This is a genomic window from Parabacteroides distasonis ATCC 8503 (assembly GCF_000012845.1).
GTDB lineage: Bacteria > Bacteroidota > Bacteroidia > Bacteroidales > Tannerellaceae > Parabacteroides > Parabacteroides distasonis.
This window is the reverse complement of record NC_009615.1, coordinates 320,515-378,185: the sequence shown is the minus strand read 5'-3', so window position 1 is coordinate 378,185 and position 57,671 is coordinate 320,515. Positions and strand designations below refer to the sequence as shown.

Below are 57,671 nucleotides of genomic sequence, written 5' to 3'. Positions count from 1 at the left end.
CATTGATTTCCTTGTCTGGCTCCAAAGGATAACCGGCGAACTCGATACGAACGTATTTCAATTTACCGGAACTTTCCGCATTAAACTCATCGGAGGTCGTATTTCCATATAATGTACCAGGTCCTCCTTCGATAGTTGGTTGATTGGTACGATTCACACGAGCGTTACCACAAATAATCAGACCGCCCCAGTCACCTGCCAAACGTTTACCCGGCTCTTTATCGGACGTAAAGACGATCGGTTTGTCAACAGTACCTTCGGCGATGATCTTAGCGCCCGGCTCGATAATCAAGGAAGCGGCTTTCTCGCCCGGACTAACGGACACACCTTTGATAACAGAACCAGCCTCAATAGTCAATGTAGCGCCTGATTTCACGTATACGAAGCCTTTCATGAAGTTCTTGTCGGCAGCGTTGATCGTTAGATCAGCCGTGATATTTCCTTCCAATATCACCTCTTTGGAAGACGGAGCATCATTAGAGACAGTCACGGTACAAGTAGCCGTTTTACCGCCATCCTTCGTAGTTACAGTAATTGTAGCGGAACCTTCGGCCACGGCTGTTACCTTACCGGCATCAACAGTCGCTACCTTTTCATCGGAAGTACTCCATGTAACCGTTTTATCCGTAGCGTCACTTGGAGTAATAGTCGCGGACAAGGTAGTGGATTCGCCCACCTTGATAGTAGCGGTAGTAGGACTGACTGCCACAGCCGATACGGCTACGGAGCCATCAGGTTTATCATCGTCATCACTACACGATACAGTCCCAAACATAACGGCCATCGTTAACACAGAGGCCAAACCTTTTAAGAGAAATCTGTTCATAATAAAAACATTTTGTTTGTAATATATATATATTCAATTAAACATCAAAACCTAAGGGAAACACCGATATTGATATCCACTCCCGGGCGATAGCTGCGGATCAGTTGCTCACGCTCGCTCTTGCCGCCTTTGTCGTCTGTCAGTTTCACGAACTGCTTGTACTCGACCTTGGAGTTCAATATATCCTGGATTCCCGCCTTGATCTCGACAATCTTGCCAATCTTCTTCGAGAAAGTAAGATCCAACGAGTTGCGGGGCATCTCATATATATCAGGGATATCCTCGTCCTGGTTCTGCATCGGGACACCGACCGACTCAATACGCTTCCCGATCCGGTTATAGAGCAGGGAGGCGGAAATCCCCTTGTCATCGTACTGGTAGAAAAAACCGGCATTAACCAAGTAGGGGGATTGCCCTGCCAAAGGGCGATCCCGCTCCGGTGCCCCTTCCTCGAAACGGACACGGCTATAGATATATGCGGCGTTGCACACAAAGCTCAAGCCTCGCAGCCCTATAAAGTCGAGGTTCTTTTTAACGTCCAACTCTACGCCGAAGGTCTCGGCGTTCTTCGCGTTATGATAGGTATATTGCAGGCCGGAACCAGCCTCGTTGTACGTCTCCTCGATAGGATCCTTGAAGTGCTTGTAGAAACCGCCGATCGTGATCATCTCGCCCGCGGCGGGATAGAACTCATAACGAAGATCGATATTGTCAGCGTAAGCGTTCTTCAACTCCGTATTACCCACGATGTTTGCGTCTCGCTCGAAGTTGAAGTACACGTAAGGCACTACCTCTCGGAACTCCGGACGGTTGACCGAGCGACCGTAAGCGGCGCGGACCAAATGTTTTTGTGAGAGGTTGTAGGCAACATTAACTGAAGGGAAGAAATCCGTCGTCTTATTATCCAAGTGTACCGGAGTAGTACCGTCCGAGCTATATCCGTCCATCTTCAATTGGTAGTATTCCATGCGAACACCGATATTAGCGTTCAGCACCTCCCCATAGTTCAATTTAGCGGAGACATAGGCGGCTCCCAACATGTTCTCGGAAGTATAAGAGTCACTGTTCGTAGTTGTCTCACGCATCCATATCTTATCCGCCGAGATATTTTCGTCGGCGAACAACTCCGTATAATCCCAGTCCGCATACCGGTCGTAGCCGCTACCCAACAGGTTGTAGCCAAAGCGACGGGCAGCGAAGGTACGGCTCTTATATTCACCGTAGACACCTCCATTGAGAACAGGAGCGAACCTATCGGATACGGTGAATTTATGTTCGTAGTTGGCGGCTAGCGAGGCGCTGTGATCCTTCAATTCTTGGTAATAACGCATCGGGTCAGAGACATAGTAGTTCGGCTGTTCCGTACGGTTCTCGTCAAGGATGGAGTTCACGATCTTACGATCCGGCTCACGGTAGGAGGCGAAGGCATAGCCCACCGTCCAATCCACCTTGTTGACATTTTCTCGCAAGGTATGCACACCGCTGATCTGCCCAGAGTAAGTGGTACGCCCGGTATAGAGGGATTCCCATTTACGGATATCCTTGTCGGAATAATAGTTCATTCCTTCCCTTTGTGTCAGAGCGGAAACGCCACGCTGGCTGAAAAAGTTGCGAAGCTCATATTTACTGCCATCCCGTTGGAATGACCAGTTAAAGAGGGCCCCTAGCTTGGAGGTATTTTTATAGCGGATATCGTTGTACTCAAAGCGGGGACGAGATACGTCGTTCTTCACGTCGTAGGCGATGTAGTTGTTATTCACCGTCTCCGAGTAATCGAACTCGGTACTCCAGTTCAAGTTCGTGATATTTCCGATCTTCCAGCCGCCCACATCATAAGAGCGGTGCGAGGTAAGGGAAATCTTCTGGTCGGGGATGGCGGTGAACTTGTTGATCCCCCAACGTTGGTTGATTTGGCGGGTAAAGGCTGCCGCCTCATCCGTGGAGTGTTCTCCTAAATGGGCGGGGAAAGAGGAAGGCAGGTTTCTCACGTCCGCTCCGAATCCAAGGTAGTCCTTCGCCGTGCCGTCCGTCAGCTGGAAGTTACGGAAGGTGGCGTTCGTGTTAAAGCCCATTTGGTAGGATACGTTGAAGGTGTTCCCGTCCGGGATATTCTTGGTCATCACCCGCACGAAACCGCCGGAGAAATCCGCCGGAAGCTCGGCCGAGGGACTCTTGTAGATCATCATGTTATCGATCAAGGAAGAAGGAAGCACATCGAACGAGAAGGCACGGCTGTCCGTCTCGCTGGAAGGGGTCGTGGCATTGTTCAGCCATACATTATTATAACGTTGCGCCAGACCCCGGACCACGATGAAACGGTCGTCCACGATGGTGATTCCCGGGATACGGCGTAGTACCTCGGCGGCATCGCTATCCTGTGTTTTACTGATTTGCTGGGCGGAGATACCATTCACGACCGGAAGGCTCTTGCGTACGGTATTTAATACGGCCATCTCGGTTCCCAATTTCCGTTGGGCCACTACGACCACATTCTGTAATTGGAGGTTAGCATCGGAAAGCTCGATATTCAACACCGCCTCTTGGCATGCGACTACCGGAACATCCTTTACCGTTTGCGTTTGGTACGACACGTAAGAGGCGGCTACCGTATAAGTACCTGGTTTCACGTTCTCGATACGGAAATTACCGTCTATATCCGTGATAGCGCCAACCGTAGTCCCCTCGATCACAACCGAGGCGCCGATCAACGGTTCTTTTATCTTTGCGTCCGTAACCGTCCCGCAAATAACCCCTGTTTGTGCCCATAGAGAGAATGACAGGAAAACTCCCACCCAGAAAAGCCCTAACCTTTTCAATCTTTTGCCCCTTAAACTCTTTCCCATTATCTTACTACTTATTATTTCATCTTTGATTTCGACGCAAAAGTACGGGGGCGGTATTTCAAAGATGTTTAGATCCAATAACAATGAAGACAACAAATGTTACATTTTTAAGACCGCAACTTTTCCTTATCGTTTGACATAGCTAACGTATTTTTACTACATTTGCACTCCTGAATGCATAAAGACATTTAATAACATGAAGAACATTAAAATTTTCCCGAAAGACTGGTTGCAGTTGCATCCCTATAAACAAAGCACTCCCGTGGATTCCTATTATACCGGAATAGCGAACCGTATCTACGATATCATGGAGAAGACCGAGTTGGTAAACTCCTTCGAGGGCGAGGAAACAAAGCAGATCTGTATCCGCATGGCCGCCTACTTCGAAGACGTGATCTCCGGCATGGGGCTTTGGCGTGCCTTCATCCTTACCCATAAGGAGCTATACGGCAAATACCTCCCCTTCTACACTCCGGACGATCATTATTACGACGATGAGGTGAACCTTGAGGACGTGCGTTTCCTCCTTTGGCATTATACCCAGCAGTATCACGGCTATCGTAAAGGCACTTTTGTCAGTCCGGACAACCCTGCCAACGAATCCACCGGCATGCTTATCTACGACCTGTTCTGCAAAGAGTGGACCACGGCGCCGGAGAATACCCGCATGGCCAAGCTTTTCGCCCTTGATACCCGCTACGAGCGGCAAGAGGATTACGATCGTCTATTGCAATGGTTCCATTACGAATCCTATATCCTGCCTGAGTCGGCCCGGGAACTGAGCGACTTCGCCCACGACCGCTGGAAGGAGCAGCCCGACCTCAACCAAGAGCAGCTTAACAACCTGCTCGTCAACAGCCACGGCATGATGGCCTACACCAGCAAGACCTCCTTGCTAGGTCTGACCTCCCCGCAATGGCTGGCAAAGATATTGCCCGCCGAGCATCCCGACCATGCGGTATTTCAGAACACCGCCGACGAGTCTGTAGCCACCCTGCCCGACGATATGCTGGAGGAAAACCGCCAACAATACGAGACTTTCCGCAAAGCCGCAGGTGACAAACTGCTTCTCTATTTCGACAAGACCGAAGATGCACAAACATTTATCACGGAGACTTCCGGCCTTATCCCCGCCGAGAACTTCCATCTTCCCGAAGACTGGCAAGGCAAGAAACTGGCGATCTACGCCACGCCCGAGGAAGGCGCCCAAGTCATCACCCGAGACGTGGAGCTGATCAAGGATGAGAACAATCCCTTCTACGACGCCAACCGTGCCGCCAAGCAAGCGCTCTCTTTCTTCATCGTGAAACATTGCAGCGTTTACTTCCTGCCTGAGCTGGTAAAGCGAGGCATGCTGGCCGACGCGCAAACGAAAAGCCTTATCAGCCCAGAACGTGGCAAGGCGATCATACAAGAGAATTGGAAGTTCCTAGCCCGCTATTTCATCCGGGAATATCCCAATAGATAAAACAGATAGAAAGCACTGTCGCAAAACGTGACGGTGCTTCTTTTTTAGCTCATCTTTCATTTAGTAAGTCCACAAACCAAATACCTTTCAAATAAAAAGAATAAACCTAGTAAATTATTACAAATAGAAACATCAGACAAGATATTCTTATCTTTTTCCCGCTCTTTCGCCCCGGCAAGCAATCACATTATGTCATTAATACCTATATTTGTAAAACAAATTGACGCAATAATTATTTATACACAAACATAAGGTCAGCAAATGAAAACAAACAAGAATCATTTTAACAGCAGACAAGGATTATACGACCCGTCTTATGAACATGACGCTTGTGGAGTAGGAATGTTAGTAAATATCCACGGCGAGAAATCGCACGACATCATCGAATCAGCTCTTAAAGTATTAGAGAACATGAGGCATCGAGGCGCTGAAGGAGCCGATAACAAAACGGGTGACGGAGCGGGAATCTTATTACAGATCCCGCATGAGTTCATCCTCCTGCAAGGAATTCCGGTTCCAGAGAAAGGCAAATATGGCACCGGACTAATCTTCCTTCCAAAAGATGAGGAACAGCAAGCAAGCATCCTCAGTATCCTCATCGAAGAGATCGAGAAAGAGGGATTAACCTTGATGCACTTACGCAAAGTTCCCGTTCATACGGAAATCTTGGGAAAGGACGCACAAGCGACCGAACCGGATATCAAACAGATATTCATCATCGGCTGCAACGATCAGCAAGAGCTGGAACTAAAGCTATACCTCATACGTAAGCGGGTCGAGAAAAGGGTATCGGCCACCGACCTGCCGGCCAAGGATGATTTCTATATAGCGTCTCTTTCCACCAAAAACATCGTTTACAAAGGCATGCTGGAATCCATGCAGCTACGCCATTACTTTCCTGACCTGACGCAACCTTATTTCACTAGCGGACTGGCCTTGGTACACTCACGTTTCAGCACCAACACCTTCCCCACTTGGAGTCTGGCGCAACCTTTCCGCCTACTGGCACATAACGGGGAAATCAACACGATACGGGGCAACCGGGGATGGATGGAGGCCCGGGAGAGCGTACTCTCCTCCCCCAGAATCCCGGATATCAACGATATACGCCCGATCATCCAGCCGGGCATGAGTGACAGTGCCTCACTGGATAACGTATTGGAATTCTTCGTGGCCTCCGGGATGAGCCTGCCGCATGCCATGGCGATGCTGGTACCGGAGAGTTTCAACGAGAAGAACCCGATCTCCGAAGACCTAAAGGCTTTCTACGAATATCACTCCATCTTGATGGAACCGTGGGACGGGCCTGCCGCCCTGCTCTTTAGCGACGGACGCTACGCCGGAGGCATGCTAGACCGTAACGGTCTCCGCCCCGCCCGTTACCTGATCACGAAACATGACATGATGGTCGTGGCCTCCGAAGTCGGCGTCATGGATTTCGAGCCTAACGAGATCAAGGAAAAAGGCCGTCTGCAACCCGGAAAGATCTTACTCATCGATACTGAGAAAGGCGAGATTTATTACGATAGCGAGCTGAAGGAACAACTGGCGAACGCCCAGCCCTACCGTACTTGGCTGGAGAAAAACCGGGTGGAATTGGACGAGTTGAAATCCGGCCGTAAGATCCCTCATAAGGTAGAGGGATACGACAAGCTACTGCGTACGTTCGGATACAGCCGTGAGGATATCGAACGTATCATCGTACCGATGTGCACGGGAGGGGCGGAACCGGTCGGCTCCATGGGCAACGATACGCCACTGGCCGTATTATCCGCCCGTCCGCAAATCCTCTATAATTATTTCCGCCAACAATTCGCCCAAGTAACCAACCCGCCGATCGACCCGATCCGCGAGGAACTCGTCATGAGCCTGACCGAGTATATCGGGGCCGTGGGAAGCAATATCTTAGTTCCAACCGAGAGCCACTGTAAAATGGTTCGGCTGAACCATCCGATCTTGACCAATACACAACTGGATCTCCTGTGTAACATCCGGTATAAGGGCTTTAAAAGTGTTAAGCTCCCCACTTTGTTTGACGCAGAGAAAGGATGCGCAGGACTGAAAGCTGCCTTGGACGAATTATGTAAGCAAGCGGAGCAATCCGTCACCGATGGCGTTAACTACATCATTTTAAGCGACAGAAACGTAGATGAGAAAAAAGCGGTGATTCCCTCCCTGTTAGCGGTAAGCGCCGTGCATCACCATCTGATCTCCGTGCAGAAAAGGGTGCAAACAGCGCTGGTAGTGGAAACCGGCGAGATGCGTGAGGTAATGCACGCCGCCCTCTTACTAGGCTACGGAGCCAGTGCCATCAACCCCTATATGGCTTTCGCTATCTTGGATGATCTAGCAGACAGGCAAGAGATACAATTGAATTACGAGACTGCCGAGAAGAATTACGTAAAAGCCATTTGCAAGGGTTTATTCAAGGTTATGAGCAAGATGGGGATCAGCACGATCCGCAGTTACCGGGGAGCAAAGCTTTTCGAGGCGATCGGCCTAAGCCGGGATCTGGCAGATACTTACTTCGGGGGAACCACCAGCAACATCGGTGGTATCCGCTTGGAAGAGATAGCGGCAGACGCGATCGCCATGCACAATGACGCATTCTCCCACCCCACGGATTCTTTATTGGAACATAAAGGCATTTATTCCTTCCGCAAGGATGGCGAGAAACACGCTTGGAACCCGGATACCATTTCCATGCTTCAACTGGCTACCCGCTTGGGGAGCTACAAGAAATTCAAGGAATATTCCCATGTGGTTGATGAGAAGGAAAGCCCGATCTTCTTGCGTGACTTCCTGACATTCAAGCGACGCACCCCGATCCCCTTGGAGCAGGTAGAGCCGGAAGAAGCGATCATGCGTCGCTTTGTCACGGGAGCGATGAGCTTCGGTTCTATCAGCCGGGAAGCGCACGAGACGATAGCTATAGCCATGAACAAGATACACGGACGCAGTAACACGGGCGAGGGTGGTGAGGACTCGGCTCGTTTCATCCCCCGTGAGGACGGGTTATCGCTCCGCTCCGCCATCAAGCAAGTAGCCTCCGGACGCTTTGGCGTGACCACGGAATATCTGGTAAACGCCGACGAGATCCAGATCAAGGTCGCCCAAGGAGCGAAACCGGGCGAAGGAGGACAGCTTCCCAGCTATAAGGTGAACGATATCATAGCGAGAACCCGTCACTCGATCCCGGGTATCTCTCTGATCTCTCCCCCACCTCACCACGATATTTACTCGATCGAGGACTTGGCGCAATTGATCTTCGATCTGAAGAACGTGAACCCTCAAGCCGAGATCAGTGTGAAACTCGTATCCGAGAGTGGCGTGGGAACCATCGCCGCCGGCGTAGCCAAGGCAAAAGCGGACCGGATCGTGATCTCCGGGGCAGAAGGAGGAACGGGGGCTTCCCCGATAAGCTCTATCCGTTACGCCGGAATCCCACCTGAGCTAGGACTATCCGAGACTCAACAGACGCTCGTGATGAACGGCCTCCGGGGACAAGTCCGCTTGCAAACAGACGGACAATTGAAAACCGGACGGGACATCCTATTGATGGCGATGCTGGGTGCCGAGGAGTTTGGATTCGCCACCTCCGCCTTGATCGTCTTAGGCTGTGTGATGATGCGTAAATGCCATATGAACACGTGTCCGGTAGGTGTCGCTACCCAAGATGAGGAATTACGTAAACGCTTTCATGGCCGACACGAATATTTGGTGAATTTCTTCACCTTCCTCGCCCGTGAAGTTCGAGAATATCTGGCAGAGCTAGGCTATACGAAACTAGACGATATCATTGGCCGTACGGACTTACTCATGCGTAAACCTTCTGATCATATCGAGAAACATGACCTATTGGATCTCAGCCGCTTGATCCATCTACCGGAACAAGCCGCCACGCAGGCCATCCATCAAGTCACCCGTCAACTCCACGCGATCGACAACGTGAAAGATGTGGATATCATCCGTCACGCAAAGGCCGCCATCGAATCCGGACAGGAAGTATCGTTGGATTATGCGATAGCCAACACCGATCGTTCCGTAGGAGCCATGCTTTCCGGAGAGATCGCCAAGCGGTATGGGAACATCGGGTTACCGGAGAACACCCTGCATATCAAGTTCAAGGGGGCGGCGGGCCAGAGCTTCGGAGCCTTTCTGGCCCACGGCGTACATTTCCGGTTGGAAGGCGAGGCGAACGACTATCTCGGAAAAGGATTGAGTGGCGGACACATCAGCTTAATGCCTCCGGTACGCTCCACCTTTATAGCGGAAGACAATACGATAGCCGGTAATACCTTATTATATGGAGCTACCAGCGGTGAGGTTTATATCAACGGCCGGGTCGGAGAGCGTTTCTGTGTGCGAAACTCCGGGGCGATCGCTGTCGTGGAAGGTGTAGGCGACCATTGTTGCGAGTACATGACCGGAGGCCGGGTTGTCGTCTTAGGCAATACAGGCCGGAACTTCGCCGCCGGAATGAGTGGCGGTGTCGCTTACGTATGGAACAAGAATGGTGATTTCGATTATTATTGCAACATGGAAATGGTAGAGCTTTCCTTGATCGAGGATAGCACCTCACGGAAGGAACTTCATGAATTGATCCGCAAGCATTATCATCATACCGGCAGCCATCTGGCCGGATTGATGCTCGATAACTGGAACAAGTACGTGGATGAGTTCATCCAGATCGTCCCGATCGAATACAAGAAAGTACTCCAAGAGGAACAGATGCGCAAACTCCAACGCAAGATTGCGGAGATGCAGAAAGACTACTAAATATTTACACAAAAACAAGAGAACTATGGGAAACCCAAGAGCATTTCTAACGATACATAGACAAGAGGCGGGCTATCGTCCCGTCCACGAACGTATAGATGATTTCAGCGAGGTAGAACAGACCTTGAACAGCGGCGACCGCCGTACGCAGGCCTCCCGCTGCATGGATTGTGGCGTACCCTTCTGCCACTGGGCCTGCCCGCTGGGTAACAAGCAACCCGAATGGCAAGATTTGTTATACAAAGGCCGTTACAAAGAGGCATATCACGTATTGGAGCAGACCGACGACTTCCCGGAGTTCACGGGACGTGTCTGCCCCGCCCTCTGCGAGAAAAGCTGCGTACTGAAACTTAGCTGCGACGAACCTGTCACGATCCGTGAGAACGAGGCGGCTATCGTGGAAGCCGCTTTCCGGGAAGGATACGTACAGCCTATCCAACCAGTACGCAACGGGAAAAAAGTAGCCGTGATCGGTAGCGGTCCCGCCGGATTGACCGTGGCGAACCAATTGAACCGGAAAGGATATGAAGTCACCGTATTCGAGAAAGATGAGTTACCGGGCGGCTTGCTACGTTTCGGCATCCCCAATTTCAAGCTAGGCAAGCACATTATCGATCGCCGTATCCGCATCATGGAGCAAGAAGGGATTCTTTTCCGTGTAAACACGATGGTCGGCAAAGAGATATTAGCGAAAGATGTAGTGAAAGATTTCGACGCTGTTTGCGTAGCGATCGGCGCCGAGGTTCCCCGGGATCTATCTATCGAGGGACGTCATTTAAGAGGCGTACATTTCGCCTTGGAGTTATTAAGCCAGCAGAACCGGATCTTAGAAGGCATCCCCATCCCGCCCAAAAGCCAGATCAATTGCAAAGGCAAGAAAGTCTTAGTGATTGGCGGAGGCGATACGGGTAGCGATTGCGTAGGGACAGCGAACCGTCATGGGGCGGCCTGTGTCACCCAGATCGAGATCATGCCCCAGCCACCCGTCGGACAGAATCCGGCGACACCTTGGCCCATGTATCCCCAAGTACTGAAAACCAGCAGCAGCCATGAGGAAGGTTGTATCCGCCGGTGGAACCTAGCCTCTAACCGTTTTATCGGAGAGAAAAACAACCTGATAGGGGTTGAGGTAGAAGAAGTCGAATGGGTTCCCTCCCCAGACGGAGGCCGTCCGCAAATGAGACAGACCGGCAAGAAAGAGATCATCGAGGCCGATCTGGTTTTCCTCGCCATGGGCTTCCTGCATCCGGTACAAGAAGGATTGATCAAAGAACTGCGATTGGCTACCGACAACCGCAATAACATCGCCGTAGACAACGCCGGATATACCGCCAACAGCAACCTATTCGCCTGCGGAGACGCTGTCAGCGGAGCGAGCTTAGTCGTAAAAGCGATGGCCTCCGGCCGTAATGTCGCCCGATCCATCGACCGTTTCTTACAAACCAACTAATTTTCAACTTTCAATTTTTAATGATCATGTGTGGTATAACAGCGATATTCAATATACACGACGGAGCGCAAGCCCTGCGTAAACAAGCGTTATTAATGAGTAAACGAATCCGTCACCGGGGGCCGGACTGGAGTGGTATCTACCAAGGCAAAACCGCTATCTTAGCCCATGAACGCCTTTCCATCGTAGACCCAGCCTCCGGAGGGCAGCCTTTGGTCAGCCCCGACGGGAAACTCATCCTCTGCGTCAACGGAGAGATCTACAACCATCAGGAATTACGAGAACGGTTAAAAGGCGATTACGAGTTCCAAACCGGCTCCGATTGCGAGGTGATCCTCGCCTTATACAAGAAGAAAGGGATTGATTTCATCGAGGATCTCAATGGTATTTTCGCCTTCGCTCTCTATGACGAGGAGAAAGGGGTTTACTTGATCGCCCGTGACCCGATCGGCGTGATCCCGCTCTACATCGGATACGATGACGAGGGACACTTGATGGTATCTTCTGAGTTAAAAGGACTTGAAGGCTTCGCCACTCATTACGAGCCGTTCCTCCCCGGTCATTATTTCTATAGCGAAGACCGTAAACTCACGAGATGGTACACCCGTGACTGGATGGATTACGCCAACGTGAAAGATAATCCTACCGACGTACAACAACTTCACGATGCGCTGGAAGCCGCCGTCAAACGCCAACTGATGAGCGATGTCCCTTACGGCGTCCTTCTATCCGGAGGTTTGGATTCCTCCATCACCTCTGCTATCGCCAAGAAATACGCGGCGAAACGCATCGAGACCAATGGGAAAGCGGACGCATGGTGGCCTCAACTCCACTCGTTCGCCATCGGATTGAAAGATGCCCCGGACTTGATCGCCGCCCGTAAAGTAGCGGATGCGATCGGTACGGTTCATCATGAGATCCATTATACGATACAAGAAGGATTGGACGCTTTACGAGATGTCATTTATCATATCGAGACCTATGATGTCACTACCGTCCGAGCCTCTACCCCCATGTATTTATTGGCCCGTGTGATCCGGAGCATGGGTATCAAGATGGTACTAAGCGGCGAGGGTGCGGACGAGGTATTCGGGGGATATTTATATTTCCATAAGGCCCCGAATGCACAGGCTTTCCATGAAGAGACCCTGCGTAAATTAAGCAAATTGTATTTATATGATTGCTTGCGTGCGAACAAAAGCCTTTGCGCATGGGGCGTAGAAGGACGAGTGCCGTTCTTGGATAAAGAGTTTCTTGATGTGGCCATGCGTCTGAATCCGGTGGCAAAGATGTGCCCGGGTACGATCATCGAGAAGAAGATACTTCGAGAAGCATTTTCCGACAGCTTGCCCAAGGAGATCGCTTGGCGGCAAAAAGAGCAATTCTCGGATGGGGTAGGCTATGGCTGGATCGATACATTAAAGAAAATAACCTCCGAGTCGGTCACTGATGAAGAGATGGCGAATGCCGCCAAACGATTCCCGATCAATCCGCCCCAAAACAAGGAAGAGTATTATTACCGCTCCATCTTTGAAGAGCATTTCCCCAGCGAAAGCGCAGCGAGAAGCGTACCTTCCATTCCTAGCGTAGCGTGTTCTACCGCAGAGGCTTTAGCTTGGGACTCGGCTTTCAAAAACATGAACGAGCCAAGCGGCAGGGCCATAAAAGGCGTACATGAATCCGCTTATTGACGAATATTTCTTTTCTTTAGTAGCAAAATGCACCAACTTTTATGAATAATAAACGCTGGTGCATTTAATTTTTATAATAACTTTGCCAGCTAGAGTCATAAAACACTTTAAAACAAATTTATATGAAGAAAATCTTTACATGCATTAGTTTGGCAGCCGCTATATTCATGGCTACCACCCCAGTGATGGCACAACAACAAAAACAATTAACAGATAAAGAAAAGGCTGCTGTTGTTAAAGTTATTGTTCCTGCCGTTTTTGATCAAGTAAAGCAAATTAGTGGAGTTGATTTCATGTCTCTCACAAATCCTAATATCGAAAGCATAATTAATTCCCCTTTATTTTTGCCTCAAGTATCAAGCCTACGTGCAGATCAATTAAATCCAATCTCGGTTACTCCTGATAGTTTAAAATTGGATCTTAGTTCTATGGATTTTTCTGCGATAGCACCGGGAATGGGTGATTTCATCGCAGGGATCGTTAATGACGTAAAACTGACATTCAGTGATTATAAAGAATATAACGTTTCACTTAACGGACAATCCGTAAAAATTGATTTACCAGAGAAAATTGATGTATCCGCTGCTGCTTTAGTTGACGCAGAAACGGGTAAACCCACAAATTTATTATCGGTATTAATCAAGACCGGGAACAAAGGAACCATTCTTCCTTTCAACAGCTTATCCGTAGAATTGAAATTAGGTTGGTTAGGTACCGTGGGTAGCATGATCCCTAATTTCCCGCTTAAAGATGGAAAATTGATAAGCCTAACAGAAACAGCAAATAGCTCTGGTACGATTGATTATACGATTACTTTAGAAGATAATTTACGTAGTCTAGCAGCAACGTTAGCTCAAGTCCCGAACTTCCAAATATCTCTTGATATGACAAAGTTGATGACAGAAAGTACTATCAAGGCTAGCTTATTCGGTAAACCTCTACAAGCACCTAACGCAAAATTGCCAATGGGTGACGCCGTCGTATATGCAAACTTGAAATCAACAACAGGCATGCCTGCAGATTCTATTGTCTTGACTTCATATGATGCCGCATCTAGCAAAATCAAAGGATACAAGAAGTTGACTCCGACAATTGGCGTATCTGGAGCAAATCTAGTTTTAACGACAACAGATTCAGTACGTGCTGACGTAAATACAGCTTGGACTCCAATGTCTAAACAGATCGTTACAATGCCAGCAACAATGAGCACAGCAATCAATTCTATTATGTCCTCTCTTGTTAATGGTGTCATTAGTAATCTTAAAGCAAGCGCAGAAACCAATTACACTATTACAATTGATTCTATTTACGAAGCTAAAAAAGATGAGGTTATTCGTGTAATGGAAATCGACGCAACGACAAAAGTTGAAGCTACGAGCTTAAAAGATACAAAGATGATCGTAGATATCAACTTCTTGAAAGGAAGCAATAAAGAGAATGTCATGAATATCAAGGCTACGGCTCCTACAAATGATACTAAAATTACGGTAGACTTTAGTCCTGCTGTTGATCCTAAAGGCGATGGCATTAAAGAAAATGTCAACATGGCGACATTATATATTACATCTGACGCTATGGGCATCATCACCGATAACGAGACTATCAGTGAAGAGGTTCAAGAAGTTACGGTATCTACAACCGCTAGCGGTCTTTATGTAAAGAATGGTAAGGGTAATTATGTAATCGTTAATATGGTAGGTAGAGTTGTTTCTACGGGTATCATCACTAGCGATGAGCAATACATCAGTACTCCGAATATGCCGAACGGTATTTATATGATCTCAATCGATCAGTCTAAGCTCTTGAGATCTGCTCATAAGACAACTGTTAAGTTCGTAAAATAAATTATCTAGATAATTAGTTAATCTGATAAAAGGAGCTATCCGGAAACAAAACCGAGTAGCTCCTTTCTTTTTGTCAATTTGTAAACCAAACTCCCGGAGAGTTGATTTTTCTGGCCTGATGTACTTCTCGTCCCTAAATATGAGAAAAAATATTAGCAAATGATTGTTTAGTAATATATTAGCCAAATACGACCTTTTGTTCTAGAAAAATAATTCATGCTAGTTCACATTTATACGGGTCAAACCATATTTTTTATACGGATAAAAGAGGCATTTCATACGGTTGTATCGCCCGACGCGACTATATGTATCGCCTTACGCGACCTTTCGTGTGACAAAACATGACCTTTTACGTAGAAATCAGTGGTTAAATACGTATTTTCATCCATTATCTATCCCTAGTTGAGGCTTCTTGAAAAAGAGGCTCGTCAGACAAACAGACTTATTTTAAGCAAATAGATAGATATATAGTTTTTTTACTTACAGTTACAGCAACCCATATTCACAAAGCATATATTACGATATAAAACCAAAACACGCACTTCTAATTATCATTTATAATTAAAAGCATATATTATAACTTCAATCTATTACAAACCTCATATTTATAAAACATTCGAGCCTCTCACCTGTTATATACTTATCAAAACGTTATATATTTGCATCACAATAAAACAAAAAGAAATAACATAAAGAATAATATCATCAAAATGACAAAATCAATCAGATTCACAAAGATGCACGGTGCCGGAAATGATTACATCTATGTAAACACGATGGCCTATCCGATAGACAATCCCGAGGAATTATCTATCGCATGGAGCAAGCCGCACACAGGCATAGGATCTGACGGTTTGGTCTTGATAGGTTCTTCAGACATCGCGGATTTCAGTATGCATATCTATAATGCGGACGGCTCCGAGGCGATGATGTGCGGAAACGCATCCAGATGCATTGGCAAATATGTCTATGAGGCCGGCCTAACGCAAAAGAACAAGGTTACCTTAGAGACCTTATCAGGTATCAAAGAGCTACAATTGAAAATAGAGCGTGAAGAGGTCACCGAGGTCACGGTAGATATGGGAATGCCTGCCGTAGGCGAGATGGCCTTGGAGGTTGAGGCTGGAGGAGAAATTTACACCGGCACCGTCATCTCTATGGGAAATCCTCACTTGGTTATCTTCGTGGACGAGATGGACCAGGTCGGTCTGGCAAGCGTAGGCCCGTTACTGGAATGCCTCCCGCTTTTTCCGGACCGGACAAACGTGGAGTTCGTGCAGGTGCTAAAGCCGGACGAGGTACGGATGAGGGTGTGGGAACGAGGTTCCGGCATCACACAAGCCTGCGGAACCGGAGCTTGCGCCACCGCCGTGGCCGGGGTCGTACGTGGGAAGACAAAGCGAAAGACGAAGGTCATCATGGATGGGGGCCCTTTAACCATCGAGTGGGACGAGCGGAGCGGTAAGGTCTTTATGACCGGCGGAGCGGTCAACGTGTTCGAGGGATTCATCAAAGTCTGACATGGGGAACAAGACAAAACAACAAAAACAACAACATAAAAACAAAAGAACTGAGTATGGCACTAATTAATGAACATTTCCTGAAACTACAGAACAATTACCTTTTCTCCGACATCGCGAAAAAGGTAAACAGCTTCAAGGTTACCCATCCCAAGGATAAGATCATTCGAATGGGTATTGGTGATGTTACGCAACCACTTGCCCCCGCCGTTATTGAGGCGATGCATAAAGCCGTGGAAGAAATGGCGAGCAAGGATACATTCCACGGATATGGCCCCGAGCAGGGATATCCTTTCCTAATCGACGCTATCATCAAGAACGATTATGCCAGCCGGGGAGTCTTTATCGAACCGAGCGAGGTATTCATCAGCGACGGGGCGAAAAGCGATTGTGGAAATATAGGTGACATGCTCCGCCACGACAATAGTATCGGGGTGACAGACCCCGTATATCCGGTCTACATCGACTCGAACGTAATGAGCGGACGCACCGGGGTATTGGAAAACGGGAAATGGAGCGATGTCGTATACATCCCTTGCACGGCGGAAAACAACTTCGTACCGGATCTGCCCAGTCGCAGGGTGGACATCCTTTACCTCTGCTATCCCAATAACCCGACCGGAACGACCTTGACTAAGGACGAATTGAAGAAATGGGTAAACTATGCCCTTGCCAACGACGTGCTTATCATGTACGACTCCGCTTACGAAGCTTATATACAGGACCCGAATATCCCCCACTCTATCTACGAGATCAAAGGAGCGAAGAAGGTAGCTATCGAATTCCGGAGCTTCTCTAAAACCGCCGGGTTCACGGGGATACGTTGCGGATACACGGTCGTACCGAAGGAGCTGAACGCCTTCACGCTGGACGGGCAACGGGTACAGTTGAACAAATTATGGAACCGTCGCCAATGCACGAAATTCAACGGAACCAGTTACATAACCCAACGGGGTGCGGAAGCGGTTTATTCCACCGCCGGGAAACAGCAAGTGACAGCTACTATCAATTATTATATGACCAACGCGAAGATCATGAAAGAGGGCCTGCAAAACTGCGGTCTCACGGTGTACGGAGGCGATAACGCCCCATACCTCTGGCTAAAGACCCCGGACGGCCTCTCCTCATGGAAATTCTTTGACAAACTGCTTTATGAAGTCAAGATAGTCGGAACCCCCGGAGTGGGATTCGGACCGAGCGGGGAAGGTTATCTACGCCTCACCGCTTTCGGCGATAGGGATGACACCCTAGAGGCCATGGCTAGGCTGAGGAAGTGGCTAAGATAAGTCATTTACTATAAACAACAATAATCATCAGGTATTATGTCAAAGTTAAGATTTAGAGTCGTAGAATCGGCGTTCGAGAAAAAAGCGACCGAGCTAACCACTCCCGCCGAGAGACCTTCCAAGTATTACGGCGAGCTGGTATTCAACCGTGAGAAGATGTTCAAATATCTTCCAGAGAGAGCGTACGAGAGACTGGTGGACTCCATCGACAACGGTACCCCGTTAGACCGTGAGACAGCGAACGCCGTGGCCTCCGGCATGAAGAAATGGGCGATGGAAAAAGGCGCTACCCACTACACCCACTGGTTCCATCCCTTGACGGAAGGTACCGCCGAGAAGCACGATGCTTTCATCGAGCACGATGGCAAAGGCGGCGTACTTGAGGAATTCGAGGGCAAACTACTGATCCAGCAAGAGCCGGATGCCTCCAGTTTCCCGAACGGCGGTATCCGCAATACGTTCGAGGCCCGTGGCTACTCGGCTTGGGATCCTTCCTCCCCTGCTTTTATCGTAGGAGACACCCTGTGCATCCCGACGATCTTCATCGCTTACACAGGCGAGTCCCTCGACTACAAAGCTCCCTTGCTGAAAGCCTTGGAAGCCGTGAACAAGGCGGCGGTCGATGTCTGCCACTACTTCAACCCGGACGTGAAGAAAGTATACGCCTACCTAGGTTGGGAACAGGAATACTTCCTAGTAGACGAGGGCCTATACGCCGCACGTCCCGATCTGTTGATGACCGGCCGTACTCTGATGGGGCACGAGAGCTCGAAGAACCAACAGTTGGAGGATCATTACTTCGGAGCCATCCCCACCCGTGTCATGGAATTCATGAAAGACCTCGAGGTTGAGGCATTGAAACTTGGCATTCCCGTAAAGACCCGTCATAACGAGGTCGCCCCGAACCAATTCGAGCTGGCTCCCATCTTCGAGGAATGCAACCTCGCCAATGACCATAACTTACTGATCATGGCCCTAATGCGCAAGATCTCCCGCAAACATGGGTTCCGTGTCCTGTTGCACGAGAAACCGTTCAAAGGCGTGAACGGTTCCGGCAAGCACAATAACTGGTCGCTGGGAACCGATACCGGAATCCTTTTGATGGGACCGGGTAAGACGCCGGAAGACAACCTGCGCTTCGTCACCTTTGTGGTCAACGTACTGAAAGCCGTGTACACCCACAACGCCTTGCTGAAGGCCAGCATCTCCAGTGCGACCAACGCCCATCGTCTGGGAGCGAACGAGGCTCCCCCAGCGATCATATCCAGCTTCTTAGGAACACAGTTGTCCAAGGTATTGGAACATCTGGAGAACAGCGATACGGAGGATTTCAACCTAGCGGGAAAGCAAGGCATGAAACTCGATATCGCCCGTATCCCCGAGCTATTGATCGATAACACGGATCGTAACCGTACCTCCCCTTTCGCCTTCACCGGTAATCGTTTCGAGTTCCGTGCCGTAGGTTCCTCTGCGAACTGCGCCGCCGCCATGCTGGTATTGAACGCCGCTGTAGCGGATCAGTTGAGGCAGTTCAAGGCCGAGGTAGACGCTAAGATAGCCACCGGAAAGGATAAGTTCGCCGCTATCATCGAGGTAATCCGCAAGGATATCAAGGAATGCAAGGCGATCCATTTCGACGGCAATGGCTACAGCGAGGCATGGAAGGCCGAGGCCGCACGCCGGGGCTTGGATTGCGAGACCAGCGTGCCTTTGATCTTCGACGCTTATTTGAAAGATAGCAGCGTCCGCATGTTCGAGTCCACGGGAGTCATGACCCGCAAGGAGCTGGAGGCTCGCAACGAGGTCAAATGGGAGATGTACACGAAGAAGATCCAGATCGAGGCCCGTGTATTAGGCGACCTGACAATGAACCATATCATCCCGATGGCCACCAAATACCAGTCTTCCTTGATCGACAACGTATATAAGATGCGTGAATTATTCCCCGCCGATAAAGCCGCCCATCTATCCTCCAAGAACATGGAGATCATCGAGGATATAGCGAACCGCACGATCTTCATCAAGGAAAAAGTGGACGAGATGGTCAACGCCCGCAAGATAGCCAACAAGATCGAGAGCGAGCGGGAGAAGGCGATCGCTTACCACGACCGGATCGTCCCGATGATGGAAGCCATCCGTTACCATATCGACAAGTTGGAACTGGTTGTCGACGACCAGATATGGACCTTGCCGAAATACCGTGAGCTTTTATTCATCAGATAGTCTTATTCAGACAGTAGTTTTTTGTTGATTGTTTTGTGTTAATAAGGAGAGGATGCTGCGAAGTATACCTCTCCTTCTTTTTTATCCCATACAAAATACATACCTTTGGGGCATAAATATATAGGAGGGAAATTGATATGACGACAATAGAGTTACAGCAATGGAGAGAAAGCTTCGTGGAGAGATACCTTAACAAGATCGATGACATGGAGATATCGGAGGAACTGGAACGGGCTGCCAAAAAGATCTTTTCCAAGAGAAGGACACCCCGCCCTTGCGTAATCCACTCGCAAGAGGAGATGATAGCAGAGGTACGGAAATCGGTAGAAGACGCCCGAGAAGGTAGAGTCACATCAAGTGAGGATCTAGATAAAGAGATAGAGACATGGTTCTGAAACAGAAAAATCCATATTGGACAGCCAAGGCCAAAGAAGATTTGAAAGAAATTACGAAGTATTATAAGAAGGAGGTTTCTATCAACATGGCCCACAAGAAAGTCAAGGATCTGAAACATTACGCAGATTTGTTAGCGGATAATCCTCTTCTCGGTTTTTATGAGCAAGCCTTATCCTCGGAGCCGCAAGGCTTTCGGTCTCTTGTTCATGAGCATTACAAAATCATCTATTTTATAGAAGATGATATCATCTATATCTCCGCAATATTCGACTGTCGTCAAAACCCCGATAAATTAAGAACATCTATCAGATAAACAATAACAAATATGAATTACGGATTCGTCAAAGTAGCGGCAGCCGTACCACATGTTAAAGTGGCTGACTGCTTTTATAATATTCAACAGATCGAGGGATTGATGCGCCAAGCGTCCCAAAAAGAGGTCCAGATCATCGCTTTCCCCGAATTATCGGTTACGTCTTACACTTGCATGGACTTGTTCTCGCAAGAGACCTTACTCAGAAACGCCGAGAAAGCCTTGCTGGATTTAGTGAACAACACCGCCGATCTGGATTTACTAACGATCGTAGGTTGCCCGCTTGTCAGCGGAAGCCAACTGATAAACGCCGCCGTCGCTTTCCAACGGGGCGAGATACTAGGGGTAGTGCCCAAGAGCTACCTGCCCAGCTACAAGGAGTTCCAAGAAGAGCGTTGGTTCACGGCCTCTTCACACCTACAGCAATCCATGATCACGATCGGTAACCGGGAAGTGCCGTTGGATTGCTACCTGATCTTCGAGTATGATGAGGTACGCGTGGGTATCGAGATCTGCGAGGATCTTTGGGTTCCCATCCCTCCCAGCTCCGAGCTAGCCATGCAGGGGGCGAACTTGATATTCAATCTATCCGCCAGCAACGAGTTGATCGGTAAGCATGCTTACTTACGATCCTTGATCTGCCAGCAATCCGCACGTTGTATCGCCGGATACGTCTACGCATCCGCCGGTTTCGGGGAATCCAGTACCGACCTCGTATTCGCGGGAAACGGTATCATAGCGGAGAACGGCACGTTGTTAAGGGAATCCGAGCGTTTCTCCATGGAGGAGCAACTCGTTATCAGCGAGATCGATATCCAGAACTTACAGAACGACCGACGGATCAACACCAGTTTCATGCAGGGTTATCTCAACCATAACATGGATAACGGCACCGTAGTCTCATTCAGCCTTCCCAGCCGGGCGCTGGACTTGACCCGGGTAATCGACCCGCATCCCTTTACCCCTTCCGGCGATGCCTTGAAAGAACGTTGCGAGGAAATATTCCATATACAGGTAGCGGGACTCGCCAAGCGTGTCCTCCATGCCCACGCCCAAACCGCCGTCGTAGGCATCTCTGGGGGACTGGATTCCACCTTGGCCCTACTGGTCACCGTCATGACCTTCGATGCCTTGAAGATCCCACGGGATAAGATCATCGGCATCACCATGCCCGGCTTCGGGACGACGGATCGTACCTATACCAATGCCTGCGACTTGATACGCTCCCTGGGCGTGACCCTCCGGGAGATCTCCATCAAGGAGGCTTGCGTCCAACATTTCAAGGATATTGATCACGACATCCATGTACATGACGTGACCTACGAGAACAGCCAAGCCCGCGAGCGTACCCAACTTCTTATGGACGTGGCGAACCAAGCGAACGGCCTCGTGATCGGTACGGGGGATCTCTCGGAGCTTGCCTTGGGCTGGGCTACTTACAATGGCGACCATATGTCTATGTACGGCGTCAACGGTAGCATTCCCAAGACATTGGTCAAATATCTGGTGGAATGGGTTGCCAACAACAAGGTAGACGAGGCTTCCCGCACCACGTTATTAGATATAGTAGACACTCCGATCAGCCCGGAATTGATTCCCGCCGACGAGCATGGAAATATCAAGCAGAAGACGGAGGATTTGGTAGGCCCCTACGAGCTGCACGATTTCTTCCTCTATCACTTCCTGCGCTTCGGTGCCTCCCCCGCGAAGATCTACTTCTTGGCGAAGCGGGCATTCGGGGAAACCTACGACGATGCCACCCTCAAGAAATGGCTCCATACCTTTTTCCGCCGCTTCTTCCAGCAACAGTTCAAGCGCAGTTGCCTGCCCGACGGCCCGAAAGTAGGCTCCATCAGCCTCTCCCCGCGTGGAGACTGGCGAATGCCGAGCGACGCGATGGCTACGCTTTGGCTGGATGAGATCGCAGGGCTTTAACATTCGTTCACGGGTATGGTCATAGACGAGGCTCTCTCATGGGTGTCGAAGCCTCGGCTATGACCCGTGAGAGAGCCTCAGTTATGATCGGTGAGAAAGCCTCGGCTATGATCCTGCCTAATCGAACTGCGTGATCACCCTCCGGATCCGGGTGAAGCTATCGCCGTCCTTCTCCAGTTTATAGATGTGCTTATAGGACAGGGCATCCTGCTCGGTCGGTGAGCCATTGATCAAGAGAATATCCCGGTCGTTGGCGAATTTCAAGATCCCCGCCACGTTATTCGGGTGTAGCTTCCCGATCTCATCCATCATGCAATGGAGCCTGAAATCGGAGAATACCGTGGAGGCATTCCGCTTGAACACGTTCAGCAACATGATATTCACCATGGATTTGACCAAGATATCCGTACCCTCGGAGCCTACGTTCGTAAGACGTTCTACGAAGCCCGTATCATTCCGGTTCTCGATCACCCGGAATTTAAGGTCGAAGAAATCCGCCAAGCGGATCAAGTTGCCGGAATAAGCGTCCATCGACTTGATCAACTCACGTAGCAACATCGTCGCCTTCTCCCGGGTAGCCGTATCGTCGGCCGAGGAAGCGAACAGGTTCTGCCCCAAATCCCAGCTATATTCCTCGTTGAATCGCTTGATCTCCTTCAACAGATTGACGATCTTGTTCTGGCTCGGATCGATACGCATCTCGATACACTGGATAATCCCCACGAAGTTCTTCTCCTTGAAATCGGCGTTGATCTGATCCACCACGCCACGGATATTACCTTCCTGAGAGACCATGCTTTTCGTATCCGCCGTAATCTGCCGGAAGATATCGGAGTTGCGGGTATTGATACGCGATTGGTATTCCGAGACCTTATCCTCGTCGATAAACTCCTTCAAGTCGCAAGCGAAATCCATATACTCTTTATCATCCGAGAAGCTCGTCTTGAAGGCGAACACATTATCCTCGGAGAAATTGCCGGTGTAGGCGGTTATCTCCTTGCGCAGCTCGGAAAGCTTCTGGGATTGCTCGCTGACGCGGATCGTGATCTCCCGTACCAAGGAACGGCAATCGCCATCCGTATCGGTACGGTTCATGGAAGAGAAGATGGATTCCCTAGAGGTAAACCAGTCCAACAGGGTAGAGCGGTGATATTCCTCCCGGTTCTCCAACGCTTTCCGGTTGGACTCCTTCAGCTCCTTCAACTCGGCATCTACCTTGAAGATACTCCGGTTCACGTCCGCCAGACGCTTTTTCAATTCCTCCCGTTCCCCGTGGATGATCTGCTGCAAGCGCAGGCTCTCCGCCGTCCAGTCGGGTACCTTATCCAGCATCTCTCGTTTATCTTTCAGATACTCGATAATCAATGCCTTGGTCTCGTTGATATATTTAATCTCCCCACCGATATACGCCAAGCGGGAATGGATCTCCTCCAAACGTTTCGGATCGCCACCGCTAGCGGTCAGGCTATCCAATTGCTCCCTGTCATATCCGGATTTGCGCTCTTCCAGCTCCGCTTTCTTGCGTGCGATCTCCTCCGAGATAGCTTCCCTTGCGACGGAGAGTTCCTTATCCAAAGCAGCCAGCTCGTCTTTCTCTTGCTCATCCAAGGAAGCGAGTTCCCGGTCCATCTTGCCTTGAAGCGTGGCGATCTCCTGCTGGATCGAGGAAAGGACGGCCTCGGCAGCGTTCAACTCCTCCTCCAAACGCCGGATCTCCTCCTGCCTCAGACGGGTCGCCTGATCCCGCAAGGCCGACAGACGAGACTCGTCCTCTTTCTTGCGGACCGCCAGTTGCTCCAACTCATATTCCGCGTGATAGATATCCTCCTTGATGGGCTTCACGGAGGATTGATATTGCTTGCGGAGATTCTCCTTGGCCGCCTCCAAGTCCTGCCGCGCCGTAGCGATGAAGCGCTGGATTCCGGCACGTTTTTCCTCGGCCTCCTTCTTCTCCGTCAAGTAATCCTCCTTGGTCTTGACATTCCGGTGAATCCCGGAGGTGAAGCGGATTCCATAAAAGGTATCTCCCTCGCCTACCTCCGCCGTAAACTCTTTCCCGTAAAGCAGGCGCTCGTCACACACTTGCCCGATCGTCTGCTCCCAGCCGGGTTTATGCTCGGACAGCCAGTTGAAGAAGCTATCTTTCTGGTTATCCAAGAATTCCGTCAGTTCCGCTAGCTTAGCGCTCAGGGCCTCGATCTTCACCTCGTTGGATTCCGCTAGCTTTTGATAATCCTCATCCAAATGCTTCTCGGCGGTCTCGAACTCTTTCATCTGGTAGTTCAACTCGTACTTCAGCTCACGGATCTTCAGCTCCAAGTCCTTCCGGTTCGCGTCGTAATTACCGAGACGCCCCTTGACCGCCTCCAATTCCTCTGAGGTTCCCGACTGCCCCCGGGCAGTCTTGATACGCATCTTCAAGGCGGCGACCTCCGTCGTACGTTTCTCCCGATCCACCAACAAACGCTCTTTCTCCTCCGAGGCGGAATGGCGCGATTCCTCCCGTAGCCGTCGATAATACTCCCGGCGAGCCTCCCGACGAGCATTGATCTCAGTCTCTGCCGCCAGTAATTGTTTCTGTTTCTCGTTCTCGAAGCCGGCCAACTCGTTCTTCAGATTAGCGATCAAATTGGCGTGCAAGACCGAGGCTTCCTTATTCTTGGAAGAAAGCAAATCTTTCTCCACGACTAAGGATTCCTGTTCCTGCTGTAAGATCTCCAATTTGTTACAACGATCCATCGCCGTCTGGATATCTTTTCCGGCATAGAAAACCCGTTTCGCTTCCGCCTCCGACAAGGCGTTTTTCAGCACGGCCAACTCGCCTTCCATCGTGGCTGTCCGGTTCTTCGATTCAGCGTCCAGCTTATCCCTTTGCTTATAGAAATCCGATTTGACCGCCTCCTGCTCGTGTATCTTCCGGGACAACTCCGGCAAGATACGCTCCGTTTCCAGATAAGCCCCGCGCAATTGGCGGCACAGATCGTTGATCCGTAAATCCCGCTTACGGATATCGTCCGACAAGGTAGAGATCCCAGCGGCCTTCCGCGCCATGCCCGGCTCACGGAAAACACCGATATCATTCAGTTGCGCCTCAAAACCGGATAGATGGCTCCGGTAACGGCTCAAGTCGATCACGCTATCCGCCTCGTTCAAGGAGGTGATGATCGTCTGCTTGATATAATCCGCCTCCAAGCGTGAATTCAGCAAGACGTTCTGGATCGTACGGATGATATTCTGATACGAGCCGCTCTCCATCAAGGAATAACAGGAGTAATCCCGTTTATTATCCGAGTTTCCGTAGAGGATATTCCGGTATTCCTCATACGTGGAGATCGCCCCGCTATACTTGATACCGTTCTTATCGAGCACCGAGCGGATACGATCCGACGGATAAGGCGCTCCCTCCTCGTCGATAAAAAGATCCGGCCGGTACGGAGAAGCGATAAAACGGTAGCAGATACGGTTCATCGTCTTATAGCTAAGTACCGTAAACCAACCATCCTCCCTCGCTACCTCGTAGATGATCGAGGAATCGGCATAAGGGAAATAATAATCCTGATACGATTTCTTCTCGACCGGGATTCCAAGCCGTTGCGTATCGGCGTTGTAAAAGAAAAGGATCGCACGGAGGATCGTACTCTTCCCCACTCCCTGCGTTCCGATTAAATGTATATTTCCATCCAGCTGTACTTCCGAGTAACGGATAGCGGCGCTGTTTATAAATACTATTTTATTGAGATATCTCATCTTCGTTCTTTATGTTAATACTATGGATCATCTTTGTGAGGTAATCCCACGAGGAGAGCACTTTCCACGTCCCGTTCATATCGCTTACGCACTCGATAAAGCCCTCTTTCGTCATCCTATCCAAGATGGTATCGAGGATATCCTTGCGTTTCTCCTTGCCTCCGGTATGTTTTTTCAACCCGTCCAGCTTCATCTCTAGATCCATGTCGATACGGGAACGTACCAATATCTCCGCCGGCGAGAAGGTGAAACCGGGCCCGAAGGCCGTATCATACGTACAGAAGAAGTCCATGATATCGATCCAAGCGAAGAAACGCTGAAGCTTTTGTTCCAAGGTAGCCCGGGGCTCCTTGCGGGAGAAGTAGAAGTAATTATTCCCCTGCTCCAACACGAAATTGATATGCGAGAAATAATCACGTAAACGCTCAAAATTATCTTCTACGACCGAGAAGAGTGTCCTCAACTCCTTTACACTTGTATTCGAGCACAGAAAATTACCTTTCGACAGGTAATCATAGATCTGTGCGGTCTGTACCGGTAAATTATCTATCATCCTTATTATTATTGTTGTTCTATTTTATCCAGTTGTAGAGACGGGGCGTGCCCCGTCTCATCACAGGGGGCACGCCCCGTCTCTACAACTAGGTTCTTTGAATAATGGCATATTCTATATGCTCCATATGCCCAAAACGGTCTGTTATCTCCAACTCATTCTCATAGAGGGAGAGTAAACGGCAAAATAACGTAACCTTCGCCTCGAAATCCATCTTCCGGTTATAATCATACGCCATCACGAAAGAGAACAAATCCCCTCCGGTCCGGCTAAAAACATCCATCATCTTCCGGGTATTGATAGCAGCCTCCCCCACCTCTTGATTCTCCATCTGCTCGGCGGAGATCACCCCCAGCTCCTGCCGGTGGATCACCTTGTCCGGCCGTATGCCGTCGGCCACCTTCAAGATGACATCCAGTGCCTCGTCCGTTTGCAAATAAGGAATGGAAACCTTGAATAAGGTAGGCTGCACGCCCTCCAATACCACGGAACGCTCCGCGTCTACCACCTCCCGCACGTTCGTGTTCTCCTGTAACTCAAACTGCTCCCGCAGATATTTGATACGACGCAGCTTACGGGTAAAACCCACCTGCGTACGGATCTGGTTCAAGTAATCAATGATATCCTGTTGAGAATGAATCAAGCTATGGCCGGCGCTCAATAACTCCGTCTTCAACTCACGGGCGATCGTCAACAGCTCCTCGTCCGGGGCTTGGGCGAAAAAGGGAGTCCGTTCCCGATCCAGCAGCTTCTCCACTTCCACGATCAGGCGGTTGATCTCGATTCGTTTAGCGTCCAGATTCTCCAGTTTGGCGATCTTCACCTTATAGCTCGGCTCGTTCTTGAACGTATTATCGATCACCCGTTGCAAGGACACCACGTTACGTACCAAGATCTTCCCGATCTTCCGCAAATGCGCCTTGACCGATCGCAGATAGCCCAACTTACGCAAATCGTTATCCTCCTTGCTATAATAATCGATCAATTGATACACCAACTGGATATTCTCATCGATCACCGAGGTAGAAATCTCCTCATTCGCCTCCAGAAGCAGCTCATAGAAAGAGAGATAATGCTCATCCATCTCGATATAAGGGCCGTTCCTGCGGATCACCTCACGCTCGATCAAGATATTCAATTTATTCTCATCGATAATATCCAACGCATAATCATAGCGAAACGGTAATGATTTTCTTTTCTCAAATAAGACCTCCAATAGGTCCTTTCCCAGATTTAGCGTATTCGTTATATGGGGTATTGAATTATATATGTACATCCTAAACAATTAAGGACACAAAGGTAATAAAAATACAAGTAACCCTTTTTTCTCCGTGATGAAAAAGGATTTCCATCGTAGTGAAAAAGCTTTTTCATCACGGTGGAAAAAGTTTTTCACCCCGATGGAAAAAGAGGAAAATCACGAAGAGTTATCAATCCGCCGGATAGACAATTCCCAACTGCCGGCGTACTTCATCGATAATCTCCAATGTAATCAAAGAATTATCAAGGCTATTGATTTCTGACTCCCGCTTGCCAGACAAGACGAGGTTGATAAATTCCGCTACCTCATAATAGTACTCATCCTTATCGGCGACCACGCTTAGGTCTTCCGGAACCGGTTCCGGGCCTTTTCCCATCGCCGGAGCTAAACGAGGAGAATACGTCACTTTACGGATGATATTGATCCGGTCCAAGGTCAAGTTCCCCTCCTCCCCTTGTATCTCGGTAGGCAAGGCGGAGTTGGCGATCTTAGAATAAAGCACCGTGGCGTTCATCCCCTCATACAAGAAATTCACAGCCCCTTGCCCGTCCGCTCCTGAGGACAGGACTATGCCCGAGGCATCTATCTTCTTAGGGCGACCAAACAAGACAACCATCGGATAGACCGTATAAATACCGATATCCATCATGGCCCCATTAGACAACTCCGGCTTGAAAGCGTTCAACACGATTCCTTCCTTGAACTTATCATAACGGGAGGAATACTGGCAATAGCAGGCGAAATAACGACGAACCGTACCTACACGCCCAAGATTCTCTCGCACGGCAAGAAAGTTCGGCGTAAGCGTAGGCTTCATCGCCTCCATCAACGTGACATTATAGGTACGGGAAGCCTCGATCATCGCACGTACTTCTTTCGCGTTGGAAGCGAAGGGTTTCTCGCAAAGAACATGCTTACCATAGCTCATGCAAAGAATACTCTGGGAGGCATGAAGGAAGTTCGGGGAGGCAATATACACGGCGTCGATCAACGGGCTTTTCGCCATCTCCTCCAAGGAGGTAAACGTATACGGTATATTATGTTTCGAGGCGAAAGCATCCGCCGTCTCCTGAGTTCTCGAATATACAGCTACCAGTTCAAAACGCTCATCCTGCCGGGCTCCGGCAATTACCCAATCACTTATGAAATTGGTTCCGACTACACCAAAACGTACTTTATCCATATTCTATCGTATTATGTTCTTCGCTTACAAATGTACGATTTCTGTTTAACATAAATACTCCGTGGAAATGTTATTGTATCTATAAAAAGGATAAGTCACAGGAACTTTTTCGCAACGACGCTGTTTAATCTATACAATTTAAAACCGTTTTAAAACTAAATCAAGTATGAAAAGAATTGTATCTTTTATCGTCGTTCTCGCTGTCGCTATGTGCGGAATGACACAAGTAATGGCTCAAAAATCGATAACAAAGGAAGCCAAAAAAGTAGAGAGAGAAATCAAGAAACAAGAGCGTCTGGCACAAGATGCCGTAGAAGGCCAAGAAGAGTTTAACGCCGCTGTACAAGCTATCAACAACCAATCATTCGTATTGGAGGCTAACAACATACAACCGATGAACGGACAGGTATTCTACGTAAATTCAAATACGAACTTCGTATCTTTGAATGACGGACAGGCTATGGTCCAGATCGCGTCCAACTCTCCGTATCCCGGTCCTAACGGATTAGGTGGTATCACCGTACAAGGTAGCGCCTCCAATATCCAGACCAAGCAGGATGACAAGGGCAATGTTTATCTGAACATGAACGTACAGGGTGTGTTTATCTCCGCTACCGTTAGCTTGATGCTTACCAACGGAACAAACAACGCAACCGTTACCGTAGACCCGAACTTCTCCGGTAGAAACTTGAGAATGACCGGTACCCTACTTCCGTACTCACAATCGAACATTTTCCAGGGAACAACATATTAATCATGTCCAACTTTTCTATAATAAGGAAGGCGGTGCTCCGTGAGGAACATCGCCTTCGAACTATTTATAGATAGCCTTATCTCTTATTTACGGAAAGGAGCCTTTACCACTTGAGCCTTCAAGTTCTTATTACGCACCTTGATAAAGATATCCGTACCAGCTTTCGCAAACTCAGGTTTCACGTATCCCATACCGATCCCCTTCTTCAATACCGGAGACATCGTACCGGAAGTAACCACGCCAATTACATTCCCTTCCGCATCGGCGATCTCATAGCCATGACGGGGAATTCCCTTTTCCTGCAACTCGAAAGCACACAACTTACGGGTTACGCCCTCTTTCTTCTGACGCTCCAATTCCGCACGATTCGTAAAGTTCTTACCCTCGGCGAACTTCGTGATCCAGCCTAAACCAGCCTCGATCGGAGAAGTCGTATCATCCAAATCATTTCCATACAGACAGAAGCCCATCTCAAGACGAAGTGTATCACGTGCTCCCAAACCGATCGGCTTGATCCCTTCCGGCTTTCCAGCCTCGAAGATAGCGTTCCAAATCGTCATCCCATCACTCGGATAGAAATACAACTCGAAGCCACCCGCACCGGTATACCCCGTGTTGGAGATAATCACGTTCTTGCAACCGGCGAACTCACCCGTCACAAATGAATAGTAAGGAATAGAAGATAAATCAACCGGAGTAAGACGTTGAAGAACCTCCTGTGCTTTCGGTCCTTGGATAGCCAATTGAGCCGTACGGTCGGAAGAATTCTCCAATTCGGCACCTACCGTATTATGGCTTACGCACCATTCCCAATCCTTGTCGATATTACCGGCGTTTACGACCAGCAAATATTTCTCCGGCTCGTAATGATATACCAAAAGGTCATCCACGATACCTCCCTTGTCGTTCGGGAAGCAAGTATATTGAGCCTTACCAAGCGGCAAGACAGAAGCGTCGTTAGAAGTTACGCTTTGAATGAAAGCCAAGGCGTTCGGGCCTTTTACCCAAAACTCGCCCATGTGGGAAACATCAAACACACCTACACCATTCACTACAGTCATGTGTTCGTCGATAATTCCGGAATATTCGATAGGCATATTGAAACCTGCGAATTCGTGCATCTTCGCGCCCAAGGCGATATGCACGTCGGTAAACGGAGTTGTTTTCATGTAATTATTGCATTTAAGATTTACGAGCCGATAGCTCTATGATTTTTATAACTGTTTCCATACTCTTTTCCAACGAACGAACGGGCAAGAACTCATAACGTCCGTGAAAATTCAGGCCTCCCGCGAAAATATTCGGGCAAGGCAATCCCATAAACGACAGGCGGGCACCATCCGTACCTCCCCGGATCGGTTTCACGATCGGTTCTACCCCAACGGAGGTCATCGCCTCAAACGCCAAATCAACGATATGCTTCTGGGGCTCCACGACCTCGCGCATATTGTAATATTGATCCCGAAGCTCTAAATGCGCACATCCCGGATGCGCTTCATTCATCTTATCAACCAACGTACGAAGCAATTCTTTCTTCTCCTCGAACAACTTCCGGTCATGGTCACGGATGATGTAAGATAGAGTAGCTTCCTCGACCGAACCGGTCATACCGGTCAAATGGAAGAATCCCTCATAACCAGTCGTATGCTCCGGACGTTGCTCGGCCGGCAACCAAGAAGCAAACTCGATCGCACGCAAGGAAGCGTTTTGCATCTTATCCTTGGCGTATCCCGGATGTACGTTCAAGCCCTTGAAGATAATCTTAGCGCCGGCGGCATTGAAATTCTCATATTCCAACTCACCGATTTGTCCACCATCAATCGTATATCCCCAATCACAACCGAACTTCTCCACGTCGAAATGATCGGCACCTTGTCCGATTTCCTCATCCGGGGTAAAAGCGATACGGATCTTACCGTGCTTGATCTCCGGATGATCCTTCAAATATTGCATAGAGGCGACGATAGCGGCTACACCTCCCTTATCATCGGCACCTAATAAAGTCTTACCATTCGTTACGATAATATCCTGTCCCTTATAATCTGAAAGCTCTGGGAACATCGATTGAGATAGTACAACATTTTCTTCCGCATCCAAGACAATATCACCACCCAGATAAGTCACGATACGAGGCTGGACATTCTTACCCGACATATCCGGACTCGTATCCAAATGAGCGATAAAACCGATAGTCGGGATTTTCTCGTCCGTATTAGCCGGCAGAGTAGCCATTACATAACTATTCTCATCCAAGGAGATCTCCTCCATACCAATCGCTTCCAATTCCTTCACCAAAGCCTCGGCAAAGACACGTTGTCCCGGCGTACTAGGAGTCGTACCCGTCTCCTCGTTCGACTGGGTATCGAACGTAACGTACTTTAAAAATCTATCTAAAACTGTCATAACTCACTCTTTTAAAACAGCCATAAAAGTAGACAAAGCAAGTTACATGACAAAAAAATAGCGAGACAAATTGTCCCGCTATTCCTGTTTCTCTCAAAAAATGTCATCAAAAGCAGCTTGAACCGTCGAAGCAGTGCGTACAAACCTTACACTTAGGCAAGCCGATCGCCTCCACCAAGGTTTCCAGCGTATTAAACTTCAAGGAACTCAACCCGAAACGCTCGGCGATAATTCCGACCATCTTCTTATATTCCGGAGAGTCTGTCGTAGCATATTTATCCAGATTCTTATTCTCATCCCCTTCCAGTTCCTTGATAATCTGACGAGTTATCAACTCCAAAGGACTCTTGGAAGAAGTAAAACCGATAAACGGGCAACTATAAATCAATGGAGGGCAAGCGATACGCATATGTACCTCTTTCGCCCCATAATCATATAAGATCTTCACGTTATCACGAAGCTGTGTACCACGCACGATCGAGTCGTCGCAGAAAAGGATGCGTCTGCCTTCCAGCATCGCACGGTTCGGTATCAATTTCATCTTAGCCACCAAAGCACGCATCTCTTGGTTAGCCGGGGTAAAACTACGAGGCCACGTCGGTGTATACTTAGCGATAGCCCGATGATAAGGCACCCCCTTACCTTCCGCATATCCCAAGGCCATACCCACGCCGGAGTCCGGTATACCACAGGCGCAATCCACCTCCGAGTCATCCTTCTGCCCCATCTTATATCCACTCATAAACCGGACATCCTCCACGTTCTTACCCTCATAGCAAGAAACCGGAAATCCATAATACACCCAAAGGAAAGAGCAGACCTGCATCCCTTCATTCGGTTTACGCATCTGCTCCATACCATCGGCACGCAAACGGACGATCTCGCCCGGGCCTATAAATTTCTCGATCTCATAATCCAAGTTCGGAAGACTGCTAGACTCACTGGTCGCCGCATAAGCTCCGTCTTTCTTCCCGATTACGATCGGCGTACGCCCCCACTTATCACGGGCGGCGATAATACCATCCTCCGTCAGGAGCAACATAGAGCAAGAGCCCTTTATCTTATTGTAAACATTCTCAATACCCTCCACGAAGTCCTTGCCTTGTGTAATCAGCAAAGCGACTAACTCCGTCTGATTCGTTTTTCCGGAACTCAATTCCGAGAAATGCATGTTCGCTTCCAATAACTCCTTTTCCAGCTCGTCCAGATTATTAATCTTCGCCACCGTCACGATCGCGAATTTACCTAAGTGAGAGTTGATAACGATAGGCTGCGCATCCGTATCGCTGATAATACCGATCCCGGCTTTTCCTTTGAATTTAGGAAGCCCCGGTTCAAACTTGGTGCGGAAATAAGAATTCTCCAGATTGTGGATCGAACGCGTAAACCCTTCTTCCTTATCGTACGTAGCCATACCGCCTCTGCGGGTTCCTAGATGAGAATTGTAGTCTGTACCATAGAATAAATCCGTAATACAGGCTCCTTTAGAAATAGTTCCGAAAAAACCACCCATTGTTTTTTATGTTTGTATTTATGTTTGAGACCGCAAAGTTACAAGTTTATTTATATATGTTCCAAAATTTACTTCATAACGTTTATTATCATCGGCAATAAAAAAAGGATACCCCTTTTCAGGATATCCTTTTCCTTATTCTTTGGTCGCAGAAACTTAAGCCTCAGCAACAACTTCTTTTACAGAAACAAATGATCTGTTTTCTTTTCCTCTACGGAAAGTAACAACGCCATCTACCAACGCATACAACGTATGATCCTTACCGATACCTACGTTCTCGCCCGGATGATGAACCGTACCTCTTTGACGAACGATGATGTTACCAGCTTTAGCAACCTCACCACCAAAAAGCTTAACACCTAATCTTTTACTTTGTGATTCACGGCCGTTCTTAGAACTACCCACACCTTTTTTATGTGCCATTTCTTTTCTTCTCCTTTAAACGTTAAGCAATAACTTCTTTAATACTCACCTCAGTGAACTGCTGACGGTGACCGTTCAATTTACGGTAACCTTTTCTTCTCTTCTTGTGGAATACCAGCACCTTGTCACCTTTTACCAGCGGAGATAATACCTCGCATACTACCTTTGCGCCCTCTACAGTAGGAACACCCACTGTTACCTCACCGTTGTTATCTACTAACAACACCTTGTCAAACTCCACAACAGCACCGCTTTCCGCGTTCTGAATGTGATGAACGAACAATTTCTTGCCTTGCTCAGCCTTGAACTGTTGTCCGTTAATTTCTACGATTACGTACATCTGTCTTAAAATCTTTTAAACAGGTTAGGTCCCGGGGGTGGGCTCCGTCTCCGGCTCCACTTATTTACCCTCTGCGGAAAATCGAGTGCAAAGATAGAGTTTTTTATTTAATTCCACAAACATCTTCTTGAACTTTTAAAAAGCCACGCATAAGACGATGAGAATACAGAGCTTTTTACTACCTTTGCAACTAATAATATATTACTATTATCCAAATAAAGATGCAGGAAACAAATAATATGTTATCAGTTCTTGACAACTATACGCTAGACAACCCGGATGAGATCGCTAAAGAAATAGCCAACGACTTCCGCAAGCGACGTATAGAGAAGAATCTGACACGCGAACAAGTGTCGGAGAAGGCAGGTGTAGCAGTCAGTAATATCGTGCGATTCGAACAGAAAGGTCTTATCTCACTCAAGAACCTTATCGGCATAGCAATGGCATTAGGTTACACTTCGGAGATAAAGAAGCTTTTTTCCGAACCAAAATACTCCACCATGGAGGAGCTACTACAAATCCGCAAGAATACCAACAAGAAAAAAGTACATAAGTAATGAGAATCAAAAAAATAGAAAGACTTATCGTAAAGTATCACGAACAGATAGTCGGGACGCTTTCGCTCACTCCCGACAACAAACAGTGTGCCTTTGAATACGATAAAGCATGGCTTTCCAACGGTTTCAGTATATCCCCATTGGAACTTCCGCTGAAACCGGGATTATTCATCGCAAAGCCCTCACCTTTTTATGGGAATTTCGGTGTTTTCGAAGACAGTCTGCCCGATGGCTATGGTCGCTACCTCTTGCATAAGGCCTTGCTCAAAGAAGGCATCAACGATACCCAATTGTCAGCGCTCGACCGTCTAAGTCTAGTGGGAAATGGGGGTATGGGAGCACTCACATACGAACCGGAAACCAGCATAGGTACTTCGCATGAGCCCCTTGATTTCGATCTGCTGCAAGAAAAGGCCTTAGAAGTGTTGCATGAGAAGAACGTGTAGATACTAATTGAAAAGTGCACCAATATTCCAATTGAAAAGTGCGCCGCCATAGGATAAGTATAATGACCTTTGTATCATCCAAATACAAAGGTAAAATGAAGACTATGGTAGAAAGACAATCAATAATACACATGTATAGAGTATGCGGTTATAGCAAACGGCGTATCTCTCGTGAACTTCATGTCAGCCGTCATACCGTTGACAATATTCTTTCAGAATACGAATCAGCCATCCGTACTGATAATCCGGAAGAGGCTTTGAGTGATTTGCTTACCGTCCAGCCCAAGTATGACAGTTCCAAACGCCGCCCTCGCCGCCTTACACAAGAGATTAAGGACGAGATCGGGTTTTGCCTGAAGAAGAATGCCGTTAAGGTAGCTACGGGGCTTCGCAAGCAGCGCATGCTGAAGAAGGATATCCACCAGTTTCTGTTATCCAAAGGATATACCATCAGTTATGCCACAGTGTGCAGTTATATAAAAAATATAGAGTCATACAAAGAGAAGAAAAAGAGCGAAGCCTTTATCCGGTTGTTCTATGAGCCGGGATGCATTGTTGAGTTTGACTGGGGTGAAGTCCTTCTTTTTATTGACGGTGTCAAGACCAAGTTTTATCTGGCCGTATTCACTTTCGGGCATAGCAATGGCAGATACGCCTACCTTTTCAGGCATCAGAATACGCTTGCCTTCATGGAATCCCACCGCAACTTCTTCAGGGATATACATGGTGTCCCCGCCATGATGGTCTATGACAATATGCGTGTAGCCGTCAAGAGCTTTGTCGGTGGTGACAAGAAGCCTACGGAAGCCCTGATGAAGATGTCCGGTTTCTATTGTTTTGAGTACCGTTTCTGTAATGTACGGGCCGGATGGGAGAAAGGGCATGTGGAACGCAGCGTGGAATATGTCAGGAGGAAAGCTTTCTGCCTGACTGACCATTTCAATGACATACGTTCCGCCCAGGAGCATTTGAACCGAATGTGTACGCAGGTCAACAACGAGCAGGGCAGTCTTTCAACAGCGGAGAAATCATCGCGTCTGGAGGCTGATTTGTCATCGCTGAAGCCTTTTCCCGGCAACCTTGGCTGTTTTGAGGTCAATGAGTACATCGTGGACAAGTGGTCGACTGTCAGCATGAAAAATGTTCATTATTCCGTACCTGATTCCCTTGTAGGAGAAAAAGTACATGTCAAGGTCTACAGTGAAAAAATCGTCATCCTGTACGGGAAGGAGAAAGTGGCCTCGCACCAACGCAGTTATTGTGGTGGCGACTGGTGCATCAAGCTGGAGCACTACTTGCGTACACTTTCCCGTAAACCGGGTGCATTACCTCATTCTGTGGTCTGGCAAAGAGCACCGGAAGAACTGAAAAGACTGTATGACAGCTATTTCAAGAATGACAACAGGGCATTCGTCCTGCTGCTGGACTATGCATGGGAAAATGGTTTTTCCGGGACAGACATCATCAGGGCATGCAGGGAACTGACCGGACGTGGTGTCAGAAAGATATCTCCGGAACAGGTAAAGGCCATGTTGCATGGCAACGCACAGGAAGAGATGGAAGAATCCATGGAGTCGCCTGTTCTTCCGGCACAACAAGAGAATATAGAAAGAGAAGCCGTGGATATGCTTGAAGGCATTACGGCACTCATGACAGGATACAATGAAGCGCATGATATAATACCAACCATTTAAGTTTATAATATATGAAATCAGAAAAAGAAACCATTTATGACTATGCGACAGAACTGAAGCTGCTGGCCTTCAAAGAGGAACTGGAATACACCCTTTCATTGGCAGCCGGAGAAAACTGGAGCCATTTGCATTTCTTGACCGAATTGCTTGGAAAGGAAAGTGTCAGAAGAAGGGAATGTAGAAGAAAATCAAGGATAAAATCTGCGGGATTCCCACAAATGAAGTATCTGCATGAACTTGTCATGGAAGACATGCCCAAAGAGGCACAGATAATATTGCCTGAATTGGAAACACTGGACTTCATCAGGGAGGGAAGAAACATAGTCCTGTATGGAAATCCGGGGACGGGAAAGACTCATATTGCTACGGCTTTAGGAATAAAGGCCTGCCAGCAGGATTTTACCGTATTGTTTACTTCAGTCCCTGTCTTGCTTACCCAGATAAGGGAAGCCAAATCCGCAAAGACACTGCGGGCGTTGCAATTACGGTTTGAAAAATACGATCTGGTTATCTGTGATGAATTCGGATATGTCAGTTGTGACAAGGAAGGAGGAGAACTGCTTTTTAACCACTTGTCCTTAAGGGCCGGGAAAAAAGCTACAATCATTACTACTAATTTGGCTTTTAACAGATGGAATGAAATCATAAAGGACAAGGTGCTTGTAGCGGCAATGGTCGACAGGCTTACACATAAAGCCTATCTGGTAAATATGACCGGACTCTCTTATAGGCTCAAAGAAACACAAAAAATGAGACAAGATAAATGAAGATTTTAAACTTATATGTAATTTTGTAACAAGTATGGATGGAGCTCTTTTCAATTAAAATACGGTGCACTTTTCAATTAGTATCTACACTTTTAGCCTTAAATACAGACCTATAATAATATTTAAAAGTCTATAGACAGGAGATAAAACCCCTGCATACTTTGTAGGAGTAGATATCACAGAAATCTTGTTTCTAGATTCTTCTTTCAATTTTTTAGCCAGATAATACATTCCTGCATGATTCTCCTTCGTATTACCAAAAACAGCAACAATTATATATACTCTCATTGTACCCTCATATATTATATTAATTATTATTAAAAATTTCAACTGCAACGGCTCTATGAGTGATTAATCTATGCTCATAGTCCACGGCACCCAACAACACATTTTCGTATTTCCACATAGCATTACTAGAAACACTTACTAATTTAAAAAAACAGAAGAAAAGTATTAATGAAAGTATAATCACCCTATTTGCATTTCGAAAATACACATGCAGCAAAAGTGGTAATATAACCCACAATATAAATCCCAATGAATATTCCATCCTATCTGCAACAATTCGCATATCTGTCATCCCTAAACTTGCCACTATATAAGCAAAAAAAATATTTACAATAATAACATTCCTGTCATCAGAAATTATTTTATCATATTTACAAGCAACCAATAAAAACAAAAACGCTCGCATAAAATACCCAAAAGTAAATCCTCTTGACATCGAAAACACGTCACTAGCTGCATACGCATCAACTTTATCAGAAATAGTCCCCCCTAGACTAGAGACAAGAGGAAAAATCAATGAAGAAACAACTGGCAACCCGAGCAAATAAATAAAATTCACAACAACAAATATTACCCACCAAAATTTCAATCCAAAGTTTTTAAATCCAATAAAGTAAAATACAACATACAACAAATAAGATCTATGAAAACTTAATCCTACAAATGTAAGCAACAATAAGTTCATACATTTCTTCCGATATATAGAATCTATTGATAAAATAAATACAAGTAACGCCTTAACATTTCGTAATAAATCCAGCTCTAACGCAGAATGAATAGCAATAAAAACAAAGAATGAAAACGCATAATTAAAAGAATAGCGAGAGAAAAATTTATCAAAAACCCAAACATCTATACAAGTTGAAATAAAAACAAAAAAGTACCAATTATTAAAAATCGTCTTAACGACTGATTGATACAATATATATCCCGGCTCTACCGCATCAAATTCTACACCAGTAGTTGTTATTATAAAAAAGCTATCAATGGAAATATCACGCAGTGTATCGATTAGCTCAAAAGAAGGATAATAACCTTGCCAATCCCATCCTACGAAACCTCTCAACCCATAAAATAACACAAAAAACACTATACATATAAGCCTAACGCTTTTATTTGTTCCTTGTCGGTACTCATAATATGAAAGGAACAAGAAAATAAAAGACATCAACAAATATGGAATACTATATTCTACACTATAAACAGGACTCATATATTAAGCACATCGAATAAACCCTCCAACAAACAAAAATTTAAATAACACAAAACATGCCACAGATATTTATGGATATATAAAAAGCATCAGCACTTTCTACTCGCCAAGCAAAAATATTTCATTTTCAAGCTATAATAAGCAATCTTATTAAAACTTAAAAGCAAACAAAAAACGACAAATCGAATAAAAATATTTAAACAATAAATAACAGAAGTGATTTTCCGAACTAACGAACTAGAACATAATTTATAATATTTACAACGGCTTTCCTCTAAACATTTGATTCTATTTTCTGATATTTTTTGATACCCAAAACTTTTTCCCTCTAAATGCTGAATGCGACTATCGGGAATAGATATCACATTATACCCTGCACGCTTTATCCTAAAAGTAAGTTCAGTTTCTTCATAATACATAAAAAACTCATTTGAGAAAAATCCCACTTCATCTAGGACTTTACGCTTAACCATCATATCAGCTCCTATTATATACCCAACTTCTAAAACCTTACCTGTATGATTAAAATATGTATTACGTCCCCAACAAATCTTCTCTAAAAAATTATTAAATAAGCTATTCAATTCCCAAGCGACGGACGGAAGCATCATTCTATAAGATTGAGCTGGATTCATACACCCATCATACAAGTTTCCTCCACAAGCACCCACATTCAAATTTAAATCTAAAAAATCAGACAAAATTTTAACCGCATTATTTAACAGCACAGTATCCGAATTGAGAAAAAGAACATTTCGCCCCTTAGATAAATTGATTCCTATATTATTCGCCCTTCCAAAGCCTAAATTTTCAGGCAAATATTTATATATTATACGATCATCATAAAAAAAACACTCATAGCTTCCATCCTTTGACGCATTATCGACCACTATAACCTCGAATGATATATCTTTCGTTTTTTCGAACAAGCTATCAATACATTTTTTGGTAATATCCAATGTATTATAATTAACAATTATAACTGACACATCCATACAATCAAATCTATTTTTCAAATATAAAAAGCCATCATCAATACACAATAAGTAAGGATAAGAATAAACAGAGGCTTATTTGTCCGTAATTTTTTATCAAGACATTCACATACTACAACCCTACAACACATAAAAGGTAAAAAGAAGAGATAAAATATAAAGAATATCTTTTTCTATATTAAACCACGGAAATAAGCCCTATTCGCATATATCAGACAAAACAAGCTTAACAAAAACGCACATCCCACTCCTACGAACTCATTCTCAATCCACCGTCCACATCCCCAACAAACTACCACACTTGGTAAAGAATACAATACACTTTTTCCAATAGTTTTAACAGAAATCAATGTTAATTTATGCGATAGTACATACCACAGATATGCTCCCGTAACCACAGCCTCAGAACATAATAGTACAACCGCAGAGCCTACACTTTCTATATAAGGAACCACCAGCAAATTAATCAACAAGCTGACAACCGCTCCTATGATCGATGCTACCAATAACACCTTATCCTTCTTCATCGGCATCAATACCTGTATTGCCAATACCTGAGCCACACCTACGGCGAACGCCGCTGGCATGATAATCCGCATGGGTAATATCGCTCCCTCATAGCCGGGACCAGATAGGATATAAACAATCTGAGGGGCCATTATCATACTACAGAGGATCAAGGGGATGCAGCAAGTCGACATCACAGAGAACGAACGATTCACCAATTCTTGGAAACGATCCTTCTCTCCATTCGCCAGCAAGGAACTCATCCGAGGCAACATGACATTCGTGAATGCGGTAAAGAAACCCAAGACCACGGAGTACAGCTTAAACGCTGTTGTATAATAACCTACCTCCGTGTTATTAGACACCAGTCCCAAATACATCACATTAAAGGTGAGATACATCGAGGTCATCAACGTATAAATACCCAATGTCACGTTCTGTTTAAGACACTTGAATAATTGAATATTATTCCATCTAACCCGTACGAATTCTCGAATATATAATTGATTGATAAGAGCGTTCAATACAACCACTCCTACCGTGAGTATAAAATAAAGTCGATAGTCCGACGTATCTCTTACGAATAGGAAAACACTGATTATATAAAGAACTTTTATAAGGATACTTCTCAACGTAATATACCGGAAATTCTCTACTCCCGTAAAAAACCATTCCACTAGAAATACGGTAAAAAGTATCTTTGCCGTTCCTATATAAAACAACTCGTCATATTGACACAGCTTAGGTATTGTCACTACACAAAGTAGATATATACCCAACGATACCAAGGTGAATAACAGATTCAAGGCTAACACGCTTGAATACACTTGATCCCTACGTTTCTTATCCTCTTTTACCGCCGCTATCTCTCGAACGCCTAGGAGCCCAACCCCCATTGTAGCGAACAATAAGAAATAATTCACCGTATTATCCACAAAATTAACCAAACCGATACGTTCAACACCTAGCACCCGAGCCACGTATGGAAACGTAATGAAATTGATCAAATAAGTGGAAAGAGTCAGTACGCTTTTATAAGCGAAGTTTTTCTTTATAGAAGGTTGTAACATGAGTAATAAGCACTCAATTTAGGGCACACACCCTCAAAAGGGCACCGTACAGTGTCCTAAACCGAGTTCTGTAAAAAATTAATTCTGATTTTAATATGAGCCAGTGTCCCATGTAATTGCATCGGATATCAAATTCCGCACATAAATATACGCAAACAATTCCTCCAATTCATTTTTTAAATGAGAGAGAACCCAGGTGTCTGTTGATCACGAGCCACGAAGCCAAAGATACGGACATTTACGATTTCCACACACCTATCCCGATAATAATTCTTTACTTATCGCAGTTGTTCGCTCTCTTTCCGTTCCCGATTACGCTTAATCAGCCCATTCAAGCCTACATGCAATATACTCCAGCAAAAGAGGTTTAAGAAAAACAAATAGGTTATGTCAACACGCCATGCCAACGAGCTATTAAGCAGGATAAAGAAAGCGGAAATCGCAATGATACAAACCATCACCATCCGTACCCGCATCCCCGTGCGCAACAACTTATGATGAAAGTGATTCTTATCCGGCAAAAACGGATTCTTGTGCTCACGCAGGCGATGCAAGACCACACGGATCACGTCCAGCAGCGGAACCAGTACCGTAGAGAAAGCGATCACCATGTACGGGTTGGACAATGTCGGAGAGACCTCGTTCGTCACGCTCATGTGGATGATCAGGAAGCTGATCACGTAGCCCAGCGTAAGGCTGCCGGCATCCCCCATGAAAAGCTTATGTCCACGGTTGGCGTTACCGAACACGTTGTAGCACCAAAAGGGCATAAGGATACCCAGCGTACAGATCGCCAACAAGGCGTAAACATACTGCCCACGAAGAAAGAATATCACGCTCAAGACCGACAAGGCGATACAACACAGGCCCGAGGCCAGGCCGTCGATACCATCAATCAAGTTAATGGCATTTGTTATATATACCACGATAAACACCGTGAACGGCACCCCTACCCAAACCGGCACCGAGTAAATACCGAACAAGCCACCAAACGAGTCGAACCAGTTGCCTGACAGTACCAACAGAAACGCCGCAGCAATCTGCACGGCGAACTTATAGCGGTAGCCTACACCGACCAGATCGTCGCAAACACCCACCAGATAAAGCAGCGTCATGCCCACGAACAGGAACAGGTACTCATAAAGCATATTGAATGACAAGCCGGACACGTTCACATCCCAAAAGTACAGACGAAAACCGATCACCAGGAACATCGACATCAGGATCACTGGAAAAAAGGACAGCCCACCCAGACGAGGAACCGGCATCGTATGTACCTTACGGGCGTCCGGGACATCATAGAGCCGTTTCTTATGGGAAATCACCAAGATCCTCGGGATGATCACCATGCCGAGCGATACGGCAAACAGGAAACCGAATAATAGAAACAAAGATGTTTGCATGATCCTAACGTATAAGATTATTTCTTTCTTTCATCCATCTTCCCCCGCATGTGAGAGATATACCGCTCCACGGCCTCGTGGGCCAGCTGGCGGAACCGATCCTCGTCATCCAGATGTTCCCAAAGGAGGTCCAACAGACGGACATAGATGCTGAAATGCATGTCTATACCTTTTTTAAAGCGTTATAGGTACTGCCGCCCATACCTCCGGTTACGCAGACGATGGATTTGGTCAGCTTGGTGACTTTCAGCAGCGTGTCGATGTAATCACCCAGACGGGGAAAGAATTGTTGTCGGTACATATGTGATAATCGTATTAATTTCTCTGAAATCCGTACGTGTGGGGATACGGCAGTCCCGATACCTCCCGGTCGTGCCACGACCGGTAATCTTCCGCAGGGAAAACGGGGACGGTCAATCGCTTATAATCCGGCTCGTCTATCCGCAAGATATGCTTGCGGGCGTACGAACGCAGCGAGCGATCCGTTACGGACACCATCACGACCGGAAACGGATACCCGAACAGGCGCATCGGCGTGGTCTCGCTGTCCGGGAACGCACGGCGTAACTGATAGGCCGAACGCTCGAAGGCGACCCAGTAAGGCCCCGTACAATACAAGTGCATGGAGGTATGGTTCGCACGCTCGCGCCCCATGATCTCGCGCAAATGGTCGTTCAGCAACGCCACCAAACGAACGCCGGAAGGAAGGGTAGACATCAAATTTGAATTATGAATTTTGGATTATGATTTAAACTGTCAACTGCCACTTCTCAGCTGTCAACTGATTCGTGGCCCAGCCATCTATCATAGTCGCCCAGCCGGCGGATCAAGGATAATTTGCTTTTCTTAGGCGAGGGATCGACTTGCCAAGGATCCACTAGCTCGTGTGCCATGCGACGGTAGAGAGCGTTATCCGTACAGCCGTACAAGGTGACCAGCAACAGGGCACGAGATTGCGGTGCTTTCACGACAGGCAATAAGCCGCGCATCGTGTCGTGCAAGCGAACGAAAGCCTCCTCATCACCCGACAGCTTATAGGTCGGGAGCAGCAATGCGCACAGCTTGCAGCGCATCACGTCTGTCTCCGCACGCAAAGAGGCATACCCCCGCAGTACCTCGCCGGCCAATCGTCGATCCTCCTCGCAGACACTGCCGGAAACATGGTAACGTCCCAAGGCCTCGTGCAGGCCCTCCGACAGGCGGTCGTTGTCCAGATGGGTATAAACGTGCTTGCTCTTCGCATTCAACTCGATCAACTCGTACTCACCCGCCTTCACCTCGAACAAGGGTACCCACATGCAATCCAGTATGCGTGCCATCACCTCCTTATGACCGCCGCCCGGCTGGATCACCACCTCGGCCTCCATTCCGGTAAAATAACCGGATGTTATGCGTACCCGATCCCCCTTCAACAAGCGGGCGCTCTCCGGCACGTACACCGGAAGTTCGTTGGAGTAAGCCTCCGCCACCCAGCGCAAATTCGCCATCTCCTGATCCAAGAGGTGCGGGAAATAAGTCGTACTCCCGGAAGAGACACGGGGAAGGAAATTATACAAGGGGAGTGCCTGCTTCATGCGGAAAATTTCCTCTACCGAAGAACGGATAAACACGTAGTTGAACAGCAAAGGTCGCCTCGTGTTGACCAGCTTGCCACCCACCTTTCGCACCTCCACGTACGAGGGGGCGAAATACTCGAAAAGAGCCTCTCCCCGACGTTCCCGCCGGGAAAGCTCCACGTCCAAGCCTTTGGAGGGACTGATCCGGTCACGCCGTCCACCCGCGGCGGTAGGAAGCGTGAGCACGTACCAGCGCACGGCTTTCAAGTCATGACGCTTGCCGGCCTGTGTCAGGCCCCCCTTCGGACGATCGTTTCTCAAAATACACGTCGGCATGATTCTCTTTTCCCTAAGATATACGAGGAGTTCCCCTCTGATTAAACGACAATTCAAAGCCCTGCCAAGCGTACCCTATTTACGCCTAACACACAGCACTTTAAGTTTTCAAATATGGCATTTCTGAAAATTACCATACCTAGTGAATATTTAGCTACTCGGGAAGTAGCGTATTCTTTCATGCCGCGAATATAGTAAAAAATAACTAAAAACAAGCGAATAGATCCGCTTGTTTACTCATTGTAGGCGTTTGATCCTCTCGATTCTTTGATTTTCCCATTTTATCCTAAACGTATAGACATGGTGACGCGGGTGAAACGACCTCTTGTTCCCGGTATCATTCCACCATGCCCCATAACCTGTGTGTATCCCTGTAGAGACGGGGCGTGCCCCGTCTCATCTCCTCAAAATGGTATTTAAATTACCGTCAGACGATGGGAGACGGAGCACGCTCCGTCTCTACAGCTGGGTAATTTTCACCTCCTTTTACGCTACTTCCCGAGTAGCTAATCTCTTACCCCACCTCGGATACCGGTTTATACACGCTCTCGAAGCAAGCCCGGTTCACCGCCGACAGACGTTCCAAGGAAAAGCTCTTCAAGTAAATTTGCGTGGTCTTGATAGACGTATGCCCCAACAGCTCGCTGATCATCTCGATCGGTACGTCCTGTTCCTTCAAGGTCGTGGCGAAAGAGTGACGGATCGTGTACGAGGTGACCGGCTCACCCACACCACAAGTCTCCGCCAGCGACCTCAAGTCGCGGTTAAAGCGCAGCAAGGCGCCGTTGTATTCCGCATAGGCCGCCTCACCCGTTTTCTTCCCGCTCAGAAACGGGAACAGGTAAGGCGAGTCCTTGTCCGTGCAAACCGCCAACTCATCCAACAAGAGCCGTACATCGGCCGGGATCTCCACCCGGATGAAAGACCCGCTCTTCTGACGGTGGTACGACAAGACCCCGTCCTTGACATTCTCTTTCCGCAAATGGGCGAAATCCACGAACGCCATCCCGCTGAACGAGAACATCAGGCAAAAACACAGCTGGGTTCTCCGCATCTCCGGCTCAACTCTCGGAGTCCCCATCAACGAGCGCAAGCAATCCAAAGGCAACGCCTTCTTCCGCTTGCTCTCCACGCCTGTAAATACCCCCTTGAACAGATTCGGGATATACGAAACCTCGCCAGCCTCCACCGCCAAGTTATAGATATGCCGGATTCGCCGCATATAGGTGGACACCGTATTGCGCATACAGCCCCGCTTCGACAGCCATGCCTGATAAAGCAAGAGCCTCTCTTTGTCTATATAGGCATAAGGGATTTCCTCCATCCCGCAAAAACACTTGAACGAGCGTAAAGCGTCCAGATAACTCTTCGCCGTGGAATAACGCCCCACCTCACGAAGGTGGGCTATATAAGCCAACATACCCGCCACCACGTCTTCTTTTTTCATATAAATCCTCCTTAAATCCTTGTTTATTCTGTTATCTTTTATTTAATCATGTCAACACCATTAACATTGGGACGAACTGTTCGTCCCGCACTTTATTTTATTAATCCGACCTTCACCGCCGTTAATCTAAGAAAAAGAATACATGAAAAATGAATTTAAAATGTCCCTTTTCGCAGCCCCGATCTCACCGGTCAAAGATAGCCTAACGGGACGAGTATCACGACCGGCTACCGTATATCCCAGTCGAGAAGTCACCTTACAGGAGGTGGCCCGACTCATCACCGGCGATCCGGCCCTCGAACGCCTCACCCGGCAGCTCCGCCTCCCGCTTGAGACGGGTGACAAGGAACGATTCAGCGAGCTGAAACGGCAAACGCTACCGTATGTCACGCCTTGCGGGACTTTCTCCTACCGGAAAAGCGATCGGCTCCTGGCCCCGAGCGGATTGGTGGTAGTGGATGTAGACGGATTGGACTCTACCGCGGAGGCGGAAGCCCTCCGAAGACAGCTGTTCGACGATGCCTACCTATGCCCCGCTCTCTGCTTCATCAGCCCGAGCGAACGAGGCGTAAAGGCTTTCGTCCCCTATCCGGAACATCCCGGAAACGAGACACCCGCCTATATCTCCGAGCATATCCTAGGCGTAATGAACTACGTGGAATATGTGTATGGCGACGGAGAGACGCGAGGCTCCCAGAAAGTAGACCCGAGCGGCAAAGACATCGTCCGCTCCTGTTTCCTATGTCATGATCCCAACGCACTTTTTAGGATTTGAAATCTAACTCATAAATCATAAATTACATGTCAGACAGTTTATCCCGCTTAGTAGAAGCGGTTCGTTCGGCGGGTGTAGATATCGCCCCCGGATATTGTGAATACGTGCGCTTGGCGTTTGCCATCGCCAACGATTGCGGCGAGGCAGGACGAGAAGGGTTCATCGCCCTGTGTTCCCTATCGGTGAAGTTTAACCGGGAGAAGGCCGAACGGCTTTTCTCCAACGCCTTGAAAAAGGGAGACCACAGGATACACCTCGGTACGGCCTTCCACTTGGCCGAACTGGCGGGCGTACGCCTGGAGCCTCCAAGCCGCCCCCGCGATACGCACGCAAATAATGCAAGTAATGCAAGTAATGCAGCACCTTTTTCCCACACACGTGCGCGCGATAATAACGTAGAGATCGAGATCGAGGAGCAGGTCGATCCGTTCACCCACCTGCCCTTCTTCCCCGAGGGGCATGAGTGGCCCCGGATGTTGCGGCAGATCATGGCGTTCGGACAGAGCCGGGAGCAACGGGACGTACTCCTCCTCGGCGGGCTCACCACCTTGGGCGCCTCGCTCGCCCAGACGCTGCGGTTCCTATATGGAGGCAAATGGTTCTTCTCCAGTTTGCAAACCTTCATCGTCGCTCCCCCCGCCTCCGGAAAAGGCGTGCTCGCATGGACGCGAATGCTCGTGCAACCGATCCACGACGAGATCCGGGCGACCGTGGCGGAGGAGATGAAAAGGTATAAGAAAGAGATGACCTCCTTCAATTCCTTGGGACGGGAAAAGGCGAAAGCCGAGGAACCGGAAATGCCTCTCAACCGTATGTTTATATTCTCCGGCAACAACACCGGTACCGGTATCTTGCAGAATATCATCGACTCGGGCGGCGTGGGGATCATCTGCGAGACCGAGGCGGACATGGTCAGCAACTCCATCGCCTCGGATTATGGCCATTGGAGCGAGGTGATCCGCAGCTCGTTCGATCACGACCCGCTCAGTTACAACCGGCGGACAGACCGGGAGTATCGGGAGCTGCGGCACTCCCACCTGTCGGTATTGATAAGCGGGACGCCCGGGCAGGTGAAGCCGCTGATCCCTTCCAGCGAGAACGGATTGTTCTCCCGGCAAATGTTCTATTATATGCCCCGTGTACTTCACTGGATCAACCAGTTCAGTCTACAGCGGACCGACACGTCGCTGGAATTCCAGAAATTGGGCAAGGACTGGATCGCTCACTTGAGAGAGATCCAGAAACTGGGGGTGATCTCGCTTCGCTTGACCGACGCGCAAATCGCCTCCTTCAACGAGGTGTTCCAAACCTTGTTCGAGCGCTCCCGGAAGGGCACCGGCAACGAGATGAACAGCTCCGTCGTACGGATGGCCATCAATATCGGACGTATCCTGTCGATCGTCGCCCTATTGCGAATAACAGGGGAATGCGAGGAGGCGGGAGACTTCGCCGCCAGCCTGCGCAAGTCGCCCCGGCTCACACCAGACCCGCAGACCTGCGCCGACAACATCAAGGACGGGATCATCACCCGCTGGGATCTCTCCATCCAAGAGGATGATTTCCAAGCGGTCCTTTCCTTGGCCGAGCCTATGTACCTACACGCCGTACACATACTCTCGTTCCTTCCCGCCAACGAGGTGAAGAACCGGGGCATGGCCGACCAAGAACGTCTCTTCATCACCTTGGATACGGAGTTCACCTATCAATCCCTCTTGGAAGAAGCCGAGAAGCTGAAGATACCCAAAAACACCGCATGCAGTTGCTTGCAACGTTGGCAGAAACAGGGAATCGTCCGAAAGGGAGAAAAACGAGGGGATTATAAGAAAACATAATCCCTTTTCCTCCTCTTCTTTTAAGTATGTACGCACGTGTGTGGGAAAACAGGTACTGCATTACTTGCATTATTTGCATTACTCGCACGCCCCACACGTACACCGGCATCGCCTCACGCCTACGCCCGCATAGGGCCACGGCGATATACGTGTGGGCTAACGTCAATATACACATGAAGCGATGCCGATATACGCATGCGAAAGCGAACGTGGAAGATCCTCGTTCAAGGACGGCCCAAATAGCGAAAGATCAGTTCCACTTGCAGGGAGGTGAAAATCCGCTGCCGGTTTTGGTAGCCTGTCTCATCCAGCTCATGGCTGAGCTTCTGATGATGTCGGACCCATCCCGCCAAGCGGTTGAGGGCGGAACACGGACTGATATCGGGAGCATAGGCCATGGCCAACTCCCGTTTGCTATAAGGGCGCACCGGCCACTCATCCAGATATTCGTTGTTTGTTTGCATAAAATAGGTGTTTTTCAATTCATTTACAGGTATAAAGATACTGAAAAAGTACGAATCCGGCAACGATCCGATCCACTAATATTCATCTTTTATCATCTTATTCCCCTCGATTTCACACCGCCTCTACGAGACTCATTCCGGAGGAAACCGGAAGTCGTACATTCGTAATCGAAAACAGATCGATCCCATTTTCAATTATCAATTATCAATTTTTAATTATTAAAACTATGGCATTAAATTACAGTGTGGCCCTTCGGCCCAACCCTTTGAAGAAAGACGAGCCGGCGAAAGCGTACGCCACGGCACAGGTCAATGGAGAGCTGTCGCTCAAGCAACTGAGTCGCCGGGTATCCATGCAAACCACCGTCAGCCGTGCGGACGTGGTAGCGGTATTGATCTCCACCGTCGAGAACCTGCTTGATGCCCTCCAAGAGGGAAAGCAGGTGGATTTCGGCGATTTAGGCAAATTCCGTCTACAGATACTCAACGAGGGGGCGGAGAGTCTTGAGAAATTCACATCTACAAACATCACCGGTGTCAACATCCAGTATATACCGGGTGAGGACCTGAAGAACATCTTCGCCGGACTGGAGTTCCAGCCGGTGGCCAGTCGCAAGGCTCAGCAAGCCGTGCTTCGTGCGGAGAAGGCCGGGGAGACCTCTGTAGATATCAGTAAGAAGCCCGCTTCCGGAGGGGACGACTCGGAATCGCCTGACGAGATATAGCGTGTCACTTTTGGCTTGACCCAATCGGTATGTCACTTTTGGCTTGACCCAAAAGTAACCAAAAGGTCAAGGCTGACGCTGACGGGCTACTTCGAGACCTGCGCTCGCTGTCGCATCCCAACTCGCTGCGCTCAAACAGGGATGCTCCGGGCGCTCGCTACGGTCTCTCCGCTTCACGCCCGTCCGCTGAGGCCGTCCAAAGGAAAGCTCCGCTTTCCTCTTATATCGTCCGTGATATCATTATTCACTATTCATTATTCATTATTCATTGTTCATTGTTCACTATTAATTATCAATTATCATGAAGAAGTCTGTTTGGAGTACCATTCTCAAAGTGATCATCGCTGTTGCTACCGCCATCGCAGGGGCCTTCGGCCTGCAAGCCTGCAACCTGTTCTAGCGTAGAAGAGCCGCCCCCTCCCCAAAGAGCCGGGACGGCTCTCCCTCCGGCCTTAGCGGGCGGGCGTTAAGCGAGGCGACCGAAGTGAGCGACAGGAGCGTCCCTGTTTGAGCGAAGCGAGTTGGGACGCGACAGCGAGCGAAGGCCGACGAGTAGCCCGTCCGCTAAGGCCTTGAACTTTTGGTTACTTTTCTTTCAAGAGAAAAGTAACACACAAACTAAAAAAAGAATAAAAATGAAACAATACTGCTTCTATCAGAATTACAGGGAAATCAAACTTCTCGTAATTCACTGCAGCGCAACCCGCTACGACCGGGATTTTCCAGTGGAAGCGCTTCGGAACGCACACAAGGATCGTGGGTTCGCCGACATCGGCTATCATTACTATATCACCCGGGATGGCGAGCTGCACCGCTGCCGGCCGGAGAACCAGATCGGGGCACACGCTTCGGGCTGGAACGATCACAGTCTGGGTATTTGCTACGAGGGCGGACTGGATGAGCGAGGACTTCCCGCGGATACCCGGACGTATGCCCAGCGGTGTACCTTGATGGACCTGTTACGGCAATTACGAAGGGATTACCCGTCGGCACGTATCTTAGGACATTATCAACTCAGCACCAACATTCGCAAGGCTTGCCCCTGCTTCGACGCGGAGAAAGAATATGCGGAATTGTATTAGGCTTCGTGATATTTGAATAGGCAACAGATTTTTTCGTATGTTTGCGGACAATATAGAAAATAAACAAAAAGATACGACATGAACTACTACGAACTTAGTTTCACATACACCTCTCCTATCGAGAAAGAGATTATCAATGACGTGCTGGCCGCCGAGTTGGGGGAAATCGGTTTTGAGAGCTTTACGGAAAGCGAGAAGGGTTTGCTGGGATATATATCCGAGGCTTTATACGACAAAAAGACATTGGATGATAAACTGGCCGACTTTCCGCTAGAGAATACCCGGATCGATTACACCTCCAAATGGGTAGAAAGCAAGGACTGGAATGAGGAATGGGAGAAGAATTATTTCAAACCGATCCGGATCGGAAACGAATGCATCATCCGTGCCTCCTTCCACGAGGCGGAGCCCGGTTATACATATAATATAATAATAGACCCGAAAATGGCTTTCGGTACCGGCAATCACGAAACGACTTATTTGATGATAAGCGAGATGCTGAAACTAGACCTAGAAGGCAAGGAGTTACTGGATATGGGATGCGGCACAGCCGTGCTGGCCATCTTGGCCCGGCTGAAAGGGGCGAAACGGGTAGCGGCCATCGACATCGACGAATGGGCTTATAACAACGCCCTAGAGAATATCCGCCTGAATCATACCGAAGACATACAAGTTGCCTTGGGCGGCGCCGAGAAAATCAAGGAATTCGGGCTATTCGACATCGTCTTCGCCAATATCAACCGGAACATCCTCCTGAATGACATTTGTCAATATACAAACAGTATGAAACCGGGAAGCATCCTATTTATGAGCGGCTTTTATGTAGAAGATATCCCGGCGATAGAAGCAGAATGTCAGAAGAACGGGCTGAAATTGGATTCTTATAACGAAAGAAATAACTGGGTTGCCGTGAAGGTCTTAAAAGGATAACTTTTTTTAACAGCAAAAGTTAAGACAAGGATAAACCTTAATCCAAATAAATACGTTATCTTAGTGGAAACTTCTAAAAAGAAAAAGTTATGAAAAGCGTAGATTCAAAATTATTACTTGGCCTTGTAGTAGGCGCGGCTGTTGGTGCCGCTGTAGGTTATTTGGCAGCGACAGATAAGAGAGAACAATTACTGGAAGAATTGAACGGTGTTGTCGGAAAAGTAAAAGAAGGTTTTAACTCCGCTCTTGCCAAATATAAAGAAGGAAAGCAAGAAGTAGTACAGGCAACAGAAGAAATCGTAGCTGAATAAGCTTTGTATGGAGAAAGATTCAGGAACAGTCTTCCGTGAGCTGAAAGAAGATGTATCGGCTTATGTGGAGTTAAAACTTGAGCTCCTAAAGTTGAGCACATATGAGAGAACGGGTAAAGTCATAGCCGTTCTCTCATATGGCTTGATATTATTGTTCTTGGCGTTCTTCGCCATCTTGTTCATATTCTTGGCCTTGGGCTTCTTCCTAGGGGATTGGCTCGGCTCCTCCGGGTTCGGATTCGGTATCGTGGCGGTCTTGTACCTGCTACTTATCGGCATTATAATAATGAATAGGGACAGGATCAGCACAAAAGTATTAAATGAGGTAATAGCCGCCATGACGGCGAATGACGATAAAAATAACGCGACAAACGATGAACAACCGGCAAACCCCACTGGAGAAACTGATTTCTGACAAAGAACGCATACAGAGACAATGTAAGCGACAGGAACAGAAATTGAATGAGGATTTCTCTTATATACAGGAGAACGCCGGAAGTTTATTGTTATCCGGATTATCGTCTCTCCTTTTCCCGAGCAATAAGTCAACGACAAAAACAAACGACAAGAACACAGCTCCCGTAACGGCTGGACAACCCTCCATCGCTTTAGGGATCTCAGACTATTTATCCATAGCGAAAGGCATGATTCCCATCGCTTGGGATCTCGCTCAACCATTTATTATGACGTGGGGAATCAAAAAAGCGAAAAAATGGTTCTCTAATCTCTTATTCAAGAAAAAGAAATAACCTCCAACAATTAATTTATGTTAGAGGGCAGCTTTTTTCTAGCTATATTATAAGGCTCAATACAAAAAACATGACTACATTTGCAGTCGTTAAAGCAAGGGATAAAATGAATATCTACTCCTTGCGATGAATAAGAGATAAAAATAAAGACTTATTATTAATAAACCCATAAAAAGTTTTATTACAATGATCAAACTAGGTATTAACGGTTTTGGCCGTATCGGACGTATGGTGTTCCGTGCTGCAGTTGCTAACTTTGGCAACGACATTCAAGTTGTAGGTATCAACGACCTTTTGGATGCTGATTACTTGGCATACATGTTGAAATATGACTCAGTACACGGTCGTTTCGACGGCGAAGTAGCTGTAGAAGACGGCGCTTTGGTTGTAAACGGTAACAAGATCCGTTTAACTGCTGAGATGGATCCTGCTAACTTGAAATGGAACGAGGTTGACGCTGACGTTGTTGTTGAGTCTACTGGTTTCTTCTTGACAGACGAGACAGCTCGCAAACACATCCAAGCTGGCGCTAAGAAAGTTATCATGTCTGCTCCTTCTAAGGATGCTACTCCTATGTTCGTTTACGGTGTTAACCATACAACTTACGCAGGTCAAGACATTATCTCTAACGCTTCTTGTACTACAAACTGCTTGGCTCCTATCGCTAAGGTTTTGAACGACAAGTTCGGTATCGTTAAAGGTTTGATGACAACAGTTCACGCTGCTACAGCTACTCAGAAGACTGTAGACGGTCCTTCTAAGAAAGACTGGAGAGGTGGTCGTGGTATCCTTGAGAACATCATCCCTTCTTCAACGGGTGCCGCTAAGGCTGTAGGTAAAGTATTACCTGTATTGAACGGCAAATTGACAGGTATGGCTTTCCGTGTACCGACTTCTGATGTTTCTGTTGTTGACTTGACAGTAGTTCTTGAGAAAGAGGCTTCTATGGCTGACATCTGCGCTGCAATGAAGGAGGCTTCTGAAGGCGAATTGAAAGGTGTTCTTGGTTATACTGAAGACGCAGTTGTTTCAACTGACTTCCGTGGCTGTGCTAACACTTCTATCTTCGACGCTAAAGCTGGTATCTCTTTGGATTCTAACTTCGCTAAGATCGTATCTTGGTACGACAACGAGTGGGGTTATTCAAACAAAGTTTGTGAGATGGCTCGCGTTATCGCTGGTAAGTAATTTATTACCACTCTACATAGAAAAGGCTATCCTCTTTGAGGATGGCCTTTTTTTTCGTACGTTTGTATCATGAAATCATATGAACTTATCACGATTCTAGGGCCTACGGCTTCTGGAAAGACGACCTTCGCCGCCGCTCTCGCCGCCCAGTTGGATACGGAGATCATCAGCGCTGATTCCCGGCAGATCTATCGTTCTATGGATATCGGGACGGGTAAGGATTTGGCCGATTACAACGTGAATGGAAAACAAATCCCCTATCACTTGATCGATATCTGCGAGCCTGGCTATAAATATAACGTATTTGAGTATCAGCATGACTTTTTCCGGGTCTATGAGGATATGAAGCGGAGGGGTAAACTCCCGATCTTATGTGGAGGAACCGGGATGTACATAGAGGCCGTACTAAAAGGATATAAGCTATTAGACGTGCCTCAAAATCCTGAGCTAAGGGAATCCTTGAGGAATAAAACCTTGGAGGAACTGGAAACCATCCTCGCCTCTTATAAGATATTACATAATAAAACGGACGTGGACACCGCCCAGCGGGCTATCCGTGCGATCGAGATCGAGGAGTATTATAAGACTCAGGCACCAGACGTAAATGAATATAATCCGATCAACAGCCTGATCATCGGTATCCACATCGACCGGGAATTACGTAGGGAAAAAATATCCAGACGCTTGCGGACCCGGTTGGACGAAGGAATGGTGGATGAGGTTCGTACGATCTTGGCTACGGGTGTTAAACCGGAAGACTTGATCTATTACGGATTGGAATATAAGTTTCTTACTTTATATATTATCGGGGAGCTTTCTTTTGAGGAGATGGTCTCGCAACTCGAGATAGCGATCCATCAATTCGCCAAGAGGCAAATGACTTGGTTCCGGGGCATGGAGCGCCGGGGTTGCGAGATTCATTGGATAGACGCCACTCTACCGACCGAAGAAAAAATAGCGACAACAATGCGAATTCTAAATAATCAGCTATGATAACAATAAACGATCTAAATAAAAGCGAGAACTTCTTCTTGATGGCAGGTCCTTGCGTAATCGAGGGGGAAGATATGGCGTTACGTATCGCCGAGAAAATAGTGGGTATCACGGAAAGACTGCATATACCCTATGTATTCAAAGGCTCCTATCGGAAAGCGAATCGCTCCCGTCTGGATTCTTTCACGGGCATCGGGGATGAGAAGGCGTTAAAGATCTTACGGAAGGTGAGCGAGACGTTCGATATTCCCACCGTTACCGACATCCATGAGACAACGGAAGCTGCCATGGCCGCCGAATATGTCGATGTCCTTCAAATCCCGGCTTTCCTATGCCGCCAAACGGATTTATTGGTAGCGGCGGCCGAGACCGGGAAGATCGTCAATATAAAGAAAGGACAGTTCCTTTCGCCGGGTGCCATGCAATTCGCCGTACAAAAGGTAGTGGACGCAGGAAATGATAATGTCATGATCACCGAGCGGGGAACGACATTCGGCTATACCGACCTTGTTGTCGATTTCCGGGGTATCCCGCAAATGCAAACATTCGGTTTCCCAGTCATTATGGATGTAACCCATTCCTTGCAACAGCCGAACCAAACCTCCGGCGTGACCGGTGGATTGCCCGCCCTTATCGAGACGATAGCGAAAGCCGCTATAGCCATAGGCACGGACGGCCTGTTTATAGAGACCCACCCGGAGCCAAGCCAAGCCAAATCCGACGGGGCCAATATGCTCAGACTGGATTTATTAGAAGATCTTTTGACACGTTTGGTACGTTTACGCCAAGCGATCCTATAAAAAATAAGGGGCCCTTACTAAAAAGGCCCCTTTATTTCTTATTTTTACGATCAATAATCTAATTATCCCATCTTGCTGATTTTCTTCAACCGATCTTCATCTATCAACTTAATCTTTCTACCGTCTAAAGCAATGATACGTTCCGCCACAAAGGTAGACAACGTGCGAATAGCATTCGATGTAGTCATATTAGATAGATTTGCCAGATCTTCACGAGCCAAATAGATGCTTAACGTAGCACCGTCTTCTTCCAGTCCGTAACTATCTTTCAGGAATAACAAAGATTCAGCTAATCGCCCACGAATATGTTTTTGCGTAAGGTTAACCGTACGTTCATCCGAGATACCGAGATCAATGGATAATTGTCGGATGAAAAACATAGCCAAATTCGGATTACTCATTAAAAGGCCCGTAACCACTGTCATAGGAATCATGCAAACCGTAGAAGCCTCGAATGCGGAAGCGTTCGTCAAGTAATCTTCTTGAGCGAAACTAGCCCGGTAACCAAAATACTGCACAGGCTTAATCATTCGGATAATCTGGCTTCTGCCACCTACTCCATCCTTGTAAATCTTCACTTTACCCTTTAACAAGCACATCATGTCCTTTGGTTCGTCGCCCTCGCAATAAATCAACTCGTTACGTTTGAAATGCTGGATCGTCGAATTACTACGGAGGATCTCACGTTCCTTATCGGTCAGAACCCTCCACACCTCTGATAAACTGGCCGATAAATCGACCTCTTCTTTTTGCTGTTTAACCACGACTGCTATATAACATACTTATGAAGCA

General features: G+C 47.6%; 49 protein-coding genes and 1 pseudogene (1 of these 50 running past the window's edge). 28 read left to right on the top strand and 22 right to left on the bottom strand.

Going from position 1 to position 57,671, the window contains the following annotated elements; genetic code table 11:
• Nucleotides 1-826 carry the 5' portion of an Ig-like domain-containing protein gene (locus BDI_RS01655; RefSeq protein WP_011965973.1) on the bottom strand. Its footprint begins 818 nt before the window's first position, so 826 of the gene's 1,644 nt are visible here — the first part of the coding sequence; its start codon is at nucleotides 824-826; its stop codon lies off the left edge, out of view.
• Between the two features lie 44 nt (nucleotides 827-870).
• Nucleotides 871-3,669, bottom strand: a complete 2,799-nt coding sequence (locus tag BDI_RS01650) for a TonB-dependent receptor (protein ID WP_005861952.1) — start codon at nucleotides 3,667-3,669, stop codon at nucleotides 871-873.
• Between the two features lie 196 nt (nucleotides 3,670-3,865).
• Between BDI_RS01650 and BDI_RS01645 the strand changes: the two genes are divergently transcribed.
• From BDI_RS01645 to BDI_RS01595, 11 genes are all read left to right on the top strand, one after another.
• On the top strand, nucleotides 3,866-5,137 hold the full coding sequence (locus BDI_RS01645; protein WP_005861949.1) for a DUF3843 family protein: 1,272 nt from the start codon (nucleotides 3,866-3,868) through the stop codon (nucleotides 5,135-5,137).
• A 261-nt stretch (nucleotides 5,138-5,398) separates the two neighbouring features.
• Complete coding sequence (gene gltB / locus BDI_RS01640) at nucleotides 5,399-9,916, top strand: glutamate synthase large subunit (protein ID WP_011965972.1); 4,518 nt, start codon at nucleotides 5,399-5,401, stop codon at nucleotides 9,914-9,916.
• Between the two features lie 25 nt (nucleotides 9,917-9,941).
• Nucleotides 9,942-11,366 carry a glutamate synthase subunit beta gene (locus BDI_RS01635; protein ID WP_011965971.1) on the top strand — a complete coding sequence of 475 codons (1,425 nt, stop codon included), beginning with the start codon at nucleotides 9,942-9,944 and terminating at the stop codon, nucleotides 11,364-11,366.
• Between the two features lie 26 nt (nucleotides 11,367-11,392).
• Nucleotides 11,393-13,057, top strand: a complete 1,665-nt coding sequence (gene asnB, locus BDI_RS01630) for an asparagine synthase B (protein ID WP_041525537.1) — start codon at nucleotides 11,393-11,395, stop codon at nucleotides 13,055-13,057.
• Between the two features lie 122 nt (nucleotides 13,058-13,179).
• A complete protein-coding gene (locus BDI_RS01625; RefSeq protein ID WP_011965969.1) occupies nucleotides 13,180-14,901 on the top strand; it encodes a DUF6383 domain-containing protein in 1,722 nt (573 codons plus the stop codon).
• 710 nt (nucleotides 14,902-15,611) lie between these two features.
• Nucleotides 15,612-16,421 carry a diaminopimelate epimerase gene (gene dapF, locus BDI_RS01620; protein WP_011965968.1) on the top strand — a complete coding sequence of 270 codons (810 nt, stop codon included), beginning with the start codon at nucleotides 15,612-15,614 and terminating at the stop codon, nucleotides 16,419-16,421.
• 56 nt (nucleotides 16,422-16,477) lie between these two features.
• Nucleotides 16,478-17,707: an LL-diaminopimelate aminotransferase gene (locus BDI_RS01615; RefSeq protein WP_011965967.1), complete on the top strand. Its 1,230-nt coding sequence runs from the start codon at nucleotides 16,478-16,480 to the stop codon at nucleotides 17,705-17,707.
• A 36-nt stretch (nucleotides 17,708-17,743) separates the two neighbouring features.
• Nucleotides 17,744-19,930 carry a glutamine synthetase III gene (locus tag BDI_RS01610; protein ID WP_011965966.1) on the top strand — a complete coding sequence of 729 codons (2,187 nt, stop codon included), beginning with the start codon at nucleotides 17,744-17,746 and terminating at the stop codon, nucleotides 19,928-19,930.
• 137 nt (nucleotides 19,931-20,067) lie between these two features.
• Nucleotides 20,068-20,325, top strand: a complete 258-nt coding sequence (locus BDI_RS01605; RefSeq protein ID WP_005861932.1) for a hypothetical protein — start codon at nucleotides 20,068-20,070, stop codon at nucleotides 20,323-20,325.
• A complete protein-coding gene (locus BDI_RS01600; protein ID WP_008780841.1) occupies nucleotides 20,316-20,639 on the top strand; it encodes a type II toxin-antitoxin system RelE/ParE family toxin in 324 nt (107 codons plus the stop codon). Before BDI_RS01605 ends, BDI_RS01600 begins: the two co-directional genes overlap by 10 nt.
• A gap of 12 nt (nucleotides 20,640-20,651) precedes the next feature.
• Nucleotides 20,652-22,574 carry an NAD(+) synthase gene (locus tag BDI_RS01595; RefSeq protein WP_011965965.1) on the top strand — a complete coding sequence of 641 codons (1,923 nt, stop codon included), beginning with the start codon at nucleotides 20,652-20,654 and terminating at the stop codon, nucleotides 22,572-22,574.
• A gap of 117 nt (nucleotides 22,575-22,691) precedes the next feature.
• On the opposite strand, the gene BDI_RS01590 is transcribed toward BDI_RS01595, so the two are convergent.
• The 4 genes from BDI_RS01590 to BDI_RS01575 form a co-directional block, all read right to left on the bottom strand.
• Nucleotides 22,692-26,321, bottom strand: coding sequence for an ATP-binding protein (locus BDI_RS01590; RefSeq protein WP_011965964.1), 3,630 nt, complete (start codon nucleotides 26,319-26,321; stop codon nucleotides 22,692-22,694).
• Complete coding sequence (locus tag BDI_RS01585; protein WP_005866029.1) at nucleotides 26,305-26,874, bottom strand: condensin complex protein MksE; 570 nt, start codon at nucleotides 26,872-26,874, stop codon at nucleotides 26,305-26,307. The genes BDI_RS01590 and BDI_RS01585 overlap by 17 nt, the downstream gene beginning before the upstream one ends.
• A gap of 88 nt (nucleotides 26,875-26,962) precedes the next feature.
• Nucleotides 26,963-28,150, bottom strand: coding sequence for a hypothetical protein (locus BDI_RS01580; RefSeq protein ID WP_011965963.1), 1,188 nt, complete (start codon nucleotides 28,148-28,150; stop codon nucleotides 26,963-26,965).
• A gap of 154 nt (nucleotides 28,151-28,304) precedes the next feature.
• Nucleotides 28,305-29,318 (bottom strand): Gfo/Idh/MocA family protein, encoded by a 1,014-nt coding sequence (locus tag BDI_RS01575; protein WP_005861919.1) that lies wholly within the window; start codon nucleotides 29,316-29,318, stop codon nucleotides 28,305-28,307.
• A 166-nt stretch (nucleotides 29,319-29,484) separates the two neighbouring features.
• Between BDI_RS01575 and BDI_RS01570 the strand changes: the two genes are divergently transcribed.
• Nucleotides 29,485-30,072 (top strand): DUF4251 domain-containing protein, encoded by a 588-nt coding sequence (locus BDI_RS01570; protein ID WP_005861917.1) that lies wholly within the window; start codon nucleotides 29,485-29,487, stop codon nucleotides 30,070-30,072.
• A gap of 83 nt (nucleotides 30,073-30,155) precedes the next feature.
• Here the strand turns inward: BDI_RS01570 and gcvT are convergent, their stop codons facing one another.
• From gcvT to rplU, 5 genes are all read right to left on the bottom strand, one after another.
• Nucleotides 30,156-31,241: a glycine cleavage system aminomethyltransferase GcvT gene (gene gcvT / locus BDI_RS01565; RefSeq protein ID WP_011965962.1), complete on the bottom strand. Its 1,086-nt coding sequence runs from the start codon at nucleotides 31,239-31,241 to the stop codon at nucleotides 30,156-30,158.
• Between the two features lie 13 nt (nucleotides 31,242-31,254).
• Entirely contained in the window at nucleotides 31,255-32,475 is a 1,221-nt protein-coding gene (gene pepT / locus BDI_RS01560) for a peptidase T (protein WP_005861913.1), read from the bottom strand.
• Between the two features lie 106 nt (nucleotides 32,476-32,581).
• Nucleotides 32,582-33,988 carry an amidophosphoribosyltransferase gene (locus tag BDI_RS01555; RefSeq protein WP_008780836.1) on the bottom strand — a complete coding sequence of 469 codons (1,407 nt, stop codon included), beginning with the start codon at nucleotides 33,986-33,988 and terminating at the stop codon, nucleotides 32,582-32,584.
• 156 nt (nucleotides 33,989-34,144) lie between these two features.
• Nucleotides 34,145-34,411, bottom strand: a complete 267-nt coding sequence (gene rpmA, locus BDI_RS01550) for a 50S ribosomal protein L27 (protein WP_005861909.1) — start codon at nucleotides 34,409-34,411, stop codon at nucleotides 34,145-34,147.
• A 22-nt stretch (nucleotides 34,412-34,433) separates the two neighbouring features.
• Nucleotides 34,434-34,751, bottom strand: coding sequence for a 50S ribosomal protein L21 (rplU, locus tag BDI_RS01545; RefSeq protein WP_005861907.1), 318 nt, complete (start codon nucleotides 34,749-34,751; stop codon nucleotides 34,434-34,436).
• A 221-nt stretch (nucleotides 34,752-34,972) separates the two neighbouring features.
• Between rplU and BDI_RS01540 the strand changes: the two genes are divergently transcribed.
• The 4 genes and pseudogenes from BDI_RS01540 to istB all read left to right on the top strand — a co-directional run bounded on the left by BDI_RS01540 (nucleotide 34,973) and on the right by istB (nucleotide 38,215).
• Nucleotides 34,973-35,308: a helix-turn-helix domain-containing protein gene (locus BDI_RS01540; RefSeq protein ID WP_005861905.1), complete on the top strand. Its 336-nt coding sequence runs from the start codon at nucleotides 34,973-34,975 to the stop codon at nucleotides 35,306-35,308.
• Nucleotides 35,308-35,748 (top strand): annotated as a pseudogene (locus tag BDI_RS01535) (HipA N-terminal domain-containing protein); the annotation flags it as partial. The gene BDI_RS01540 and the pseudogene BDI_RS01535, both read left to right, overlap by 1 nt.
• A 101-nt stretch (nucleotides 35,749-35,849) precedes the next feature.
• Nucleotides 35,850-37,448 (top strand): IS21 family transposase, encoded by a 1,599-nt coding sequence (istA, locus tag BDI_RS01530; RefSeq protein WP_011965960.1) that lies wholly within the window; start codon nucleotides 35,850-35,852, stop codon nucleotides 37,446-37,448.
• A gap of 11 nt (nucleotides 37,449-37,459) precedes the next feature.
• Nucleotides 37,460-38,215 carry an IS21-like element helper ATPase IstB gene (istB, locus tag BDI_RS01525; protein ID WP_011965959.1) on the top strand — a complete coding sequence of 252 codons (756 nt, stop codon included), beginning with the start codon at nucleotides 37,460-37,462 and terminating at the stop codon, nucleotides 38,213-38,215.
• Nucleotides 38,216-38,522: 307 nt separating this feature from the next.
• On the opposite strand, the gene BDI_RS01515 is transcribed toward istB, so the two are convergent.
• The 9 genes from BDI_RS01515 to BDI_RS01485 all read right to left on the bottom strand — a co-directional run bounded on the left by BDI_RS01515 (nucleotide 38,523) and on the right by BDI_RS01485 (nucleotide 47,030).
• Entirely contained in the window at nucleotides 38,523-39,716 is a 1,194-nt protein-coding gene (locus BDI_RS01515; protein WP_011965957.1) for an EpsG family protein, read from the bottom strand.
• A gap of 89 nt (nucleotides 39,717-39,805) precedes the next feature.
• Nucleotides 39,806-40,711: a glycosyltransferase family 2 protein gene (locus BDI_RS01510; protein ID WP_011965956.1), complete on the bottom strand. Its 906-nt coding sequence runs from the start codon at nucleotides 40,709-40,711 to the stop codon at nucleotides 39,806-39,808.
• A gap of 173 nt (nucleotides 40,712-40,884) precedes the next feature.
• The gene (locus BDI_RS01505; RefSeq protein WP_011965955.1) at nucleotides 40,885-42,288 is read right to left on the bottom strand and encodes a flippase; all 1,404 of its coding nucleotides are present in this window, start codon (nucleotides 42,286-42,288) and stop codon (nucleotides 40,885-40,887) included.
• A gap of 278 nt (nucleotides 42,289-42,566) precedes the next feature.
• Nucleotides 42,567-43,691 carry an MraY family glycosyltransferase gene (locus tag BDI_RS01500; protein WP_009276584.1) on the bottom strand — a complete coding sequence of 375 codons (1,125 nt, stop codon included), beginning with the start codon at nucleotides 43,689-43,691 and terminating at the stop codon, nucleotides 42,567-42,569.
• Between the two features lie 17 nt (nucleotides 43,692-43,708).
• Nucleotides 43,709-43,852 carry a hypothetical protein gene (locus tag BDI_RS20960; RefSeq protein ID WP_172580090.1) on the bottom strand — a complete coding sequence of 48 codons (144 nt, stop codon included), beginning with the start codon at nucleotides 43,850-43,852 and terminating at the stop codon, nucleotides 43,709-43,711.
• Between the two features lie 2 nt (nucleotides 43,853-43,854).
• Nucleotides 43,855-43,992, bottom strand: a complete 138-nt coding sequence (locus BDI_RS20955) for a hypothetical protein (RefSeq protein ID WP_005861865.1) — start codon at nucleotides 43,990-43,992, stop codon at nucleotides 43,855-43,857.
• A gap of 14 nt (nucleotides 43,993-44,006) precedes the next feature.
• The gene (locus BDI_RS01495; RefSeq protein WP_036632613.1) at nucleotides 44,007-44,408 is read right to left on the bottom strand and encodes a hypothetical protein; all 402 of its coding nucleotides are present in this window, start codon (nucleotides 44,406-44,408) and stop codon (nucleotides 44,007-44,009) included.
• A 53-nt stretch (nucleotides 44,409-44,461) separates the two neighbouring features.
• On the bottom strand, nucleotides 44,462-45,583 hold the full coding sequence (locus BDI_RS01490; RefSeq protein WP_011965953.1) for a transcriptional regulator: 1,122 nt from the start codon (nucleotides 45,581-45,583) through the stop codon (nucleotides 44,462-44,464).
• Between the two features lie 514 nt (nucleotides 45,584-46,097).
• Nucleotides 46,098-47,030, bottom strand: a complete 933-nt coding sequence (locus tag BDI_RS01485; RefSeq protein WP_008780828.1) for a tyrosine-type recombinase/integrase — start codon at nucleotides 47,028-47,030, stop codon at nucleotides 46,098-46,100.
• 142 nt (nucleotides 47,031-47,172) lie between these two features.
• Between BDI_RS01485 and BDI_RS01480 the strand changes: the two genes are divergently transcribed.
• Nucleotides 47,173-47,805, top strand: coding sequence for a BT4734/BF3469 family protein (locus tag BDI_RS01480; protein WP_011965952.1), 633 nt, complete (start codon nucleotides 47,173-47,175; stop codon nucleotides 47,803-47,805).
• A 26-nt stretch (nucleotides 47,806-47,831) separates the two neighbouring features.
• Nucleotides 47,832-49,637: a DUF3987 domain-containing protein gene (locus BDI_RS01475; RefSeq protein ID WP_011965951.1), complete on the top strand. Its 1,806-nt coding sequence runs from the start codon at nucleotides 47,832-47,834 to the stop codon at nucleotides 49,635-49,637.
• Between the two features lie 224 nt (nucleotides 49,638-49,861).
• Here the strand turns inward: BDI_RS01475 and BDI_RS01470 are convergent, their stop codons facing one another.
• Nucleotides 49,862-50,101 (bottom strand): DUF4248 domain-containing protein, encoded by a 240-nt coding sequence (locus BDI_RS01470; RefSeq protein WP_034527861.1) that lies wholly within the window; start codon nucleotides 50,099-50,101, stop codon nucleotides 49,862-49,864.
• 227 nt (nucleotides 50,102-50,328) lie between these two features.
• Here BDI_RS01470 and BDI_RS01465 point away from each other — a divergent pair, with 227 nt between their 5' ends.
• The 10 genes from BDI_RS01465 to kdsA all read left to right on the top strand — a co-directional run bounded on the left by BDI_RS01465 (nucleotide 50,329) and on the right by kdsA (nucleotide 56,879).
• Nucleotides 50,329-50,826, top strand: coding sequence for an HU family DNA-binding protein (locus tag BDI_RS01465; RefSeq protein ID WP_005865971.1), 498 nt, complete (start codon nucleotides 50,329-50,331; stop codon nucleotides 50,824-50,826).
• A 301-nt stretch (nucleotides 50,827-51,127) separates the two neighbouring features.
• Nucleotides 51,128-51,226, top strand: a complete 99-nt coding sequence (locus BDI_RS20830; protein ID WP_153053315.1) for a smalltalk protein — start codon at nucleotides 51,128-51,130, stop codon at nucleotides 51,224-51,226.
• 235 nt (nucleotides 51,227-51,461) lie between these two features.
• On the top strand, nucleotides 51,462-51,908 hold the full coding sequence (locus BDI_RS01460; protein ID WP_011965948.1) for an N-acetylmuramoyl-L-alanine amidase: 447 nt from the start codon (nucleotides 51,462-51,464) through the stop codon (nucleotides 51,906-51,908).
• Between the two features lie 78 nt (nucleotides 51,909-51,986).
• The gene (gene prmA, locus BDI_RS01455; protein WP_005861841.1) at nucleotides 51,987-52,838 is read left to right on the top strand and encodes a 50S ribosomal protein L11 methyltransferase; all 852 of its coding nucleotides are present in this window, start codon (nucleotides 51,987-51,989) and stop codon (nucleotides 52,836-52,838) included.
• Between the two features lie 89 nt (nucleotides 52,839-52,927).
• On the top strand, nucleotides 52,928-53,149 hold the full coding sequence (locus BDI_RS01450) for a YtxH domain-containing protein (RefSeq protein WP_005861840.1): 222 nt from the start codon (nucleotides 52,928-52,930) through the stop codon (nucleotides 53,147-53,149).
• Nucleotides 53,150-53,156: 7 nt separating this feature from the next.
• On the top strand, nucleotides 53,157-53,564 hold the full coding sequence (locus BDI_RS01445) for a phage holin family protein (protein WP_005861838.1): 408 nt from the start codon (nucleotides 53,157-53,159) through the stop codon (nucleotides 53,562-53,564).
• On the top strand, nucleotides 53,524-53,898 hold the full coding sequence (locus tag BDI_RS01440) for a hypothetical protein (protein ID WP_005861836.1): 375 nt from the start codon (nucleotides 53,524-53,526) through the stop codon (nucleotides 53,896-53,898). The genes BDI_RS01445 and BDI_RS01440 overlap by 41 nt, the downstream gene beginning before the upstream one ends.
• Before the next feature lie 186 nt (nucleotides 53,899-54,084).
• Entirely contained in the window at nucleotides 54,085-55,086 is a 1,002-nt protein-coding gene (gap, locus tag BDI_RS01435) for a type I glyceraldehyde-3-phosphate dehydrogenase (protein ID WP_005861834.1), read from the top strand.
• A gap of 69 nt (nucleotides 55,087-55,155) precedes the next feature.
• A complete protein-coding gene (miaA, locus tag BDI_RS01430) occupies nucleotides 55,156-56,079 on the top strand; it encodes a tRNA (adenosine(37)-N6)-dimethylallyltransferase MiaA (protein WP_005861832.1) in 924 nt (307 codons plus the stop codon).
• Nucleotides 56,076-56,879, top strand: coding sequence for a 3-deoxy-8-phosphooctulonate synthase (kdsA, locus tag BDI_RS01425; protein WP_008780822.1), 804 nt, complete (start codon nucleotides 56,076-56,078; stop codon nucleotides 56,877-56,879). The genes miaA and kdsA overlap by 4 nt, the downstream gene beginning before the upstream one ends.
• 62 nt (nucleotides 56,880-56,941) lie before the next feature.
• Here the strand turns inward: kdsA and BDI_RS01420 are convergent, their stop codons facing one another.
• The gene (locus tag BDI_RS01420) at nucleotides 56,942-57,592 is read right to left on the bottom strand and encodes a Crp/Fnr family transcriptional regulator (protein WP_369799702.1); all 651 of its coding nucleotides are present in this window, start codon (nucleotides 57,590-57,592) and stop codon (nucleotides 56,942-56,944) included.
• Nucleotides 57,593-57,671: the final 79 nt, after the last annotated feature.

Coding starts and splice junctions, on each gene's coding strand:
- BDI_RS01650 (WP_005861952.1), bottom strand. CDS start 3,669: ATGGGAAAGAGTTTAAGGGGCAAAAGATTGAAAAGGTTAGGGCTTTTC.
- BDI_RS01645 (WP_005861949.1), top strand. CDS start 3,866: ATGAAGAACATTAAAATTTTCCCGAAAGACTGGTTGCAGTTGCATCCC.
- gltB (WP_011965972.1), top strand. CDS start 5,399: ATGAAAACAAACAAGAATCATTTTAACAGCAGACAAGGATTATACGAC.
- BDI_RS01635 (WP_011965971.1), top strand. CDS start 9,942: ATGGGAAACCCAAGAGCATTTCTAACGATACATAGACAAGAGGCGGGC.
- asnB (WP_041525537.1), top strand. CDS start 11,393: ATGTGTGGTATAACAGCGATATTCAATATACACGACGGAGCGCAAGCC.
- BDI_RS01625 (WP_011965969.1), top strand. CDS start 13,180: ATGAAGAAAATCTTTACATGCATTAGTTTGGCAGCCGCTATATTCATG.
- dapF (WP_011965968.1), top strand. CDS start 15,612: ATGACAAAATCAATCAGATTCACAAAGATGCACGGTGCCGGAAATGAT.
- BDI_RS01615 (WP_011965967.1), top strand. CDS start 16,478: ATGGCACTAATTAATGAACATTTCCTGAAACTACAGAACAATTACCTT.
- BDI_RS01610 (WP_011965966.1), top strand. CDS start 17,744: ATGTCAAAGTTAAGATTTAGAGTCGTAGAATCGGCGTTCGAGAAAAAA.
- BDI_RS01605 (WP_005861932.1), top strand. CDS start 20,068: ATGACGACAATAGAGTTACAGCAATGGAGAGAAAGCTTCGTGGAGAGA.
- BDI_RS01600 (WP_008780841.1), top strand. CDS start 20,316: ATGGTTCTGAAACAGAAAAATCCATATTGGACAGCCAAGGCCAAAGAA.
- BDI_RS01595 (WP_011965965.1), top strand. CDS start 20,652: ATGAATTACGGATTCGTCAAAGTAGCGGCAGCCGTACCACATGTTAAA.
- BDI_RS01590 (WP_011965964.1), bottom strand. CDS start 26,321: ATGAGATATCTCAATAAAATAGTATTTATAAACAGCGCCGCTATCCGT.
- BDI_RS01585 (WP_005866029.1), bottom strand. CDS start 26,874: ATGATAGATAATTTACCGGTACAGACCGCACAGATCTATGATTACCTG.
- BDI_RS01580 (WP_011965963.1), bottom strand. CDS start 28,150: ATGTACATATATAATTCAATACCCCATATAACGAATACGCTAAATCTG.
- BDI_RS01575 (WP_005861919.1), bottom strand. CDS start 29,318: ATGGATAAAGTACGTTTTGGTGTAGTCGGAACCAATTTCATAAGTGAT.
- BDI_RS01570 (WP_005861917.1), top strand. CDS start 29,485: ATGAAAAGAATTGTATCTTTTATCGTCGTTCTCGCTGTCGCTATGTGC.
- gcvT (WP_011965962.1), bottom strand. CDS start 31,241: ATGAAAACAACTCCGTTTACCGACGTGCATATCGCCTTGGGCGCGAAG.
- pepT (WP_005861913.1), bottom strand. CDS start 32,475: ATGACAGTTTTAGATAGATTTTTAAAGTACGTTACGTTCGATACCCAG.
- BDI_RS01555 (WP_008780836.1), bottom strand. CDS start 33,988: ATGGGTGGTTTTTTCGGAACTATTTCTAAAGGAGCCTGTATTACGGAT.
- rpmA (WP_005861909.1), bottom strand. CDS start 34,411: ATGGCACATAAAAAAGGTGTGGGTAGTTCTAAGAACGGCCGTGAATCA.
- rplU (WP_005861907.1), bottom strand. CDS start 34,751: ATGTACGTAATCGTAGAAATTAACGGACAACAGTTCAAGGCTGAGCAA.
- BDI_RS01540 (WP_005861905.1), top strand. CDS start 34,973: ATGCAGGAAACAAATAATATGTTATCAGTTCTTGACAACTATACGCTA.
- istA (WP_011965960.1), top strand. CDS start 35,850: ATGAAGACTATGGTAGAAAGACAATCAATAATACACATGTATAGAGTA.
- istB (WP_011965959.1), top strand. CDS start 37,460: ATGAAATCAGAAAAAGAAACCATTTATGACTATGCGACAGAACTGAAG.
- BDI_RS01515 (WP_011965957.1), bottom strand. CDS start 39,716: ATGAGTCCTGTTTATAGTGTAGAATATAGTATTCCATATTTGTTGATG.
- BDI_RS01510 (WP_011965956.1), bottom strand. CDS start 40,711: ATGGATGTGTCAGTTATAATTGTTAATTATAATACATTGGATATTACC.
- BDI_RS01505 (WP_011965955.1), bottom strand. CDS start 42,288: ATGTTACAACCTTCTATAAAGAAAAACTTCGCTTATAAAAGCGTACTG.
- BDI_RS01500 (WP_009276584.1), bottom strand. CDS start 43,691: ATGCAAACATCTTTGTTTCTATTATTCGGTTTCCTGTTTGCCGTATCG.
- BDI_RS20960 (WP_172580090.1), bottom strand. CDS start 43,852: ATGCATTTCAGCATCTATGTCCGTCTGTTGGACCTCCTTTGGGAACAT.
- BDI_RS20955 (WP_005861865.1), bottom strand. CDS start 43,992: ATGTACCGACAACAATTCTTTCCCCGTCTGGGTGATTACATCGACACG.
- BDI_RS01495 (WP_036632613.1), bottom strand. CDS start 44,408: ATGTCTACCCTTCCTTCCGGCGTTCGTTTGGTGGCGTTGCTGAACGAC.
- BDI_RS01490 (WP_011965953.1), bottom strand. CDS start 45,583: ATGCCGACGTGTATTTTGAGAAACGATCGTCCGAAGGGGGGCCTGACA.
- BDI_RS01485 (WP_008780828.1), bottom strand. CDS start 47,030: ATGAAAAAAGAAGACGTGGTGGCGGGTATGTTGGCTTATATAGCCCAC.
- BDI_RS01480 (WP_011965952.1), top strand. CDS start 47,173: ATGAAAAATGAATTTAAAATGTCCCTTTTCGCAGCCCCGATCTCACCG.
- BDI_RS01475 (WP_011965951.1), top strand. CDS start 47,832: ATGTCAGACAGTTTATCCCGCTTAGTAGAAGCGGTTCGTTCGGCGGGT.
- BDI_RS01470 (WP_034527861.1), bottom strand. CDS start 50,101: ATGCAAACAAACAACGAATATCTGGATGAGTGGCCGGTGCGCCCTTAT.
- BDI_RS01465 (WP_005865971.1), top strand. CDS start 50,329: ATGGCATTAAATTACAGTGTGGCCCTTCGGCCCAACCCTTTGAAGAAA.
- BDI_RS20830 (WP_153053315.1), top strand. CDS start 51,128: ATGAAGAAGTCTGTTTGGAGTACCATTCTCAAAGTGATCATCGCTGTT.
- BDI_RS01460 (WP_011965948.1), top strand. CDS start 51,462: ATGAAACAATACTGCTTCTATCAGAATTACAGGGAAATCAAACTTCTC.
- prmA (WP_005861841.1), top strand. CDS start 51,987: ATGAACTACTACGAACTTAGTTTCACATACACCTCTCCTATCGAGAAA.
- BDI_RS01450 (WP_005861840.1), top strand. CDS start 52,928: ATGAAAAGCGTAGATTCAAAATTATTACTTGGCCTTGTAGTAGGCGCG.
- BDI_RS01445 (WP_005861838.1), top strand. CDS start 53,157: ATGGAGAAAGATTCAGGAACAGTCTTCCGTGAGCTGAAAGAAGATGTA.
- BDI_RS01440 (WP_005861836.1), top strand. CDS start 53,524: ATGAACAACCGGCAAACCCCACTGGAGAAACTGATTTCTGACAAAGAA.
- gap (WP_005861834.1), top strand. CDS start 54,085: ATGATCAAACTAGGTATTAACGGTTTTGGCCGTATCGGACGTATGGTG.
- miaA (WP_005861832.1), top strand. CDS start 55,156: ATGAAATCATATGAACTTATCACGATTCTAGGGCCTACGGCTTCTGGA.
- kdsA (WP_008780822.1), top strand. CDS start 56,076: ATGATAACAATAAACGATCTAAATAAAAGCGAGAACTTCTTCTTGATG.